The sequence below is a fragment of the Microbacterium proteolyticum genome (assembly GCF_029639405.1).
In the GTDB taxonomy this organism is placed as follows: Bacteria; Actinomycetota; Actinomycetes; order Actinomycetales; family Microbacteriaceae; genus Microbacterium.
The window spans coordinates 2,788,329-2,845,633 of the sequence record NZ_CP121274.1 but is presented as its reverse complement, the minus strand read 5'-3'; the positions used below and the strand labels follow the sequence as shown (position 1 = coordinate 2,845,633).

The window sequence follows — 57,305 nt, the reverse complement described above, 5'->3', positions numbered from 1 at the left end:
ACTCGCATCCCCTCGACCTCGAGAAGCTCTTCGACTTCGGCAAGCCCGACGCGTACTTCACCCAGGTCTCGGGCGCGATCTGGTGGCCCATGGTCTACGACCTGCCCCAGGACGCCAAGCAGAACTTCGCGCAGCTCAAGCGCGACGCGCAGAACAAGCGCGCGATGTACTACATCGAGAAGGTGGATGCCGCCCACGTCTTCCCCATGGCGGGTCCGCCGATGTTCCTGCGCGAGGCGCTGTTCCGCTACAACGGCACTGGCCTCGACAACGACTCGATCTTCACGGACCAGCGCGAGTTCCTCGCGCACATGAAGGAGCAGCGGCCCGAGCAGAACGGGTACCTGTTCCTCCCCGGCACCGAGGTCGAGGTGCGGGGATCCGACGTCACCGTGACCCAGACCCTGTACACGGATGCCGAGATCGACCGGATCTTCGGCGACAAGTGGGACTACCTCGCCGAGCAGCGCGACAGCCGCCAGGCCGAGATCCAGGCGGAAGAGGCATCCCGCGCCGAGATCATCCCGCCGGCCGAGATGCTCGCGGCGCTGAAGGAGTGGTGGGAGCCGCTGCTGCGTCGCGCCCGCACGATCCGCAACGGCGTGGGCGGCGTGGTGCGCTTCCGTATCGGCGAGCTCGACATGGTCGTGGACTTCCCGAAGGCGAAGCTCCGCGAGTACGCCGGCGAGGAGTGCATCTACTGGTACACGATCCCCGCCGACCTCGTGTCGACGAACATCCGTGATCACGAGATCGACTGGTCGAACTCGATCTTCCTGTCGATGCAGTTCGAGGTGGGCCGTTCGGGCAAGTTCAACGAGTTCCTCACGACGTTCCTGAAGTGCCTGTCGCGCGACCGCATCGAGTACGTCGAGAACTGGTACGCCGAGCAGTCCGACCAGACCGAGGATGCCGAGATCGACGGCTGGACCGTCCAGCGCCGGTGCCCGCACCTGCGTGCCGACCTCACCAAGACCGGCAAGATCGAGGACGGCGTCCTCACCTGCTCGCTGCACGACTGGAAGTGGGACCTCGCCTCCGGCCGCTGCCTGACGACGACGGGTCACCCGATCCGTTCGACGCCGAGCGGCGAGCGCGCCGCGGCCGCCGCCGCCGAGGTCGCCGCGGGCTGAGCGCCGCGGCCCGCGGTCAACTCAGACGCGAGCGGAGGAGACTCCGCCGGGGGAGGACCACATCCGCGGCATCCCTCCTCCGCCCGCCGAATCTCCTCCCGTCCCGCCCGGCGCACCACCGCCGAGCCGACTCAACCCCTCCTGCACAGCAGGGGGCGCCCGGCGTCCGTCATCCACACCCGCTACACTCGAGTCAGAACCACGGCAACCTTTAACCCCGTCCCGTGAGGCGGAGAAGGGAGCGGCGGATGAGTACGCGCACCGTCATGCACGATGCCGACATCGCCCGCGCTTTGACGCGAATCTCGCACGAGATCCTGGAGTCCAATAAGGGACCGGAAGGACTCGTCCTCCTCGGGATCCCGACCCGCGGTGTCACCCTCGCCGAGCGCATCGCCCCGCTGATCAGCGAGTTCGGGGGAGCAGCCGTTCCGGTCGGCGCCCTCGACGTCACCATGTACCGCGACGATCTGCACCGCAATCCGACGCGCGCGCCCCAGACGACCCGCATCCCCGCGGGCGGCATCGACGGCAAAGTCGTCGTGCTGATCGACGACGTGCTGTTCTCCGGTCGCAGCATCCGCGCCGCCCTCGACGCCCTGCAGGACATCGGGCGCCCCGCCGCCGTGCGGCTCGCGACACTCATCGATCGCGGCCACCGCGAGCTGCCGATCCGCCCCGACTTCGTGGGCAAGAACCTCCCGTCGGCCCGCGACGAGCGCGTGAACGTGCGCCTCGCCGAGGTCGACGGCATCGAAGAGGTGACGATCGAGTCATGAGGCACCTGCTCGATACGCGCGACCTCACCCGCGCGGAGGCGCTCGAGATCCTCGACGTCGCCGAAGACATGGCCGACACGCAGCGGCGAGAGGTCAAGAAGCTCCCGACGCTCCGCGGCAAGACAGTCGTGAACCTCTTCTTCGAGGACTCCACCCGCACGCGCATCTCGTTCGAGGCGGCAGCGAAGCGCCTCTCCGCCGACGTCATCAACTTCTCGGCGAAGGGCTCGAGCGTCAGCAAGGGCGAGTCGCTGCAGGACACCGCGCAGACTCTGCAGGCGATGGGGGCGGATGCCGTGGTCATCCGCCACGGCGCCTCCGGTGCCCCGCGGACCCTCGCCACGTCCGGGTGGATCACCGCGGGAGTGGTGAACGCCGGGGACGGCACGCACGCCCACCCCACGCAGGCGCTGCTGGACGCGTTCACCATCCGCAAGCGCCTGTTCGGCGCGGACAGCCGCGGGCGCGGGCTCGACGGCATCCGGGTGACGATCGTCGGTGACGTGCTGCACTCGCGCGTCGCACGCTCGAACGTGTGGCTGCTGCACACCCTGGGCGCGCACGTCACCCTTGTCGCGCCGCCGACGCTCGTGCCGCAGGACGTCAGCGGGTGGCCCGTCGAGGTGGATTACGACCTGGACCGCGCGATCGCCGCGGGTCCCGACGCGCTCATGATGCTCCGCATCCAGCTCGAACGCATGAATGCCGCGTATTTCCCGACTGAACGGGAGTATTCCCGCCGCTACGGCCTCGACGCGCGGCGCTTGGACGCGCTGCCGGACGGTAGCATCGTTCTACACCCGGGCCCGATGAATCGCGGCCTGGAGATCTCCGCCGAAGCCGCCGACTCGCCGCGCTCGACGGTTCTCGAGCAAGTGGCGAACGGCGTCTCCGTGCGCATGGCCGTGCTGTACCTGCTGCTGGCGGGCGCGCGGACCGACTCCGAGAAAGAGGACCTTCGATGAGCCACGCCCCCTCCCACACCCTGCTGGTGCGCGGCGCGCGGATCGAGGGTCAGGATGCCACCGACCTGCTCGTCCGCGACGGCGTGATCGCCGAGACGGGCACCGGACTCTCGCACGCCGGTGCCACGGTCGTGGATGCCGACGGCCTCATCGCCTTGCCCGGACTCGTCGACCTGCACGTGCATCTGCGCGAGCCCGGGTACGAAGCCTCCGAGACCGTGGCCACCGGCTCCCGCTCCGCGGCGGCCGGCGGCTTCACGACCGTCTTCGCGATGCCGAACACCTCGCCGGTCGCCGACACCGCCGGCGTCGTCGAGCAGGAGCTCGCGCTCGGCGAGGCCGCGGGCTTCGTGCACGTGCAGCCGATCGGTGCGGTCACGGTGGGGCAGAAGGGCGCGCGACTCGCCGAGCTCGGCGCGATGGCCGACTCGCGCGCCCGCGTCCGTGTCTTCAGCGACGACGGCTTCTGCGTCTTCGACCCGCTCATCATGCGGCGGGCGCTGGAGTACGTGAAGGCCTTCGACGGCGTGATCGCGCAGCACGCGCAGGACCCGCGACTCACCGAGGGCGCGCAGATGAACGAGGGCGCCGTCTCGGCGGAGCTCGGGCTCACCGGCTGGCCGGCCGTCGCCGAGGAGTCGATCATCGCCCGCGACGTGCTGCTCGCGGAGCACGTGGGCTCGCGCCTGCACGTGTGCCACCTGTCGACGGCGGGGTCGGTCGACATCATCCGCTGGGCCAAGAAGCGCGGCGTGAACGTCACCGCCGAGGTCACCCCGCACCACCTGCTGCTGACCGACGAACTCGTACGCGACTACGACGCGCGTTTCAAGGTGAACCCGCCGCTCCGCCGCGAGGAAGACGTGCTCGCGGTGCGCGAGGGTCTCGCGGACGGCACGATCGACATCGTCGCGACCGACCACGCGCCGCACCCCGCCGAGGCGAAGTCGTGCGAGTGGGCGGCCGCCGCGAACGGCATGGTGGGCCTCGAGAGCGCGCTGCGCGTCGTCCACGAGGCCATGGTCTCGACCGGCCTCCTCGAGTGGAGCGACGTCGCCCGCGTGATGTCGCGCACGCCCGCCCGCATCGGCCGCCTCGACGGGCACGGCACTCCGCTCACGGCGGGTCGGCCCGCGAGCTTCACGCTCTACGACCCCCGCCCCGCGCGGACCTTCGGGCTCGGCGACCTCCGCGGACGCAGCAAGAACTCGCCGTACCTCGGCCGCGAGCTGCCCGGCGAGGTCCGCTGGACCGTTCGTTCCGGCATCCCCACCGTCGTCGACGGTGCGGTGCTCGATGCTCCGGGCGTGCTCTCGTGAGCCGCGAAGGTGCACTGCTGATCGTGGCCGCGGTGGCCGTGGTCCTGCTCGCGGTGCTCGCGGTGGCGTGGCTCCGACGAACGCGGCGCGATGCGCGCTACTCCGCCCCGGTGGGAGAGCTTCCCGACGGCGCCGTGGAGACGGGCGTGTTCCCGGGGCTCTACGTCGCGACCACGCGTCACGGCGAGCCCCTCGAACGCCTCGCGATCCGCGGCCTCGGGTTCCGCTCCCGCGTGGACGTCACGGTCACCTCGGCCGGGATCGCCCTCGACCTGCCGGGCCAGCCCCGCATCGCGCTCACCCGTGACCGCCTCGTCGACGCGGCTCAGGCGACGGTCGCCATCGACCGTGTCGTCGAGCGCGACGGCCTGACGCGCGTCAGCTGGCGCATCGACGACGACACCGTCGTCGACACCTACCTCCGACCCCAGGATGCCTCGGCCCGATCCCTCGCCGACGCCATCCGTCCGCTCATCACGACAGGAAGCGACGCATGACCGCCCTGATCTCCCCTCCGCGCCTCTCGCGCGAACCCGCCGTCCTGGTGCTGGAAGACGGCACCCGTTACCCCGGCCGCGCCTACGGCGCCCGCGGCGAGACCTTCGGCGAGGTCGTCTTCGCCACCGGCATGACCGGGTACCAGGAGACGCTCACCGACCCGTCCTACGCCGGCCAGATCGTGCTGCAGACCGCTCCGCACATCGGCAACACCGGTGTGAACGACGAAGACCCCGAGTCCCGCCGCATCTGGGTGGCCGGCTACATCGTGCGCGACCCCTCGCGCGTCGTGTCGAACTGGCGCGCCAACCGCTCCCTCGACGACGCGCTCGAAGACGACGGGATCGTCGGCATCTCCGGCATCGACACCCGCGCGCTGACGCGCCGCATCCGTTCCTCCGGCAGCATGCGCGGCGGCGTCTTCTCCGGCGACGCGGTGAACCTCGACGAGGACGAGCAGCTGCGCCGCGTGCTCGCCGCGCCCGGGATGGCCGGCCGGAACCTCTCGGCCGAAGTGTCGGTCACCGAGGTCGAGATCACCCCGGCGACGGGGGAGCGAATCGGCAACCTCGCCGTGCTCGACCTGGGCGTGAAGCAGTCCACGATCGACAACCTGGCCGCGCGCGGGTTCGACGTGCACGTCTTCCCGCAGTCCGCGTCGATCGACGAGATCCGCGCGATCGAGCCGGTCGCGGCGTTCTACTCCAACGGCCCCGGCGACCCGGCCGCGAGCGACCAGCACGTCGAGCTGCTGCGCGCCGTGCTCGACGACGGTCTGCCCTTCTTCGGCATCTGCTTCGGCAACCAGCTGCTGGGCCGCGCCCTCGGCTTCGGTACCTACAAACTGCCGTTCGGTCACCGCGGCATCAACCAGCCGGTGCTCGACAAGACCACGGGTCGCGTCGAGATCACCTCGCAGAACCACGGCTTCGCCGTCGAGGCGCCGCTGGACGCGGTCGTCGACAGCCCCCACGGCTACGGCCGCGTCGAGGTGAGCCACATCGGCCTCAACGACAACGTGGTCGAGGGTCTGCGCGCCCTCGACATCCCGGCGTTCAGCGTGCAGTACCACCCCGAGGCCGCCGCCGGACCCCACGACGCCAACTACCTGTTCGACCGCTTCCGCGACATGGTGCTCGCAACTCAGGAGACGAAGAAGAATGCCTAAGCGCGACGACATCCGCTCCGTCCTCGTCATCGGCTCCGGCCCGATCGTCATCGGTCAGGCCTGCGAGTTCGACTACTCCGGCACCCAGGCGTGCCGCGTCCTCCGCGAGGAGGGCGTGCGCGTGATCCTCGTCAACTCCAACCCGGCGACGATCATGACCGACCCCGACTTCGCCGACGCGACGTACATCGAGCCGATCACCCCCGAGGTGATCGAGACGATCATCGCGAAGGAGAAGCCGGATGCCATCCTCCCCACGCTCGGCGGCCAGACGGCGCTGAACGCGGCCATGGCCCTCCACGACCGCGGCATCCTGGTCAAGTACGGGGTGGAGCTCATCGGCGCGAAGGTCGACGCCATCCGCAAGGGCGAGGACCGCCAGATCTTCAAGGAGCTCGTCATCGAGTCGGGCGCGGACGTCGCCGACTCCGTGATCTGCCACTCGATGGAGGATCTGCTCGCCGGCGCCGAGAAGCTCGGCTACCCGCTGGTCGTGCGTCCCTCGTTCACCATGGGCGGCCTCGGATCGGGCTTCGCGTACGACGAGAACGACCTCCGCCGCATCGGCGGCGCGGGTCTCCACGACTCGCCGACGCACGAGGTCCTGCTCGAGGAGTCGATCCTCGGGTGGAAGGAGTACGAGCTCGAGCTCATGCGCGACACCCACGACAACACCGTGGTGGTCTGCTCGATCGAGAACGTCGACCCCGTGGGTGTGCACACCGGCGACTCGATCACCGTCGCTCCGGCGCTGACCCTCACCGACCGCGAGTACCAGAAGATGCGCAACATCGGCATCGACATCATCCGCGCCGTGGGCGTCGACACCGGTGGCTGCAACATCCAGTTCGCGGTCGACCCGGCCACGGGGCGCATCATCGTCATCGAGATGAACCCGCGCGTGTCGCGTTCGTCGGCGCTCGCGTCGAAGGCCACGGGCTTCCCGATCGCGAAGATCGCCGCGAAGCTCGCGATCGGCTACCGCCTCGACGAGATCCCCAACGACATCACCAAGGTGACCCCGGCGAGCTTCGAGCCCACGCTCGACTACGTCGTGGTGAAGGTGCCGCGGTTCAACTTCGAGAAGTTCCCCGCCGCTGACACGACCCTCACCACCACCATGAAGTCGGTGGGCGAGGCGATGGCGATCGGCCGCAACTACACCACGGCGCTGCAGAAGGCGCTGCGCTCGCTCGAGAAGCGCGGCTCCAGCTTCCACTGGGGCGAGGAGTCGCGGTCGGTCGAGGAGCTCCTCGAGATCTCGAAGACGCCGACCGACGGGCGCATCGTCGTGCTGCAGCAGGCGCTGCGCCTGGGCGCCACGCCCGAGCAGGCGTTCGACGCGACCGCGATGGACCCCTGGTTCATCGACCAGATCGTGCTGATCAACGAGGTCGCCGAGATCATCCGCGCGGCCGGCGAGCTGGATGCCGACACCCTCCGCCTCGCCAAGGAGCACGGCTTCAGCGACGCCCAGATCGCGCAGATCCGCGGGCTCGACGAGGCCGAGGTGCGCGGCATCCGGTATGCGCTGGACGTGCGCCCGGTGTACAAGACGGTCGACACATGCGCGGGGGAGTTCCCGGCGCTCACGCCGTACCACTACTCCAGCTACGACTGGGAGACCGAGGTCACCCCGTCCGACCGCACCAAGGTCGTCATCATCGGTTCGGGCCCCAACCGCATCGGCCAGGGCGTCGAGTTCGACTACTCGTGCGTGCACGCGTCGTTCGCGCTGTCGGATGCCGGGTACGAGACGATCATGGTCAACTGCAACCCCGAGACCGTGTCGACCGACTACGACACGAGCGACCGCCTGTACTTCGAGCCCCTCACGCTCGAGGACGTGCTCGAGGTGCTCCACGCCGAGAGCCGCTCCGGCGAGATCCTCGGCGTCGTCTGCCAGCTCGGCGGACAGACGCCGCTGGGCCTGGCCAAGGGCATCGAGGCCGCCGGATACACGATCCTCGGCACCAGCCCCGAGGCGATCGATCTCGCCGAGGAGCGCGAGCTGTTCTCGCGCCTGCTCGATGACGCCGGCCTCGTGGCCCCGCGCAACGGCACCGCGATCGACGTCGAGGGCGCGGTCACGGTCGCCGAGGAGATCGGCTACCCGGTGCTGGTGCGCCCGAGCTTCGTGCTCGGCGGCCGCGGCATGGAGATCGTGTACTCGACCGAGGCGCTGCGCGACTACTTCGTCCGCGTCGCCGACCAGGCCATCATCGGCCCCGGGCTCCCGCTCCTGGTCGACCGCTTCCTCGACGACGCGATCGAGCTCGACGTCGACGCGCTGTACGACGGCACCGACCTGTACATCGGCGGGGTCATGGAGCACCTCGAGGAGGCCGGCATCCACTCCGGCGACTCGTCCTGCACCCTCCCGCCGGTGAGCCTCGGACGCACCGAGGTCGACCGCGTCCGCGAGGCCACGCTCGCGATCGCGCAGGGCGTCGGCGTCCGAGGGCTCCTGAACGTGCAGTTCGCGATCTCGGCCGGCGTGCTCTACGTGATCGAGGCGAACCCCCGCGCGAGCCGCACCGTGCCGTTCGTGTCCAAGGCGCTCGGCATCCCGCTGGCCAAGGCAGCCAGCCGCATCATGGCGGGCAGCACCGTCGCCGAGCTGATCGCCGAGGGCCTGCTGCCCGAGAGCGACGGTTCGCGCGTGCCGCTCGATGCGCCCGTGGCCGTCAAGGAGGCCGTGCTGCCGTTCAAGCGGTTCCGCACGGCCGACGGCCGCACCGTGGACTCGGTGCTCGGACCCGAGATGCGCTCGACCGGCGAGGTCATGGGCATCGACCGCGACTTCCCGACGGCGTTCGCGAAGTCGCAGGAGGCCGCGTACGGCGGTATGCCGACCTCGGGCACGGTGTTCATCTCCGTCGCCGATGCCGACAAGCGCGCGGTGATCCTCCCCGCCCACCGCCTGCAGGAGCTCGGCTTCGAGCTCATGGCCACCGAGGGAACGGCCGAGATCCTCGCCCGCAACGGCATCCGCGTCCAGGTCGTCGAGAAGTACTCCGAGACGCAGGGCTCCGGTCAGCAGAACGTGGTCGACCTCATCAACGACGGCAAGATCGACATGATCGTCAACACCCCGAGCGGGGGCACGGCACGCGCCGACGGATACGAGATCCGCGCCGCAGCCGTGGCCGCCGACAAGGCACTGTTCACGACCATGGCCGTGCTCGGCGCCGCCGTGAGCGCCCTCGGCGCGATGAAGGACGGCTTCGAGGTCCGCAGCCTCCAGGAGTACGCCGTCGACCGCGCGGGTCGCCTGTGAGCGAGACGTTCGGGCAGCGGCTGGCGACAGCCCTCGAGACCCACGGCGCCCTCTGCGTCGGCATCGACCCCCACGCCGCGCTGCTGTCGGCGTGGGGGCTGGATGCCACGCCGGACGGCGCGCGCACCTTCGGCCTCCGCGTGGTCGAGGCGGCCGCAGGACGCGTCGGCGTCGTGAAGCCGCAGGTGGCGTTCTACGAGCGCTATGGCTCGAAGGGCTTCGCCGCGCTCGAAGACGTGATGGCCGCGGCGCGTGCCGCGGGACTCATCGTGATCGCCGACGCCAAGCGCGGCGACATCGGCACCACGATGGAGGGCTACGCCCACGCCTGGCTCGAGCCCGGATCGCCCCTGGAAGCGGATGCCGTGACCCTGACGCCCTACCTCGGCGCCGACTCGCTGCGCGAGACGCTGTCGCTGGCGGTGCACCACGGCAAGGGCGCGTTCGTGCTGACCGCGACGAGCAACCCCGAGGCCCGTGCGGTGCAGAGCGCCGTCGTCGACGACGCGCTGGCCGTGGGCGACCACGAGCACGTCGCCGCCCGCGTGGCGCACGACGTGAACCAGGCGAACATCGGCGCACCCGGGGCCCTGGGCCCCGTGGGTGTCGTCGTCGGCGCCACCGTCGATCGCGCGGCCTTCGGCCTGGGCGACATCGCGCTGGCCGGCATGCCGATCCTCGCCCCGGGGTTCGGGGCGCAGGGTGCCGATCCCGCCGACCTCCACCGCCTCTTCGGCTACGTCGCCAAAGCCGTCGTCGCCAACGAGAGCCGCAGCGTGCTCGCCGTCGGTCCGGCCCGGCTCGCGGAGCGCATCGAGACGCGCGCCGACCTGTACCGGGAGGCCCTGCATGGCTGACTCGCGTCGTCCCCCCGAAGTCGACCGGGCCGCGGCCTCCCGCCGCGCCGTCGCCGCACGCCGCGAACGCGCCGCCCTCAAGCGCGACGTCTCCACGCGCGTGATCACCCCGCAGGAGCTCCTGCGTCGCGGACTCGCCGACCCGCTGTCGGCGGCCGGTGCCATGCGGGTGACCGAGTTCCTCACGGCGATCCCCGCGATCGGCGAGAGCAAGCGGGACCGCATCCTGACCTCCCTCGGGATCTCGCCGGTGAAGCGTCTCGGCGGTCTCGGCTCGCGCCAGCGCGATGCGCTCCGCGACTACTTGGACGCCCGCTGGCCCGAGCCGGGTCCGCGCGAGGGTCGCAGCCGTCTCGTGGTGCTCGCCGGTCCGACCGCCGTCGGCAAGGGCACGGTCGCGGCGTACATCAAGGAGCACTTCCCCGAGATCCACCTGTCGGTCTCGGCCACGACCCGTGCGCCGCGCCCCGGCGAGGTCGACGGCGAGCACTACTACTTCGTCGACGACGCCGAGTTCGATCGGCTCATCGCGGCGGGGGAGCTGCTGGAGTGGGCCACGGTGCACAACGCCCACCGCTACGGCACGCCCCGCGAGCCCATCGACCGCGTCCTGGCGGCCGGTGGCACGGCTCTGCTCGAGATCGATCTGCAGGGCGCCCGCCAGGTGCGCGCGGCCGATCCGTCCGCCACGCTCGTGTTCCTGCTCCCGCCGAGCTGGGACGAACTCGTCCAGCGCCTCGTCGGCCGGGGGACCGAGGATGCCGAGGAACGGGCGCGCCGCCTCCGCACCGCACGCACCGAACTCGCCGCGCAGAACGAGTTCGACTACAGGGTCGTCAACGACGAGGTCGCGCGCGCTGCGGCCGAGGTCGTGGCCCTCGCCGCACGTCGCCCCGACGTCGGATAGAATACGAGGATGCTTCGGCGCCGACGGGCGCCGCATCCACCCCATCCCGCCGAACCAGGAGGTTCCCCATGGCCGGACGTGACAAGGGCATCATCGACCCGCCCATCGACGCGCTGCTCGACAAGGTCGACTCCAAGTACCAGCTCGTGATCTACGCGTCCAAGCGCGCGCGCCAGATCAACGACTATTACTCCGACCTTCACGAGGGCAACCTCTTCGACAACGTGGGCCCGCTCGTCGACTCCACCGTCGAGGACAAGCCGCTGACGATCGCGCTGCACGAGATCCACGAGGACAAGCTGCGCCTCAAGGCTGCGGAGTAATCCACAGCCGACGCATCTCGTGATCTGTTCACAGATGTGACGATGCCCCGGGCGGCTGTCCGCCGTCCGGGGCATACTTGTGCCCGTCCCCAGCCCGAAACCGACCGGGAGTCGTCTTGACCGACCTGCGCCTGTTCACGTCCGAGTCCGTCACGGAAGGACACCCCGACAAGATCTGCGATCAGATCTCCGACAGCATCCTGGATGCCATCCTCACCGAGGACCCATCCGGACGCGTCGCCGTCGAGACCCTCGTGACCACCGGCCTGGTGCACGTCGCGGGTGAGGTGTCCACGAGCGCGTACGTCGAGATCCCCGCGATCGTGCGCGACGTCGTCAACCGCATCGGGTACACCTCCAGCGAGACCGGCTTCGACGGCGACTCGTGCGGCGTCAGCGTGTCGATCGGCGCACAGTCGTCCGACATCGCGGCCGGTGTCAACAAGGCGTTCGAGCAGCGCGAGCGCGGCTCGAACGATCCGCGCGACCTGCAGGGCGCGGGCGACCAGGGCATCATGTTCGGTTTCGCCACCAACGAGACGCCGCAGCTCATGCCGATGGCCGCGTGGACGGCTCACCGCATCGCCGAGCGCCTGGCATCCGTCCGGAAAGACGGCACGCTGCCGTTCCTACGACCCGACGGGAAGACCCAGGTCACCCTGGGCTACGACGGCCACACGCCGCGGACGGTCGACTCCGTCGTGCTCTCGACGCAGCACCACCCCGACATCTCGCAGGAGGAGTTGCGCGCGCTCGTGCAGGCCGAGGTCATCGACCCGGTGCTGCGCGACACCGGTCTCGACCTGCCCGACGTGCAGTACTACATCAACCCGGCCGGCCCGTTCGTGATCGGCGGTCCCAAGGGCGACGCCGGCCTCACCGGCCGCAAGATCATCATCGACACCTACGGCGGGGCGTCGCGTCACGGCGGCGGAGCCTTCAGCGGCAAGGATCCGTCCAAGGTCGACCGCTCGGCGGCCTACGCCATGCGCTGGGTCGCGAAGAACGCCGTCGCAGCGGGCCTGGCCGACCGCCTCGAGGTGCAGGTCGCGTACGCGATCGGCAAGGCGAACCCGGTGGGTCTGTACGTCGAGTCGTTCGGCACGGCCCACGTCGCCGACGACACCATCGTCCGCGCGATCCGCGACGTGTTCGACCTTCGCCCCAAGGCGATCATCGACCAGCTCGACCTGCTGCGCCCGATCTACGCGCAGACCGCGGCGTACGGTCACTTCGGCCGCGAACTGCCCGACTTCACGTGGGAGCGCACCGACCGCGTTGACGACCTGCGCACCGCCGCCGGTCTCTGACGTGGGGGCGCCCGCGCCGGGCGTGCACCGCGTCGCCGCAGCCCCGGCATCCGTTCCCCGCGCTTCGCGTCGCCGTGCGCGCCGAAGTGCGGACGGAGCCGCCGCGTGAGCGCGCGCCGCGTCGCGCGGGTGCAGCTGGACTCCCCGGTTCCCCAGCTCGACCGCCTGTTCGACTACGCGATCCCGCATCCGCTGGTCGCGGACGTCGTCCCCGGCGTGCGCGTCAAGGTGCCGCTGCGGTCCGCCGGACGGATGATGGACGCCTTCGTGATCGAGGTCGTGTCCGATGACGGCAGCGAACGTCCGCTGTCGTCGGTCGAGAGCGTCGTCTCGACGATGCCGGTGCTCCCGGAGCGGCTCTTCGCGCTCGCGCGCAAGGTCGCCGACCGTGCCGCCGGGTCGGTGAGCGACGTGCTGCGCCTCGCCGTCCCGAAACGCATGGTGCGGGCCGAGAAGGCCTGGCTGGCGTCGCCCGCGCCCGAGGCTCCGGTGGTGCCCGCGGCATCCCTGGTTCGTGCCGACGCGATGCTGGCGCCGTTCGTCGGCCTGCTGGACGCCCTGGACGGCGGCGAGCGCATCGCGCTCGACGCCCCTCCCCAGACGACGGGCGACCTTCCGCGCGGCGCGTGGGCCGATGTTCTGGCCGCGGCAGCGGTGCACACGCTCGCGCGGGGGAGGAGCGCGGTGCTGGTCGTTCCCGACTACCGCGACCAGGCGCAGCTCATGGCGGCGCTGGCCGACCTCGTGCCGGCCGAGGCCGTCGTGCGCGACGACGCCGACCAATCCGGTCCGGTGCGCTACGGCCAGTACCTGCGCACCCTCGCGCCTGTCCCGGTGATCGTCGTCGGGCGCCGCTCGGCGGTGTACGCCCCCGCCCACGACACGGGCCTCGTCGCGCTCTGGGACGACGGCGACTCGCTGCTCGCCGAGCCCCTCGCCCCGGGCGTGCACGCGCGCGACGCGGCGCTCGTGCGGCAGGAGCTGGAAGGGTCCGCGCTCGTCTTCGCCGGCCACACCCGCTCGACGGACGTGCAGCGCCTGGTCGAGGTGGGCTACGTGCGGGAGGTGGCGCCGAAGCGCCGACAGAGTCCGCGGGTGGTGCTCAGCGCGACGCGGGAGGGGGAGTCGCGCCAGGCACGCGTCCCGTCCTCGGCGTTCGCGGCGGCGCGCGAGGCGCTCGCCCAGGGGCCCGTCCTCGTGCAGGTCGCCCGCCCCGGCTATGCGCCGTCGCTCGTCTGCGCCGACTGCCGTCGCCCCGCGCGCTGCGCCCACTGCGCCGGACCCCTCCGGGCCGCACGTCCGGGCGCGGTTCCGGTGTGCGCGTGGTGCGGTCGCAGTGCCCACGCGTGGACCTGTGGGCATTGCGGCTCCGTGAAGCTGCGGATGGCCTCGTCGGGCAGCGAGCGCACGGCGGATGAACTGGGCCGCGCCTTCCCGAACACGCGCGTGATCATCGCCGACGGCGCCCATCCGGTCGCGGAGGTGGATGCCGCCCCGGCCCTGGTGATCGCCACGCGCGGGGCAGAGCCGATCGCGCGCGGCGGATACCGGGCCGTGATCCTGCTCGACGGCGACCGCATGCTGCAGAACGAGGCGCTGCGGGTCGGCGAGCACTGTCTGCGCTGGTGGTCGAACGCCGCCGCCCTCGCCGCCCCCGGCGCGCCGGTGCATCTGGTGGGCGTCGCTGGTCCCGTGGCCCGCGCGCTCGCGACCTGGACGCAGCCCGCCTACGCCCGTGCCGAGCTGGCCGACCGCGCACCTCTGCGGATGCCGCCCGCCGTGCGCGTCGCGAGCGTGGAAGGACACGCGCGGAGCGTCGACACCCTCCTCGCCGAGGTGCGCGCCGCCGTGCCCGATCTCGATGCCCTCGCCGTCCTCGGTCCGGTCGACACGTCCACGGCGCCCGATGCTCCGACGTCGCGTGCCCTGGTGCGGTTCGACTACGCGCACGGTCGCGCCGTCGCGGACGCGCTCCGCGCCGGCGTGATCGCCGACGCGCTGCGCGCACGCAAGTCGACGAAAGAGAAGGGGCCGAGACCGCGGAATACACTCAGAGTGCGGCTCGACCTCCCCGAGCCCGACCTCTGAGCGCCGCCGCCCGGTCCCACCCACCCGCATCCGAAGCGTGAGGAGAACCATGCGCCTCGTCTTCGCCGGCACCCCCGCCGTCGCCGTCCCCTCCCTCCGCGTCCTGGCGGAGGGTCCGCACGAGATCGCCGCCGTCGTCACCCGTTCCGACGCGCCGCTCGGCCGGAAGCGCGTGCTGACCCCGTCCCCAGTCGCCCAGCAGGCGGAGGAGCTCGGGCTCCCGACGATCAAGACCGACCGTCTGGATGCCGACGCCACCGCCCGCATCACCGCACTGGAGCCCGATCTCGGCGTCATCGTCGCCTACGGCGGTCTCGTACGCGAGCCGCTGCTGTCGGCCCCCGCGCACGGCTGGATCAATCTGCACTTCTCGCTGCTCCCGCGCTGGCGCGGCGCCGCCCCCGTGCAGCGCGCGTTGATCGCCGGCGACCGCGAGACCGGCGCGAGCGTGTTCCAGCTGGTGGCCGAACTGGATGCCGGCGACGTCTTCGCCGAGGAGCGGTACGAGGTGCCGTGGAACGCCACCGCGGGCGAGGTCCTCGACGATCTCGCCGTGGTCGGCGCACCGCTGCTCGCGCGGGTCGTCGACGGCATCGCCGAGGGCACGGCGCTCGCTGTTCGGCAGCAGGGTGAGCCGACGCTCGCGCCGAAGCTGACCCTCGACGACGGCGCCCTCGACTTCTCGCAGGATGCCGAAACCCTCCGCGCGCGGATCGCCGGTGTCACGCCCGAACCCGGCGCGCACACGACGTTCGAGGGGGCACGGTTCAAGGTGCTGCGCGCCGCTGCGAGCACGGCGGATCCGATCCCGCCGGGCCGGGTCGTGGCATCCGGTCGCGAGATCCTCGTCGGAACGGCGAGCGCGCCGTTGCGGCTCGAGACCGTGCAACCCGCCGGCAAGGGCGCGATGCCCGCGGGCGACTGGTTCCGCGGCCTCCGCGTCGAGAACCCGGTGCTCGGCTCATGAGCGTCCAGGGAGCGCGCGCCGTCGCGTACGACGTGCTGCGGGCGGTCTCCGCCGACGAGGCGTATGCGAACCTGTCGCTGCCGCACGCGATCGAGCGGGCGAAGCTGGATGCCAAGGACGCGGGGCTCGCGACCGAGCTGACCTACGGCACGCTGCGGCGACGCGGCACGTACGACGCGATCATCGCCTCCGCGGCCGACCGGACAGTGGACCGCATCGATCCGCCCGTGCTCGACGCGCTGCGGCTCGGGGTCCACCAGCTGCTCTCGACGCGCGTGGCCTCGCACGCCGCGGTGAACGAGTCCGTCGAACTCGCCCGTCGCCACGGCGGCGGGCGCGGAGCCGCGGGATTCGCGAACGCCGTCCTGCGGCGCGTCTCGCGCGAGACGCCCGGGCACTGGATGGACCGCATCACCGCGTCCGCCCGGAGCGACGACGAGCGGCTCGGGCTCCTGACCTCCCACCCGGTGTGGATCGTGCGCGCATTCCGTCGCGCACTGGCGGCGGAGGGCCGCGCCGACGAGCTCGACGCGTTGCTGGCCGCCGACAACGACGCCCCGCGGGTGGCGATGGTCGCCCTGCCGGGGCTGGCCGAGATCCCCGATGACGCCCGTCCCGCCCGGTACGCGCCGACGGCGTTCACGACCCGCGGCGGAGACCCCGAGGCGCTCATCCGGGCGTCCGACGGTCGCCTCCGCGTGCAGGACGAGGGATCGCAGCTCGCGGCCCTCGCCCTCAGCCGCTTCCGGCCGATCGAGCCGGGGGAGCGGTGGCTCGACCTGTGCGCCGGGCCCGGCGGCAAGACGGCGCTGCTCGCGGCGGAGGCGCTCGCGGGCGGCGCCCGACTGGATGCCAATGAGATCTCGCCGCACCGGGCCGGGCTCGTCCGCCGAGCCGTGGCATCCGTCCCGCTCGAGGTCGAGGTGACCGAGGAGGACGGCCGAGACCGCGCGGCTCGCACTCCGGGGGAGTACGACCGCATCCTCGTCGACGCACCGTGCACCGGAATCGGGGCGCTCCGTCGGCGACCCGAGGCCCGGTGGCGGAAGACCCCGGCCGACGTGCCCGATCTCACCGCCCTGCAGCTCGAGCTCGTGCGGGCGGGGCTCGGCGCGGTGAAGCCGGGCGGGGTGCTGGCGTACGTGACGTGCTCGCCGCACCTGGCCGAAACATCCGGGGTGCTCGCCGAGGTGCGCCGCGAGTTCGGCGACAGCGTCGAGGAGCTGGATGCGCGCGCCGTCGTGCGCGACATCGCGGGCCCGGACATCGACCTGCCCGACCAGTCGGACGGCTCCCTCCGCGCCCAGCTCTGGCCGCACCGCCACGGCACCGACGCGATGTCGATCGCCCTCCTGCGACGGGTGTCCTAACGCGTGAGTCGCCAGGATTTGTCGCCTGCGGGCAGCCCCAGGCGACAAATGCTGGCACCTCACGCGAGGGTGTGGGGGACCGGGCGCCGATAATGGAGCTGTGCCCCGCATCAATCCGAGCATCCTCGCCGCCGACTTCGTGAACATGCAGGCGGAGCTCGCCCGCATCTCGGGAGCCGACTTCGTGCACGTCGACGTCATGGACAACCACTTCGTGCCGAACCTCACCTTCGGCCCGCAGATGGTCGGTCGCATCCAGGAGACGAGCCCCGTCCCGCTCGACGTGCACCTGATGATCGACGACCCCGACCGGTGGGCACCGGAATACGCCGAGCTCGGCGCGGCATCCGTCACCTTCCACCTCGAGGCTGCGGCGTCGCCCGTCGCCCTGGCCCGGACGCTCCGTTCGATCGGCGCCCGCGCGGGCGTGGCCGTGAAGCCCGCAACGCCGGTGGAGAACCTGTTCGAAGTGCTGAACGAGTTCGACCAGATCCTCGTGATGACCGTGGAGCCGGGTTTCGGCGGCCAGTCCTTCATGCCCGAGACCATGCCGAAGCTGCGAAGCCTGGCCGACGAGGCCCGCCGCCGCGGGTCGAGCGTGTGGCTGCAGGTCGACGGCGGCATCGGCGAGTCCACGATCGCGCAGGCCGCCGAAGCCGGGGCCGACACGTTCGTCGCCGGTTCCGCGGTGTTCGGTGCCGACGACCCCGACCGCGCGATCCAGTCGCTGCGCTCCGCCGCCGCCCGCCACGCGCACTGAACGCAGCCGTCCCGACCGCGCACGACATCCGGCGCCCCGCCGAGCCGATACCCTAGAAGAGTGAAGACCTTCGACGACCTGTTCGCCGAGCTCAGTGCAAAGGCCGTCGAGCGCCCCACCGGCTCCGGCACCGTTGCCCAGCTCGATGCCGGGGTCCACGCCATCGGCAAGAAGATCGTCGAGGAAGCCGCCGAAGTGTGGATGGCCGCCGAGTACGAGTCCGACGAAGCCGCGGCGGAGGAGATCTCGCAGCTGCTGTACCACCTGCAGACGCTCATGCTCGCGAAGGGCCTGACGCTCGCGGACGTCTACCGACATCTCTGAGCCCGCACCCGCGCTCACCCCCTTCACCTCACACGAAAGCCCCCGTCATGCTGCGAATCGCCGTGCCGAACAAGGGGTCGCTCGCCGAGACCGCCGCCGAGATGCTCTCGGAGGCCGGGTACACCGGACGTCGCGACTCGAAAGACCTGTACACCGTCGACCCCGTCAACGAGGTCGAGTTCTTCTATCTCCGTCCGCGTGACATCGCGACGTACGTCGGATCGGGGGCCCTGGACGTGGGCATCACGGGCCGCGACCTCCTGCTGGACGCGCGGATGCCCGGCGCCCGCGAGGTCGAGTCGCTCGGCTTCGCCGGTTCCACGTTCCGCTTCGCCGGGCGTCCCGGCCGTTTCACCGACGTCGAAGACCTGCAGGGTCTCCGCGTCGCCACCGCGTACCCGGGTCTCGTCGACGCGTTCCTCGACGAGCGCGGCGTCGCGGTCGACATCGTGCCGCTGGACGGCGCGGTCGAATCCGCCGTGCAGTTGGGCGTCGCGGATGCCGTGGCCGACGTCGTCTCGACCGGGACGACGCTGCGCCAGGCGGGGCTGGAGATCTTCGGTCCCGTCCTCCTGGAGTCGGATGCCGTGCTGATCGCCGGACCCGAAGAGGTCGAGGGCACCGAGACGCTGCTCCGGCGCCTGCGCGGCGTCCTCGCCGCGCGCAAGTACGTCCTGATCGACTACGACCTCCCGACCGCGCTCATCGAGCAGGCGATCGCGGTGGCCCCGGGCCTCGAGTCGCCCACGATCTCGCCGCTGCGCGACCCCGAATGGGTGGCCGTGCGCGTGATGAGCCCGCGCCGCGACGTGAACCGCGTCATGGACGAGCTGTACGCGATCGGCGCCCGCGCGATCCTGGTGACCGAGATCCTCGCCGCGAGGCTCTGATGACGCTCGCCCGCCGCATCATCCCCTGCCTCGACGTGGCCGCCGGCCGCGTCGTGAAGGGCGTGAACTTCCTGGACCTCCGCGACATGGGCGACCCCGTCGAGCTCGCGAAGCTCTACTTCGACCAGGGCGCGGACGAGATCACGTTCCTGGATGTCACCGCGACCGTCGACGAGCGCGCCACGACCTACGACGTGGTCCGCCGCACCGCCGAGCAGGTGTTCATCCCGCTCACCGTCGGCGGGGGAGTCCGCTCCGCCGAGGACGTCGCCCGGCTGCTGTCGGTGGGCGCCGACAAGATCGGCGTCAACTCCGCCGCGATCGCCCGGCCCGCGCTCGTCGACGAGATCGCCGACCGTTTCGGCGCGCAGGTCATCGTGCTCTCGCTCGACGTGAAGCGGGCGGCATCCACCCCGTCCGGCTTCGTCGTGACGACGCACGGCGGCCGCACCGAGACCACGCTCGACGCGCTCGAGTGGGCTCGCGAAGCGGTGGAGCGCGGTGCCGGTGAGCTGCTGGTCAATTCGATCGACGCCGACGGCACGAAGCAGGGCTTCGACCTCGAACTCGTGCGCCTCATGCGCGAGGTCGCCGCGGTTCCCGTGATCGCCTCGGGTGGCGCCGGCGCCCTCGAGCACTTCGCCCCGGCCGTCGAGGCCGGAGCCGACGCCGTGCTCGCGGCATCCGTGTTCCACTCCGGCCAGCTCACGGTCGGCCAGGTGAAGGACGCGATGGCGGCCGAAGGGATCGAGGTGCGCCGATGAACGTCGAGGCGTTCGAGCGCGTGAAGTACGACGCCCAGGGCCTCGTGACCGCGGTCGTGCAGCAGTTCGACTCGCGCGAGGTGCTCATGGTCGGGTGGATGGATGCCGAGGCCCTCCGCCGCACCCTCACCACCGGCCGTGTGACGTTCTGGTCGCGCTCGCGCCAGGAGTACTGGCGCAAGGGCGACACGTCCGGCCACATCCAGATCGTCAAGGGCGCGCGCCTGGACTGCGACGGCGACACGCTCCTCATCGAAGCCGACCAGGTGGGCGCTGCGTGCCACACCGGTGACCACACGTGTTTCGACGCCACCGACCTCGACCCCGTCGTGGGGCAGGGCTGATGCGCCGAGCGCGCTCGCTGTCCGTCGTCGGGATGCTCCTCGCCGGCGCGATCGGGGTGATCTCGTCGACGCAGACGTGGATCGACGTGACCCTCGCCGACGGCGCGCAGCAGACCCTCGCCGTGCCGGGATCCGACGCGGTGCCGGTACTGACGCCCCTGAGCCTCGCCGCGCTCGCCCTCGGGGCGTCGCTCTCGATCGTCGGTCCGGTGCTGCGCTACGTGCTCGGCGCCATCGCCCTCGCGATCGCGGCTGCCGTCGGCGTCGCGACCGCCCTCGTGCTGTTGACCCTGCCCGTATCGGCGACCGCGGCGACGGTCACCGAGGCGACCGGGATCTCGGGGGCGGATGCCGTCGCCGACCTCGTGGCATCCATGTCGCTCACCCCGTGGCCCGCGGTGACCCTGCTGGCCGAGCTGATCCTGGCCGCTGCGGCGGTGTTCACGCTCGTCACCGCGCGCAACTGGCCCGGAAGCGCCGGCCGAAAGTACCGCACGGCCGCCGACGCCCCCGCGGACGCCTCGCGCCCCCATGACGCCATCGACTCGTGGGACGACCTGTCGCGGGGCGACGACCCGACCGCCTGACCGCCCCTTGGGTCGACGTCGAGCGAACCGCACCGGCCGCCCCCGCGCGTTTCGATAGACTGGTCCCACGCTGTTCCCCGCGCCCGCGCGCGACTCGAAGGAGATCCATGAGCAACCCCATCGGCGATCCCGGCCACGGACACTCGCCCGCCGCCTGGACGGCCGTGATCATCATGCTCCTCGCGATCACGCTGGGCACGCTGTTCTTCTGGTTCGACATCCCGGTCCTCGTGTGGGCCTCGGTGGGTCTGCTCCTGGTGGGCGCCATCGTCGGCTGGGCGATGACCAAGGCCGGCTACGGCGCCAACGGCGCGAAGTCCAACCCGAAGGCCCACTGACCGTGCTGGCCGATCTGACGGCCGGAGCGGTAGAAGACGCCGAACGGCGCGCCGAGACGCGGCCCGTGGCCGAGGTCGAGCGCGACGCCCTCGCGCAGAACCCCGCGCGCGACGCGCTCGCGATGCTCGCCCCGGCCGACCGGGTGAAGATCATCGCCGAGGTCAAGCGCGCGAGCCCGTCGCGCGGCGACCTCGCGGCGATCCCGGATCCCGCACGCCAGGCGCGCCTCTACGAAGAGGGCGGGGCGTCGGCCATCTCGGTGCTGACCGAGGGCCGGAAGTTCAAGGGCAGCCTCGCCGATCTCGAGTCGGTGCGCGCGGCCGTCTCCGTTCCGGTGCTCCGCAAGGACTTCCTCGCGACGCCGTACCAGGTGCTCGAAGCCCGTGCCTCCGGCGCCGATCTCGTGCTGCTCATCGTTGCCGCCCTCGATCAGAAGACCCTGACCGAGCTCTACGCCCTCACGACCGACCTCGGCATGACGGCCCTCGTCGAGACCCACTCGGCGGACGAACTGGAGCGGGCGGCGGACCTCGGCGCGAAGCTCATCGGCGTCAACGCCCGGAACCTGTCGACCTTCGAGCTCGACCGGGACCTCTTCGGTTCGTTGGCGGACCGCTTCCCCGCGGATGCCGTGAAGATCGCCGAGTCGGCCGTCCTCGCGCCCGCCGACGTGGCCCATTACCGCGCCGCCGGCGCCGACGTCGTGCTCGTCGGCGAAGCGCTCGTGACCGGCGATCCCGTCGCGACCCTGCGCGCGTTCCTCCAGGAGACTGCATGACCACCGTGAGCCTGCGCGACCAGAAGGGGCCGTTCTTCGGCGACTTCGGCGGACGCTACATGCCCGAATCGCTGATCGCCGCGATCGACGAGCTCACCGAGGTGTGGGAGGCGGCGATGGCCGACCCCGCGTTCCTCGCCGAGCTGAAAGCCCTCCTGCACGACTACGCCGGTCGCCCTTCGGTTCTCACCGAGGTGCCGCGGTTCGCGGAGCACGCGGGCGGCGCGCGCGTCTTCCTCAAGCGCGAAGACCTCAATCACACCGGTTCGCACAAGATCAACAACGTCCTCGGTCAGGCGCTGCTCACCCAGCGCCTGGGCAAGACGCGCGTGATCGCCGAGACCGGCGCCGGCCAGCACGGCGTTGCCACCGCGACCGCCGCGGCGCTGTTCGGTCTCGACTGCGTCATCTACATGGGAGAGGTCGACACCGAGCGTCAGGCGCTCAACGTCGCCCGCATGCGCCTCCTCGGCGCCGAGGTCGTGCCGGTCACGACCGGTTCGCGCACCCTGAAGGACGCGATCAACGAGGCCTACCGCGACTGGGTGTCGACCGTCGAGACGACGAACTACATCTTCGGCACCGCCGCAGGTCCGCACCCGTTCCCCGCGATGGTGCGCGACTTCCAGAAGATCATCGGCGAAGAGACGCGCGCCGAGTTCCTCGAGCGCCTCGGTCGCCTGCCGGACGCCGTGTTCGCGTGCGTCGGCGGCGGATCGAACGCGATCGGCATGTTCGACGCGTTCCTCGACGACGAGGGCGTCGCGCTCTACGGCGTCGAGGCGGCCGGAGACGGCGTCGACACTCCGAAGCACGCGGCCTCGATCGAGCGCGGCCGCCCGGGTGTGCTGCACGGCGCCCGCACGTACGTGCTGCAGGACGAGGACGGCCAGACCACCGAGTCCCACTCGATCTCCGCGGGCCTGGACTACCCGGGCGTCGGTCCGGAGCACGCGTGGCTCGCGGACATCGGTCGCGCGCAGTACATCCCGGCGACCGACGACGAGGCGATGCAGGCCCTGCGCCTGCTTTCGCGCACCGAGGGGATCATCCCGGCGATCGAGTCGGCCCATGCCCTGGCCGGTGCCCTCCGCATCGGCAAGGAGCTGGGTCCGGATGCCGTCATCGCGGTGAACCTCTCCGGTCGCGGCGACAAGGACATGGACACCGCCGCCCGCTACTTCGACCTCTACGACGCCGAGCACGCGCCCGCCCCGGAGGGCCGCCCGGCCCAGACCGCGGGCGCCGAGGCTGTGGCATCCGCTCCCGGTTCGCCGGTGGACGTGACGCCCGCTCCGGACGCCGCCAGCGGTGCGGGGGTTGAGCTGTGACCTCGCGCGTCTCGGCCGCGATCGACGCCGCCCACGCGGCCGGACGCGGCGCCTTCGTCGGATACCTTCCGGCGGGCTACCCGGACGTCGCCACGAGCATCGAGGCGATCATCGCCCTCGCCGAATCCGGTGCGGACGTCATCGAGCTCGGACCGCCCTACAGCGACCCCGTCATGGACGGCCTCGTCATCCAGGAAGCCACCCAGACGGCTCTCGCCAACGGCTTCCGCATGCGCGACCTGTTCACGATCATCCGCGAGGTCACGGCGCGCACCGACGTCCCGGTGCTCGTGATGACGTACTGGAACCTCGTCGAGCAGTACGGCGTCGACCGCTATGCCGACGACCTCCTCGCCGCGGGCGGCGCAGGCCTCATCACCCCCGACATCACTCCCGACGCCGCCTCCGCCTGGATCGCCGTGAGCGAGCGCACCGGACTCGACCGCGTGTTCCTCGCCGCCCCGACCTCGACGGACGAGCGCCTCGACATGATCGTCGAGGCCTCCACGGGGTTCGTGTACACCGTGTCCACGATGGGCATCACGGGGGAGCGGGCGCAGCTGGATGCCGCGGCCCGCGGCCTCGTGGAGCGCCTGCGGGCGCACGGCGCCGCCCACGCGTGCGTGGGGATCGGCATCTCCAACGCCGAGCAGGTCGCCGGCGTGATCGAGTACGCGGACGGAGCGATCGTCGGTACGGCGCTCGTGAAGGCCCTGCGCGACGGCGGCGTCGACGCCCTGCGGCGCCTCGCACGGGAGCTGTCGGAGGGTACGGCGCGGCGCGCTTAGACTCGTCTGCATGACGTTCGCCCTCTCGAGCGCCGCCTCCGGCGTGCTCGCCAGCATCCCGAGCCCCTCGATCTCGTACATCGACCTCGGACCCCTGCGCATCCACTTCTATGCCCTGTGCATCGTCGCGGGCATCATCGTGGCGGTGTTCCTCACGAACGCGCGTCTGACGCGTCGCGGGGCCGAGAAGTGGGTCGTCATCGACATCTGCCTGCTGGCGGTCCCGATCGCGATCGTCTTCGCGCGGATCTACCACGTCGTGACCCACTTGGGCTTCTACTTCGGCCCCGGCTCCAACCCCTGGAACCCGTTCCAGCCCGGTTCGGTGTGGGCGATCTGGGAGGGCGGCATCGCCATCTACGGCGCCCTGATCGGCGGCGCCATCGGCGCGTGGCTCGGCTGCAAGTGGACCGGCATCCGGTTCTGGACCTTCGCGGACGCGCTGGCCCCGGGCCTGATCATCGCGCAGGCGATGGGACGCTTCGGCAACTGGTTCAACCAGGAGCTCTTCGGCCAGCCGACCGACCTCCCGTGGGGTCTGGAGATCGCGCCGGGCAACCCCGCAATCCCCGTCGGACTGCCAGAGGGCACGCTTTTCCAGCCGACTTTCCTCTACGAAGTGATCTGGAACCTGCTGGGCGCAGCCGTCATCCTGTGGGTCGGCAAGCGCTTCACGCTCCAGTGGGGCAAGCAGTTCGCGGTGTACCTCATCTGGTACAGCGCGGGCCGCATCGTCTGGGAATCCATCCGCATCGACCCCAGCGACATCATCCTGGGCCTGCGCACCAACGTCTGGGCCGCGATCTTCGGCGTCCTGCTCGGCATCGCGATCTTCATCGTGCAGACGCGCCGACACCACGGTCTCGAGCCCTCGCCGTACCAGCCGGGGCGCGAGAGCAAGGCTCCCGGGGCTGTAGACTCGACCGACCCCACTGACTTCGTCGACGTGAGCGAGCCGCCCGCGACGAACGACACCGTCGGCACCAGCGCCACAAGCAGCCCCGCCACGAAGTAACTCCCTGGGCCGACGTCGTCCCATTCGCAGCATCAACGTGAGGACGGTTGGTATGGCTTCGAGCTCCCGTTCCGGCGCCGTCGGCGGCGCTTTCCCCGCCCGGCAGGGCATGTACGACCCGGCATTCGAGAAGGACGCCTGCGGCCTCGCGATGGTCGCCACCCTTCGCGGCGAGCCCGGGCACGACATCATCGACCTGGCGCTGACGGCGCTGCGCAACCTCGAGCACCGCGGTGCCATCGGATCGGATGCCGGTACCGGCGACGGCGCGGGCATCCTGACGCAGATGCCCGACGCGTTCCTGCGCGCGGTCGTCGACTTCCACCTGCCGCCGGTGGGGGAGTACGCCGCGGGTCTCGTCTTCCTGCCGCTCGGTCACGAGGAGCGGGAGGCGCAGAAGGCCGGCATCGAGAAGCTCGCCGCGGCCGAGAACCTGACGGTGCTCGGCTGGCGCGAAGTTCCCACCGAGCCCGAGAACCTCGGCAAGCTCGCCTTCGAGGCGCGCCCCGCGTTCGAGCAGCTGTTCGTGTCGCACCCGGCGATCGGCGATCAGGCCGCGCTGTCGGGCATCGAGCTCGACCGCCGCGTCTACCGACTGCGCAAGCGCGCGCGTCACGAGCTCGACGCGTACTTCGTGTCGCTGTCCAGCCGCACGCTCGGGTACAAGGGCATGGTCACGACGCTGCAGCTCGAGCCGTTCTACCCCGACCTGCAGGACGAGCGCTTCGCCTCCGAGCTCGCCGTCGTGCACTCCCGCTATTCGACGAACACGTTCCCGTCGTGGCCGCTGGCGCAGCCGCTGCGCATGCTGGCGCACAACGGCGAGATCAACACGGTCAAGGGCAACCGCAACTGGATGCGCGCGCGGCAGTCGCAGCTGGAGTCCGAGCTGATCGGCGACGTGCGCCCGCTGCTCCCCATCTGCACCGACGGCGCGAGCGACTCGGCATCCTTCGACGAGGTTCTCGAGCTCCTGACGCTCACCGGGCGCAGCCTCCCGCACGCGATCATGATGATGGTGCCCGAGGCGTACGAGAAGCAGGCCACGATCGACCCCGATCTGCGCGCCTTCTACGACTACCACTCGATGCAGATGGAGCCGTGGGACGGTCCGGCCGCGCTCATCTTCACCGACGGCACGCTCGTCGGTGCGACGCTCGACCGCAACGGCCTCCGCCCCGGCCGCTGGACCGAGACGACCGACGGCCTCGTGGTCATCGGTTCCGAGACCGGCGTGCTCGACTTCGCGCCCGAGCGGATCAAGCGCCGCGGCCGCTTGCGGCCCGGTCGCATGTTCCTCGTCGACACGGCGGAACGCCGCATCGTCGAGGACGAGGAGATCAAGCAGCAGCTCGCGACGCTCGAGCCGTGGCAGGAGTGGCTGGATGCCGGCCGCGTGCGCCTGTCGGAGCTCCCGGAGCGCGAGCACATCGTGCACCCCATCGCCTCGATCACGCGTCGTCAGCGCACCTTCGGTTACACCGAGGAAGAGGTGCGCCTGCTGCTGACCCCCATGGGTCAGAACGGCACCGAGCCGCTCGGCGCGATGGGTAGCGATGCCCCCGTCGCGGTGCTCAGCGACCGTCCGCGGCTGCTGTTCGACTACTTCACGCAGCAGTTCGCGCAGGTCACGAACCCGCCGCTGGACTCGATCCGCGAAGAAGTGGTCACGTCGCTGTCGCTGGGTCTCGGACCCGAGCGGAACCTCCTCGACTGGGGTCCGGAGCACACCCGGACCGTGACGCTCGACTTCCCCGTGATCGACAACGACGAACTCGCCAAGATCCAGCACATCGACACCGCCCTGCCGGGGCGTTCGTCGGTGACGATCCGCGGCCTGTACCGCGTCGAGGCCGGCCACAAGGGCATGCAGAAGCGCATCGCGCAGATGTGCTCCGAGGTCGACCACGCGATCGAGGACGGCGCCGAGTTCATCGTGCTCAGCGACCGCGACTCGAACAAGGACCTCGCGCCGATCCCGTCGCTGCTCATGCTCGCCGCGGTCCACCACCACCTCATCCGCAAGGAGACCCGCATGAAGGTCGGTCTCGTGGTCGAGGCCGGTGACGTGCGCGAGGTGCACCACATCGCGACCCTGATCGGGTACGGCGCCTCGGCGGTGAACCCGTACCTGGCCATGGAGACCGTCGAGTACCTCGTGCGCGCCGGTTTCATCACGGGCGTCACGCCCGAGAAGGCCGTCAAGAACCTGATCTACGCGCTCGGCAAGGGCGTGCTGAAGATCATGTCCAAGATGGGCATCTCGACCGTGTCGTCGTACGCGGGCGCCCAGGTGTTCGAGGCCGTCGGCCTCTCGCGCGAATTCGTGGATGCCTACTTCACCGGCACCGAGACCAAGCTCGGCGGCGTGGGACTCGACGTCATCGCGGCCGAGAACGCCGCGCGCCACGAGTACGCCTACCCCGAGGATGCCGCAGCCCGCGCCCACGAACGTCTGTGGACCGGCGGTGAGTACCAGTGGCGCCGCGACGGGGCACCCCACCTGTTCAACCCGGACACGGTGTTCCGTCTGCAGCACGCCACGCGCGAGCGCCGGTACGACATCTTCCGCGAGTACACCCAGCTCATCGACGACCAGGCCCACGAGCTCAAGACCCTGCGCGGCCTGTTCTCGCTGCGCACCGGCCAGCGGCCGCCCGTGCCGATCGACGAGGTCGAGTCGGTGTCGTCGATCGTGAAGCGTTTCTCCACGGGAGCGATGAGCTACGGCTCGATCTCCCAGGAGGCGCACGAGACCCTCGCCATCGCGATGAACCGCATCGGCGGCAAGTCGAACACCGGCGAGGGCGGCGAAGACGTCGACCGTCTGCTCGACCCCGAGCGTCGCAGCGCCATCAAGCAGGTGGCATCCGGTCGATTCGGTGTCACGAGCCTGTACCTCACCGAGGCGGACGACATCCAGATCAAGCTCGCCCAGGGCGCCAAGCCCGGCGAGGGCGGTCAGCTGCCGCCGACCAAGGTGTACCCGTGGGTCGCGCGCACCCGGCACGCGACGGCCGGCGTCGGACTCATCTCCCCGCCGCCGCACCACGACATCTACTCGATCGAAGACCTCAAGCAGCTGATCTTCGACCTGAAGCGCGCGAACCCGTCCGCTCGCATCCACGCCAAGCTCGTGAGCCAGTCAGGGATCGGCGCGGTCGCGGCCGGTGTGGCCAAGGCGTTGAGCGACGTCATCCTCGTCTCCGGACAGGACGGCGGCACGGGCGCGAGCCCGATGAACTCGCTCAAGCACGCGGGCACGCCGTGGGAGCTGGGCCTGGCCGAGACGCAGCAGACGCTCATGCTCAACGGCATGCGCGACCGCGTCGTGGTGCAAGTCGACGGTCAGATGAAGACCGGTCGCGACGTGATCATCGGCGCGCTCCTGGGCGCCGAGGAGTTCGGTTTCGCGACCGCGCCGCTCGTCGTCTCCGGCTGCATCATGATGCGCGTGTGCCACCTCGACACCTGCCCCGTGGGCGTGGCGACGCAGAATCCGGTCCTGCGGCAGCGCTTCAACGGCAAGGCCGAGTACGTCGTGAACTTCATGGAGTTCATCGCGCAGGAGGTGCGCGAATACCTCTCCGCCCTCGGCTACCGCTCGATCGACGAGATCGTCGGCCGCACCGAACTCCTCGACGTCAACGGCGCCGTGGAGCACTGGAAGGCGCGGGGTCTCAACCTCGCCCCGATCCTCGAGGGCCCGCACTTCGCCGAGGACGAGCCGCGTCGCCACGGCCGCAACCAGAACCACGAGCTCGAGGAGCACTTCGACGTGCAGCTCATCGAGCGCGCGCAGGACGTCGTCGCGCACGGCGGTCGGATCACGATCGAGCTGCCGGTGCGCAACACCGCGCGCGCGGTCGGGACGATGCTCGGCCACCACGTCACCAAGGCGCACGGCGAGCACGGGCTTCCGGACGGCGCGATCGACGTCCGCCTGACCGGGTCCGCGGGGCAGTCGTTCGGCGCGTTCATGCCCTCCGGCATCACGCTGCGCCTCGAGGGCGACTCGAACGACTACGTCGGCAAGGGTCTCTCCGGGGGCAAGATCGTCGTGCGTCCGCCGCGCGGCTCGACGTTCGACGCGTCCGAGAACGTCATCGCCGGAAACGTCATCGGATACGGCGCCACGCAGGGACAGATGTTCCTCAACGGCGTCGTGGGGGAGCGGTTCCTCGTCCGCAACTCCGGTGCGACCGCGGTCGTCGAGGGCGTGGGCGACCACGCGCTGGAGTACATGACCGGTGGTCTCGCCGTGATCCTCGGTGCGACCGGCCGCAACCTCGGTGCCGGCATGTCCGGCGGGCAGGCGTACGTCTACAAGCTCGACACCGACCTGGTGAACCGTGAGGCCGTGGCATCCGGTGAGCTCGAACTCGGTCCCCTCGGATCGGGGGATGCCGAGATCCTGCGCGACCTGCTCGAGAAGCACGTCGCCGAGACCGACTCCACGCTGGCCCGTCGTCTGCTCGCGGACTTCGACGCCGAGGTGGAGAACTTCGTCCGGGTGCTGCCGCGCGACTACGCCGCTGTTCTGCAGACCCGCCAGGAGGCTGTCGCCGAGGGGCTCGACCCCGACGGCGACGTCGTCTGGACGCGCATTCTGGAGGTGACGGGTGGCTGACCCGAAGGGCTTTCTGAAGACCACGCAGCGGGAGCTTCCGCCGCGTCGTCCCGTCCCCGTGCGGATCATGGACTGGAAAGAGGTGTACGAGCCGGGCGACCCGGCCGTCGTGCGCCGCCAGGCCGGGCGCTGCATGGACTGCGGCATCCCGTTCTGTCACCAGGGCTGCCCGCTCGGGAACCTCATCCCCGAGTGGAACGACCTCACGTGGCGCGGCGAAGGACGCTCGGCCATCGAGCGCCTGCACGCCACGAACAACTTCCCGGAGTTCACGGGGCGCCTGTGCCCCGCGCCGTGCGAGAGCTCGTGCGTGCTCGGGATCAACCAGCCCGCGGTGACGATCAAGCAGGTCGAGGTCTCGATCATCGACGAGGCGTTCGGCAACGGCTGGGTCGAGCCCGAGCCGCCGGAGCGCCTCACCGGGAAGACGGTCGCCGTTGTCGGATCAGGCCCCGCCGGCCTCGCGGCCGCTCAGCAGCTCACCCGGGCTGGCCACACGGTCGCCGTGTACGAGCGCGACGACCGTATCGGCGGACTCCTGCGCTACGGCATCCCGGACTTCAAGATGGAGAAGCGCCACCTCGAGCTGCGCCTGCGCCAGATGCAGGCGGAGGGCACGCGTTTCCGTGCGGGCGTCGAGATCGGCACCGACATCTCGTGGAGCGACCTCCGCGCCCGCTACGACGCCGTCGTGGTGGCCACCGGCTCGACCGTCCCGCGCGACCTGGCGATCCCGGGTCGCGACCTCGACGGCGTGCACTTCGCGATGGAGTACCTCGTCGAGGGCAACAAGGCCGTCGCGGGCGACCAGGTCCCGCAGCAGATCACCGCCCACGGCAAGCACGTCGTCGTGATCGGCGGCGGCGACACCGGCGCCGACTGCATCGGCACGGCGCACCGCCAGGGGGCGCTCAGCGTCACCAACCTCGCGATCGGCAAGCAGCCGCCCACCGAGCGTCCGATGGACCAGCCGTGGCCGATGATGCCGAACCTGTTCGAGATGGCCTCCGCCCACGAAGAGGGCGGGGAGCGCACGTTCCTCGCCTCGACGGTCGAGTTCCTCGGCAACGAGGCGGGCGAGGTGCGCGCTCTCCGCGTCGCCGAGACCGAGTACGTCGACGGACGCCGCGTGCCCAAGAGCGGCACCGAGCGCGAGATCCCCGCCGACCTGGTGCTCATCGCGATGGGCTTCACCGGCCCCGAGCGCGAGTACCTCGAGCAGCAGCTGGGTGCGCAGTTCACCTCGCGCGGCAACGTCGAGCGCGACGCCACCTACGCCACGACCGCCCCCGGCGTGTTCGTGGCCGGTGACGCCGGGCGCGGACAGTCGCTGATCGTGTGGGCGATCGCGGAGGGCCGTGCCGCGGCCGCCGAGGTCGACACGTTCCTCATGGGCGAGACGGTGCTTCCGGCACCCGTCCGACCCACCGATGTCGCCATCGGCCTCTTGCCCGCCTAAGCTGGCAAGGGCCGATCGGCCACTTCCCGAATATCCTCACGGAGCTTGAAAACGGATGAGACGCGCCAAGATCGTCGCAACCCTCGGCCCCGCCACGTCGTCGTATGAGATGGTTCGCGCCATCATCGATGCCGGGGTGGACGTCGCCCGACTGAACCTGAGCCACGGAGACTACTCCGTGCACGACGCCAACTTCGCCAACGTGCGCAAGGCGGCAGAGGACGCGGGCCGCCCGGTCGCGGCCCTCGTCGACCTCCAGGGTCCGAAGATCCGTCTCGGCAAGTTCGAGAACGGCCCGCACGACCTCGCCCCCGGCGACATCTTCAAGATCACGGTCGAGGACATCCTCGGCACGAAGGAGATCGTCGGCACGACGTTCAAGGGCCTGCCCCACGACGTCAAGCCCGGCGACTTCCTCCTCATCGACGACGGCAAGGTCCGCGTCGAGGTCGTCGAGACCGACGGCACCGTGGTGACCACCAAGGTCATCGTCGGCGGCCCGGTGTCGAACAACAAGGGCATCAACCTGCCCGGCGTGGCCGTGAACGTCCCCGCGCTGAGCGAGAAGGACGAGGCCGATCTGCGATGGGGGCTCCGTGCCGGCGCCGACCTCATCGCGCTGTCGTTCGTGCGGGATGCCAAGGACATCGAGCGCGTGCACGAGATCATGGGCGAAGAGGGTCGGTACATCCCGGTCATCGCCAAGATCGAGAAGCCGCAGGCGGTCGACAACCTCGAAGAGATCATCGACGCGTTCGACGGCATCATGGTCGCCCGCGGCGACCTCGGCGTCGAACTGCCGCTCGAGGCCGTGCCGATCGTGCAGAAGCGCGCCGTCGAACTGTCGCGCCGCATGGCGAAGCCCGTCATCGTCGCGACGCAGATGCTCGAATCGATGATCACCAACCCGGTGCCCACCCGCGCCGAGACCAGCGACGTCGCCAACGCGGTGCTCGACGGTGCCGACGCGGTCATGCTCTCGGGCGAGACGAGCGTGGGCGCGTACCCCGTCGTCGTGGTCGAGACGATGGCCCGCATCGTGCAGTCCACCGAAGAGCACGGCCTGGAGCGCATCGCGCCCCTCACCAACAAGCCGCGCACGCAGGGTGGCGCCATCACCCTCGCCGCCGTCGAGGTCGCCGACTTCGTCGACGCCAAGTACCTCTGCGTCTTCACCGAGTCGGGAGACTCGGCGCGCCGCATGTCGCGTCTGCGCTCCACGATCCCGATGATCGCGTTCACGCCCGAGCCCGGCATCCGCCGTCGCCTCGCGCTCACGTGGGGCGTGCGCTCGACCCTGGTCGAGCACGTGTCGCACACCGACAAGATGTACCTGCAGGTGGACGACTACCTGCTGTCCAACGACCTGGCCAAGGTCGGCGACAAGGTCGTGGTCATCTCGGGGTCCCCTCCCGGAATCGTCGGTTCGACCAACGACCTGCGCGTGCACCGCGTGGGTGACGCCGTGCACGGCGCGGCTCCGGTCTACCGCGAGAACTGATCCAGGGCGACGCGCGCCGGTTCCGCCGGCGCGCGTCGTCGTTCCCGCCGGGTAGGTTGGGGACGCAGAACACCTGCCGGTGTGGCGGAATGGCAGACGCGGGGCACTCAAAATGCTCTGTCCGCAAGGGCGTGTGGGTTCGAGTCCCACCACCGGCACGATGGATGAGCCGACTCCCGTCCGGAGTCGACCAGGTATCCTTTTCCCCCGCGGTGCTCGTCGGTGCCGCAGTCCGGGATCACCGTTCGCGTGATCCTCGCAGCCACAGTCTTAGGATGGAACCGTGACAGATCACGAAGCCGCGCCGGTGAGCGCGCCCACCGCCCCCCGCCGTGTCGTCGTGGCGGAAGACGAGTCGCTCATCCGCCTCGACATCGTCGAGATCCTCCGTGACAACGGCTTCGACGTCGTCGGCGAGGCCGGTGACGGCGAGACCGCCGTGCAGCTGGCCACCGAGCTGCGTCCCGACCTCGTCATCATGGACGTCAAGATGCCGCAGCTCGACGGCATCAGCGCCGCCGAGAAGCTGAGCAAGAACCACATCGCCCCGGTCGTGCTGCTGACGGCCTTCAGCCAGAAGGAGCTCGTCGAGCGGGCGAGCGAGGCCGGCGCGCTGGCGTACGTCGTGAAGCCCTTCACTCCGAACGACCTGCTGCCCGCGATCGAGATCGCCCTGGCTCGCTACGAGCAGATCATCACGCTCGAGGCCGAGGTCGCCGACATGGTCGAGCGCTTCGAGACCCGCAAGCTCGTCGATCGCGCGAAGGGCCTCCTCAACGAGAAGATGGGGCTGAGCGAGCCCGAGGCCTTCCGGTGGATCCAGAAGGCATCGATGGACCGTCGCCTGACGATGCAGGACGTGGCGAAGGCCATCATCGAGCAGCTGGCCCCCAAGAAGGCCTGATCGACCGATTCTTCGTGAATGGATGCCACTCCGGTGGCATCCATTCTTCTTTTCAGGCCGGGGCCGGGGCGTCCTTGATCATGTTCGTGATCCGGATGGTCGAGCAGCGGCGGCCCTGTTCGTCCGTGACCGCGATCTCGTGCACGGTGAGCGAGCGACCGAGGTGGATGGGCGTGCACACGCCGGTGACGATGCCGGAGGTGGCCGAGCGCGTGTGCGTGGCGTTGATGTCGATTCCGACCGCGAGCTTGCCGGACCCGGCGTAGAGGTTCGCGGCCATCGAGCCGAGGGATTCGCCGAGGACGACGTACGCACCGCCGTGGAGGAGGCCGACCGGCTGCGTGTTGCCTTCGACGGGCATGGTGGCGACGCTGCGCTCGACCGAGAATTCGACCCACTCGATGCCCATCTTCTCGGCGAGGGCGCCCATTCCGCGCTGTTTCGCCCAGTCGAGGCCGGAGGTGGTGTCGGGTGTCGTGGAGGTCATCGTCGCCTTCGAGGAGCCGGGGCCGGGGGAGTGTCCGTGGTTCTCGTTACGCTGGACGAGTGACGGATGCCGAAAAGCCTACTCTCCTCGTCGTCGACGGCCACTCGCTGGCGTACCGGGCGTTCTACGCCCTTCCGGTCGACAACTTCTCCACGAAGGACGGCCAGCACACCAACGGCATCTACGGCTTCCTGTCGATGTTCGTCAACCTCGTGAAGGCCGAGAAGCCGACCCACCTGGCCGTGGCGTTCGACACGTCGCGGCAGTCCTTCCGCACGAAGGAGTACAGCGAGTACAAGGCCAACCGCAGCGAATCCCCGGCCGAGTTCAAGGGACAGATCCCGCTCCTGCAGGAGTGTCTCCGGGCCCTGAACGTCGCGGTCCTGACCAAGGAAGAGGTCGAGGCCGACGACATCCTCGCGACCCTTGCCACCGAGGCGTCCGAGGCCGGGTTCTCGGTGCTCGTCTGCTCCGGCGACCGCGACACGATCCAGCTCGTGAACGACGACATCACCCTGCTCTACCCGAACGTGCAGGGCGTGTCGCAGCTGAAGCGCTACGACACCGACGCCGTGATCGAGAAGTACGGCTTGCCGCCGGCGCAGTACCCCGAGATCGCGGCCCTCGTGGGGGAGACGAGCGACAACCTCCCGGGCGTCCCCAAGGTGGGCGAGAAGACCGCGGTGAAGTGGCTCACCCAGTGGGGCTCGCTCGAGGCGCTGCTCGAGAACGCCGACAAGATCACCGGCGTCGCGGGGAACAACCTGCGCGAGCACCTCGACGACGTGAAGCGCAACCGCGCGCTCAACCGCCTGCTGCGCGACGTCGAGCTCGAGAAGGCTCCCGCCGATCTCGCGGTGCAGCCGATCGACGCCCAGGGGGTGCGCGACATCTTCGCGCGTCTGGAGTTCCGCACCCTCCTCCCGCGTGTCTTCGACGCGTTCGGGGCCGACCCCGTCGCCGACGAACCGGCGCTGCCCACCGCCCAGGCGCCGACGGCCACCGTCCTCGACGGCGCCGGTCTCGCGGACTGGGCCGCCGCCGCCACCGGCACCGTGGGCGTCACCGTCGATCTGCTCGCGGCCGTCCCCACGCGCATCGGTCTCGCGACCGACACCGCCGCGGCCGAGGCCGAGTGGTCGGATGCCGTGCGCGACGCGCTCGCGGGGTGGCTGGCATCCGATGCCCCGAAGGCCTTCGCGGGGGCGAAGCCCCAACTGAAGGCCCTCGCACGCGCCGGCGTCGAGGTCGGGGGGATCGTGGACGACGTGATCCTCGCGGGCTGGCTCGTGCGGCCCAGCTTCCCGGACAAGACGCTCGCCGACCTCGTCGACCGCTACCTCGGCGAGAAGCTGCCCGAGGCCGATCCCACGCAACTCGTGCCCGAGACCGAAGGCGCCACACCCGGGCAGCTGTCGTGGTACGTGCGCCGGGTCTCCGACGCGCAGCGCGGCGATCTGCCCGACCGTGTCGCGGAGGTCCTCGACGACATCGAGCTGCCGACACTCACCGCGCTGGCCGACATGGAGCTGGCGGGCGTCGCGGTGTCGCACGAGAAGCTGTCGCGTTTCTCCGGCGAACTGGCCGCGCGTGCCGACGAGCTCGCGCAGCAGGCGTACGCCTCGATCGGACACGAGGTCAACCTCGGCTCGCCGAAGCAGCTGCAGGAGGTGCTCTTCGACGAGCTGCAGCTGCCGAAGACCCGCAAGACCAAGAGCGGGTACACCACGGATGCCGCAGCCCTCGCGGATCTGCAGGAGAACGCCCACCACCCGTTCCTCGACCTGCTGCTGCGTCACCGCGAGGCCACGAAGCTCAAGCAGATCATCGACGCCCTCGACGCGGCGGTCGGCGCCGACGGACGCATCCACACCACGTACGTGCAGACCGGCAGCCAGACCGGGCGACTGTCGAGCACCGACCCGAACCTGCAGAACATCCCGATCCGCACCGAGGAGAGCCGCCGCATCCGCGCCGCGTTCGAGGTCGGCGACGGTTACGAGACGCTCCTGACCGCCGACTACTCGCAGATCGAGATGCGCATCATGGCGCACCTGTCCGGCGACCCGGGCCTCATCGAGGCCTTCAACTCCGGCGAAGACCTGCACCGGTTCGTCGGGTCGCGCGTCTTCGGCGTCGAGCCGTCGGAGGTCACTCCGGCCATGCGCACGAAGGTCAAGGCGATGTCGTACGGCCTCGTCTACGGCCTGTCGGCGTTCGGTCTGTCGAAGCAGCTGCGCATCGAGCAGTCCGAGGCGAAGCAGCTCATGCTCGAGTACTTCGCGCGGTTCGGCGCGGTGCGCGACTACCTCCGCGGCTCGGTCGAGCAGGCCCGTCAGGACGGCTACACCGAGACGATCTTCGGGCGCCGTCGTCCGTTCCCCGATCTCACGAGCATGAACCGCGTGCTGCGCGAGAACGCGGAGCGTGCGGCGCTGAACGCCCCGATCCAGGGCAGCGCCGCCGACATCATGAAGATCGCCCTGTTCCGCATCCGCGGTGAGCTGGCCTCCGCGGGGCTGCGTTCGCGGGTGCTGCTGCAGATCCACGACGAACTCGTGGTCGAGGTCGCGGCGGGGGAGTGGGATTCCGTCGAAGGGATCGTGCGCGCCCGGATGGCCGACGCCGCCGACCTGTCGGTCCCGCTCGACGTGCAGATCGGCCGCGGCGGCGATTGGGACGAAGCGGGCCACTGACCCCGCACCCGGGGCGGCGTTCGGCCGTCCCGGGTGGTCAGGCCCCCGGGGCTTCCCTAGGCTCGACTCATGACTGATTCAGAACGCACTCCCACGCCGATCGACACGATCGCCGACGCGTGGGTGGACACCCTGGCCGAGCGTCTGCCGACGCTGGCGACCTACATCGGACGCACCGAGTTCAACGATCGGTTCGGCGACTACAGTCCCGAGGGCGCGAACGAGCTGGCCGATCAGGCGCGCGCGACGAAGGCCGCCCTCGACAACGCCACTCCCGTCGACGCCGTCGACGAGGTCACGAAGATGGACCTCGGCCGCGAGCTCGACCTGCACCTCGAGCTGCACGCGGCGCAGACGCACCTGCGCGACGTGAACGTCATCGCCTCGCCCGCGCAGGACCTGCGCCAGGCGTTCGACCTCATGCCGACCGCCACGGTCGAGGACTGGTCGACGATCTCCACCCGCCTCAAGGCGCTCCCCAGCGCGATCGACGGCTACATCGCGACGCTCCGCGAGGGCATCTCGAAGGGCGTCGTGCCCGCCCGTCGCCAGGTCGTGGAAGTAGCCACGCAGATCGCGCGCTACACCTCGGACACGGGGTTCTTCGCGGAGTTCGTCGGCGACGCCGCTCCCGAGGAGGGGCAGCTTCCCGCGTCGCTGGCACGCGATCTCGATCACAACTCCGGTGCCGCCCGCGTCGCGTACGACGCTCTGGCCTCCTTCCTGACGTCGGAGCTGGCGCCCGCCGCGGGAGACACGGACGGAGTCGGCCGCGAGCTGTACGCGCTGCACTCGCGGCAGTTCCTGGGTGCGACGATCGACCTCGATGAGACGTACGACTGGGGCGTCGAAGAGCTCGCGCGCATGGTCGCGGAGCAGGAGTCCATCGCGAACGAGATCCTCCCCGGCGCCACGGTCGAAGAGGCCGTCGCGTTCCTCGAGCAGGACGACTCGCGCAAGCTCCACGGGACCGCAGCCCTCCAGGAGTGGATGCAGCGGACGAGCGACCGCGCGGTGGAGGAGCTGGGTCGCACCCACTTCGACATCGCCGAACCGATCCGTCGCCTCGAGTGCATGATCGCCCCCACGAAGGAGGGCGGCATCTACTACACCGGTCCGACCGACGACTTCTCGCGTCCGGGACGCATGTGGTGGTCGGTGCCCGAGGGCGTCGACAGCTTCGACACCTGGCGCGAGCTGACCACGGTGTATCACGAGGGCGTCCCGGGTCACCACCTCCAGATCGCGCAGGCCGTGTACAACCGCGGGCAGCTCAACTCGTGGCGCCGCCTCCTCGCCGGCACCAGCGGTCACGCCGAAGGCTGGGCGCTGTACGCGGAGCGCCTCATGGAGCAGCTCGGTTACCTCGACGACCCCGCCGACCGCCTGGGCATGCTCGACGGCCAGCGGATGCGCGCGGCACGCGTGGTGCTCGACATCGGCGTCCACCTCGGCAAGCCGCGTCTGGACGGCGAGGGCGTGTGGGACCACGACTACGCGCTCGCGTTCATGCTGCGCAACGTCAACATGCCCGAGGAGTTCGTAAAGTTCGAGGTCAACCGGTACCTCGGCTGGCCGGGCCAGGCCCCGTCGTACAAGGTGGGGCAGCGCATCTGGGAGCAGGTGCGCGACGAGGCTCGCGAGCGCGAGGGCGCCGATTTCTCGATGAAGGCGTTCCACACGAAGGCGCTGGGCATCGGCGGCGTCGGACTGGACACGTTGCGCGCGGCTCTGGCATCCGCGTGATCGGAATCGGGGCGTCTCTGCGCGGAGGCGCCCCGATTCTCGGGAATACCGCCGGGGGGCATAAAGTTCATTCATCCGAATGCAAGGAGACGCAATGAACGATCGTCCGCTCGAGCTCGGTCTCGACACCTTCGGAGACATTTCCCGCGGCCCCGACGGGAGCCTGCAGACCGACGCCCAGACCATCCGGAACGTCGTGGACCAGGCGGTCCTCGCAGACCAGGTCGGCCTGTCGTTCTTCGGCGTGGGGGAGCACCACCGCAAGGACTTCGCCGTCACGAGCCCCGAGATCGTGCTGGCGGCCGCCGCGGCCCGCACGACGAACATCCACCTCGGCACCGCCGTCACGGTGCTCTCGTCCGACGACCCGGTGCGGGTGTACGAGCGGTTCGCGACCCTGGATGCCGTCTCGAACGGCCGGGCCGAAGTGATCCTCGGGCGCGGGTCGTTCATCGAGTCGTTCCCCCTCTTCGGCTACGACCTCCGCGACTACGAGCAGCTCTTCGAGGAGAAGCTCGAGCTGTTCTCGCTGCTCCTCGACGAGAAGCCGGTGTCGTGGCAGGGCCGGACCCGTGCCGCTCTGCAGGACGCGGACGTGTATCCGAAGACCGAGAAGGGCCTCACGGCCTGGGTCGGGGTCGGTGGTTCTCCCGAGTCCGTCGTGCGCGCCGCGCGGTACGGATACGGCCTGGTGCTGGCGATCATCGGTGGATCCTCCGCCCGCTTCCGCCCCTTCGCCGACCTCTACCGTCGGTCGTTGGAGGAGTTCGGCAAGCCGCAGATGCCGATCTCCGTCCACTCGCCCGGGCACATCGCCGAAACCGACCAGCAGGCCTGGGAAGAGGCGTACGAGGGCGTCGCCGAACTGAACAACACGATCGGCCGTGAGCGCGGCTGGCCGGAGTACAACCGACTGCGCTTCCAGCACGACGTGGGTCCCGAGGGGGCGATGTACATCGGTTCGCCCGAGACGGTCGCCCGCAAGATCGCCGCGACGGTGCGCGCGCTCGGCAACTCCCGCTTCCAGCTGAAGTTCGCCAGCGGCTCGATCTCGCACGACCGGCTCCTGTCGAGCATCGAGCTCTACGGCACGCGGGTCCTCCCGCTCGTGCACGAGATGCTTGCCGAGACCGAGACCGCCGGCATCCGGTGACCACCTCGACCGACGTCGCCCGCATCGCGGAGCGCCTCGACGCCCTCCCGTTCACCCGCCGCCATGCGCGCGTGCTCGGCGGGTCGGGCCTGGGGTGGGCGCTGGATGCCATGGACGTCGGGCTCATCTCGTTCGTCATCGCCGCGTTGTCGGCGCAGTGGCAGCTGGCTCCGACGGAGGCGTCGTGGATCGCCTCGGCCGGCTTCGCGGGCATGGCGATCGGGGCGAGCGTCGGCGGCCTGCTCGCCGACCGGTTCGGACGCCGCCACGTCTTCGCGCTGACCCTGCTGGTCTACGGCGTCGCGACCGGCGCGAGCGCGCTCGTCGGCGGTCTGGCGGCGCTGCTCGCGCTGCGTTTCGTCGTCGGTCTCGGCCTCGGCGCCGAACTGCCCGTCGCCTCCACGTACGTGAGCGAGTTCGCCCCCGCGCGCATGCGCGGGCGGGTGATCGTCTTCCTCGAGGCGTTCTGGGCGATCGGGTGGACGGCGGCCGCCCTCATCGGCTACCTCGTGGTGCCGGCATCCGCCGACGGCTGGCGCTGGGCGTTCGCCCTCGGCGCGATCCCCGCCGCCTACGCGCTCCTCGTGCGGTGGGGGCTGCCCGAATCGCCGCGCTGGCTCGCGAGCCGGGGGAGGGATGCCGAGGCCTCGGCCATCGTCGGCGACTTCGAGGCCGCCGCCGGTCGGGTGTCGTTCACCGCCGCCGCCACGGAGGTCGGCGAGGAGCATCGGGCGCCGCGCGCCCGGGTGCGCGCTCTGTGGGCCGCGCCGCTGCGGCGGCGGACGGCAGCGCTCTGGCTCCTGTGGTTCTGCGTGAACTTCTCGTACTACGGGGCGTTCATCTGGATCCCGACGATCCTCGTGTCGCAGGGATACGACCTGGTCCGCTCGTTCGGTTTCACGCTGATCATCACGCTGGCCCAACTTCCCGGGTACGCCGTCGCGGCCTGGCTCATCGAGGCCTGGGGTCGCCGGGCCACATTGGCGACCTTCCTCGCTGGTTCTGCCGTCTCCGCGGTCTTCTTCGGAACGGCTTCCGGCGAGGTCGCGGTCATCGCCGCCGGGATGGCGCTGTCGTTCTTCAATCTCGGCGCCTGGGGAGCGCTCTACGCGGCGACCCCCGAGACGTATCCCACGACCCTCCGGGCCACGGGCTCAGGGTGGGCTGCGGGAGTCGGCCGCATCGCCTCGATCGTCGCCCCGCTGAGCGTGCCGCCGCTGCTCGGCCTCGGGGGCGCCCCGCTGCTGTTCGTGGTCTTCGCGGCGTTCTTCGCCGTCGCCGTCGTCGCGGCACTGTTCCTCCGCGAGGAGCGCGGGCGGGCGCTGGCCGAAGGCTGACGCCCGAGACCCGGCTCTCGCTCCCGGCCCCGGCCCCGGCTCATCGGGTTTGGGGCGCATTTCGCGCTCTGGGGCGTGAATTCTCCGCCCCACAGCGCGGATCGCGCCCCAAAACCTGGCATCCACGTCCGACGTCCGGCGCGTTCCCGCGCGCGTAGGCTGGCGGGATGGCATCCGTGCGCTACGTCGCGATCGGCGACTCGTTCACCGAAGGCGTCGGCGACGAACTCCCCGACGGAACCGTCCGCGGCTGGGCCGACCTCGCGGCGCAGGGATGGGCGGATGCCACGGGCGAACCGATCCAGTACGCGAACCTCGCGATCCGCGGGAAGCTCGTGCAGCCGATCGTCGACCAGCAGCTCGAACCGGCCCTCGCCCTGAAGCCGACCCACCTGTCGTTCAACGGCGGCGGCAACGACATGCTGCGGCCCCGCACGGGCATCGAGCGGATCGTCGACGTCTTCGATCACGTGCTCCGTCGCTGCGATGACGCGGGCGTGCAGCTCATCGTCCTCTCGGGCGCGAATCCGTCGGCGGGACTCCCGCTCGGGCAGATCGTCCAGGGTCGCGGCGACCGCCTGTCGCACGCGGTCGAGGAGATGATCCGCTCCCGGCCCGACGTCATCACGGCCTACAACTGGTTCGACCGCGAGCTCGCGGGGCCCGAGTTCTGGTCCGTCGACCGGCTCCACATGAACGCCCGCGGGCACCATCGCGTGGCCGCGCGCGTGCTGGAGTCCGTCGGACTCGCGGCGCCGGCGGAGTGGTGGCATCTCCCCGAGATCCCCGACATCCCGCGCCTGAAGGGAACCGCCTACTACCGCGAGCACGTCGCCCCCTGGGTGCGGCGCCGCCTGACCGGGACGTCGTCCGGAGACGGCCGCGCCGCGAAGTTCGGCGGCGGCTGGACCGAGCTGGCCCCGCTCTCGTCCTGATCCTCAGCGCGCGCCACCGCCGACGACGAAATCGCCGAGCACCGTCCGCCCGTCAGAGGCGTAGACCGGGATCGTGATCGACGTCGTGCCCCGCTCCTCCTGCCAGGCGAGCGCGTCGGCGGGGGAGCGGAACGACCGCGCGGCCGTCGTCCCGTCCGCGTCCTCCAGGTCGGTCCGCCGCACGTAGCCCTCGCGCCCGTTCGTCGCGACGACCGCCACGAGATCGGGGGTCTCGCCGCCGACGATCGACCCGAACGTCAGGCCGTCCGGATTGGTCTCGAGCGGAAGCGTCTCGCGCGACACGTACTGCCCGACGAGCGACCAGCGGACCCCGGCGTCGGTGACGACTTGGAGGTTCGCCGGGTCGACGGCATCCAGCGCGACGGTCCACGATGCGGCGCTGTCGCCGGGCTCCGTGCAGACCACCGACCCGGTACCGGGCAGGTCGAACGTGCCCGCGTCCCGGCACCGCAGCGTGAGCGCGACGTCGGTGGCGCCCTCCGGTACCGGACCGAGGTCGAGAGCCCCCGTCCCGGCTCCCTCAACCGACCGCTCCACGCCGAGAGCGGTGTCCTGGGGCGTACCGGGAAGCGAGAGAACCCCGGATGCCACGGCCGCCGACGTCCCGCCGAGGATGACGGCCGCGGTCGCTCCCACCGCCCACATCCCCCGACGCCGGCGCGGACGACGGGGGGAGCGAACCTCGGCGACCAGGTGCGTGCGCAGAGCGGAGGAGAAGGCGGGGGAGAGTGCGGGGGTGTTCATGGTGTCTCCGTGAGATACCCGGTCCGGGTGTCGGCGCCGAGGTCCTGCCGCAGGGCAGCGCGAATGCGGTGGAGACGGACACGCGCCGCCCCCGGAGTGAGGCCGACGAGCGCGGCCGCATCGGCGATCTCGAGGTCGCCGAGGGCCACGAGCGCGAGAAGCCGGGCGTCGCGGGGCCGGAGGCGCGCCACGGCCGCAACCAGCACGGCGTCCAGAGGGTCCGCGGGAGGATCCACGACGACGGCGTCTCGCGGCAGCGCGTCGAGGACCGACTGATAGCGGCGACGCGAGCGCGTCAGGTTCCGCGCACAATTCGTCGCCGTCAGCAGCAGCCAGGGGAGGACGGATCCGTCGACGAGACGGACGGCACCTCGGCGGCGCCAGAGCTCCAGGAATGCCGCCGCCAGGACGTCTTCCGCGTCCGCGATGTGCGGGACCAGCCGGTAGGAGTGTCGGTAGACGCGGTCGCGATGTCGATCGAACACCGCGCCGAACGCGTCGCCGTCTCCCGCGAGCGCGTCGCGCCACAGGTCGGCGTCGCTGTCGAGATTCCCCATGCTCTGTGATGTCCGGTCGAGGTGGGCGCGTTACGCGAGCAGTCCGAAAAGCGGTGCGGCGGGTCCGTCGAGCATGACGGCCACCGCGGTGGCGACGATCGGACGCGACGTCACGGCCCGAACCTATCGGACCGTCCGTCGATGACACCGACCGGCGTTCGGATCAGAACGACTCGGCTCAGCCCCTCGAGTTGACACGCCTGAGTATCTCAACGATCATTGAGTAAATGGAATCTTCGCCGTTCGCTGTCCGCGCCGCGCGCCATGCCGCGCTGGCGGACGTCGCGCGCCTGCGGATCGTCGACGCGCTCGCCGTCGGTGACCTGTCGCCGCACGAGCTGGGGGAGCGGCTCGGGCTGGCATCCAATCTGTTGGCGCACCATCTCAAGGTGCTCGAGAACGCCGGCCTCATCGAGCGTCGCCGATCCGAGGGGGACGGGCGTCGCAGCTACGTGCGTCTCGTCCCGGACGCGATGCGCACCGAGACGGGCGACGTCGAACTTCTCGTCCCGCGCGTCGTGTTCGTCTGCACCGCGAACTCCGCCCGGTCGCAGCTCGCCGAGCACCTGTGGCGCGCGCACACGTCGATCGACGTCGCGTCCGCGGGAACCCTGCCCGCCGAGGGCGTCGCCCCGGGGGCCGTGGCCGTCGCCGCCGCGCACGGACTCGACCTGGCGGACGCCCGCCCCCGAACGCTCGACGACATCACGCGCCCCGCCGACCTGCGGATCACCGTGTGCGATCGCGCCCGCGAGTCGCTGGCATCCACCGATCTGCACTGGTCGATCCCCGACCCCGTCCGGATCGGCACCCGCGACGCCTTCGAGTCGGCCTTCGACGAAATCTCCCACCGCATCGACGCCCTGCTGCCGCACGTGCGCGCCGCCTGACCCCCGAGGAAAACCCATGTCGCGTCCCACCGTCCTGTTCGTGTGCGTCCACAACGCCGGCCGTTCCCAGATGGCCGCGGGCTATCTGCAGCACCTCGCGGGCGACCGCATCGAGGTGCTGTCCGCCGGATCCGAGCCCAAGGACCGGATAAATCCCGTCGCGATCGAGGTCATGGCGGAGGAGGGGGTCGACATCGCGGGGAACACCCCGAAGATCCTCACGGTGGATGCCGTCCGCGAGTCCGACGTGGTCATCACGATGGGCTGCGGCGACGCGTGCCCCATCTTCCCGGGCAAGCGCTACGAGGACTGGCAGCTGGACGATCCGGCCGGACAGGATGCCACGGCCGTCCGGCAGATCCGCGACGACATCCGCGGCCGCGTCGAGGCGCTGATCGGCGACCTCACGGGGGAGTGACATCGCGACGCCGCGGGACCGCTACGCTCAGCCCATGACCGCGCCCGCCGCACCCCCGCGCACCAACACGCTCGCCCTCGTCGGCTTCATCGCGGCCTTCGTCGTCCCGATCGCCGGGCTCGTCCTCGGCATCCTGGCCAGGAACCAACTCGCTCGCCCCGGCAACGTCGAAACCGGCACCGGATTGGCGCGCTGGGCGATGATCCTCGGCGCGCTCGGCTCAGCCGCCACGCTGCTCCTGATGATCCTGTGGTTCAGCGTCTTCTTCACTGTGATCGGCGGCCACACAGCCTGACGCCACGTCGGTGGTCGGGTCTAGGGTCGTGCCATGACCCGCATCGCTCTCGTCACCGGTACCTCCAGCGGCATCGGTCTGCACACCGCCGTCGGCCTCGCGCAGGCCGGCCTCTCCGTCGTCGCGACCGTCCGCGACACCTCCCGCGCCGACGCCCTGCGCGACGCCGCCGACGCGGCCGGGGTGACGCTCGACGTCCGCGCGCTCGAGGTCACCGACGCCGACGCCGCGGCGGCCCTCATCGCCGACCTGGGCGTCGTCGACGTCCTCGTCAACAACGCCGGGCGCGGCGCCGTCGGCACCCTGGAACAGCTCTCGGATGCCGACCTCCAGGCGCAGCTCGACACCAACTACCTGTCCGTCGCGCGGCTCACGCGCCTCGTCCTGCCCGGCATGCGCGAGCGCGGCTACGGCCGCATCGTGACGGTCACCAGCGTCGGGGGAGCGGTGGGGCAGCCGTTCGCCGACGCCTACTGCGGTGCGAAGTTCGCCGTCGAGGGACTCATGCAGTCGCTCGCCCCGGTGGTCGCCCCCTTCGGCATCGACGTCGCGATCGTCGAGCCCGCGGCCGTGGCGTCGTCGTTCACCGCGTCGGTGGATCGCTACGACGGCGGTCCGTACCAGGCGCAGCTCGACGCGTACATCGAGCGCACGACCGCGTCGTTCGCGCAGGCGCAGGCGGCGGAGGACGCGGCGGAGACCGTGATCGAAGCCGCCGTCACCGACACCCCGAAGTTCCGGTGGCAGACCTCCGAGGCCGCGGTCCGGTTCGCGGGGCTCTCGCTCGGCGACCTCGACGGCTCGCGCGTCATCGGCGTGACCTCCGAGTGGATCCGCTGACGCCCGGCGAGCGCGACGTCACCCGCGTCTGGCTCGAGACCTGGGAGTGGGCCTGCTGCGGCGACCCGTTCGGCATCGGAGAAGACCCCACGGCGAGGAGGCAGGGGAGTGTCGGGCGTGACGTGCTGGCGCCCGGCCCCAGCGCGATGAAACCGAATCGGTTCCTCGGAAGCAAGGCCTATGCCGACGCCCAGGAGAATGACGCGGTCTTCGGGTCATACGCCACCACGACGTCGTCCCACGTTCCTTCTTGGGACACCGTGATGTGCTTACCAGTCGCTAGCCCCACTCGCGCGATGACGTCGTAGACCGCCTGCAATGCTCCTTCGCTCGTGAGCTCGCGCAGATCCAGGTCGAACAAAACCTCCGGCCCAGAGAAGAAGTTGATTCGGAGGCCCGGGATGGGCTGGACGCTGAAGGCATTGCCGTCCCAGCTCGGATCCTGCAACCAGCTCGCCTCGACCGCATCAGCGCTGTTGCCGGACCATGTGGGAATCCAGCCCGCACGGGAGAAGGCACGGAGAATCCGCCCCCGGTCCGCCCTGTCGGAGTCGACGACCTGACAGTCAGGGAGAATCATCGGTTTGTCCCCGAACGCGGCGAGGAAGTCCTTCAACGGGCGCTTACCGGTCACAGCTGTAGTCTTTCGCACCGCACGCCGTGACCCCTCTCTCCTTCGAGACCACCGACCACCGAAACGGGGAGCGTGCGCCGGCGCGGCGAGGGGCAGGGAACAATCGACGACTTCGCTCCGTCGATGGGCCGCGGTCGGCGCAGGATCGGTCTGCCTGTCACAAGGTGGGGAGGAGGAAAAACCCGAAGAGGATCTCGACGAGCACGGCCGCCGCAAGAACACAGGGGAGCAACGGTCTGAGAGAAGTCGCCCCGAGCACCAGCGCGACCAGGGCGAGTGCGGCCCAGATCCACGACGTGAGATAGAACAACGTCCACGGGAGGATCGCGATCATCGTCGATGAGCCCGAAACCGTCAGCATGATGCTGGAGACCCATACCAACAGGATCGTCATGATCGCGAGCGAGATCGCCGACAGGACGATCGACGCGGTGCGTCGACGGTCGCGGGGGAGTCGGGGGGAGCTCATCCGGTCAGCGTAGCCGCGAGGAGTCTCTGCCCTCAGATGCCCAGGAGGACGATGAGGAAGACCGCGCACGACATGAGGATCCCCACACACCCCCACGCGATGACCATCCACCGCCGGAGGCCGGCGCCGTCTTCCGCGAATCTCCGACGAAGCATGTCGAGAATTCGGCGCGAGCGAACCACGAGCACGACGCCGAAGATCGCCTGAGCGGTACCGATGACGATGAACCCTCCGGTCAGGAGGGGGGAGAGGTTCGCGGGCGCCGGGTCGATCCCGTTGAGGAGGAGGCTCCGGGTGATACTGATGACGATCAGAGTCCCCATCGTGAGACCCCCGATGCCCCAGGCGCGCATCAAGCGCGGCGAAGACGCCAGGGCGGCTCGTTCTCGCACGCGACGCGGCGCGGCGATCGGAAGAGTCCGCTGTGCGGCGCCGTTCCAGCGCGCCAGCGGCGCCGGCCACACGACCGCGATCACCATCAACGGGATCATGATCGACAGCACGACGACGGCGAAGATGAGCCCGGTGAACGACACGAGGCGCAGTCTACGGCCGGGGAGCGCGACGCCCGGCGTCCGGCGCCCTCCCGATTAAACCTGACATAATGTGCATTATCGGCTATCACCCGTGTTGCCGCTCCGGGACCCGCCCTCCGCTACGCGCCCGTGCAACGATTCGGTCGCGAACTGCGTGACGAACACGCGTCGCTGAAAGGATGCGAGCATGCGCCGTCTGAGCATCGCGTCACTCGCCCTGCTGCTGGTCGCGGGATTGGCCGGGTGCGCGAACAGCCTGGGCGCCGTGAGGCTGGACACCATCCCGGACGAGTTGACGTCCTCCGGCCACCTCCTCGACCCTCCGCCGACGGTCGCCTGGGACCAGGATGAGGACGCCTGGCTGATCCTCACGTACGGCAGTTCCTCCTGCCCGAACGAGCCTCGGGAGATCTCCGAAACCGCCGACGGCTCTTTCGAGATCAGACTGGAGACGAGTGGTGGGCCGGTGTGCACGGCCGACCTCGGTCCCACCGCCTATCGCGTGCCGGCTCCTGTTCCCCGCGGCACGTCCGTCACGATCGACCTGGGCCCGGGCACACGCATCGCGCTCTGACCCGCCACGCCGTCCGCCGACGTCGCGCGACCGGGCTAGGCTCGCCTCGATGGAATCGCGACGTCGCCCCCGCGGCGCGCGGGCATGCCCGGGAGCCGCCGAGTGAGCGGCATCCTCACCGGCTTCGCCGTCATCGCCCTCGCCGTCGTCGTCGGCTACGTCATCGCGCGGATCGACCTGCTCGGACCGCACGCCCGCCCGGTGCTCAGCCGTCTGACGTTCTTCGTCCTGTCACCGTTCCTGCTGTTCGTCGTGCTGGCCCGCGCCGACGTGAAGACGCTGTTCTCCGCGCTGCTCCCCGTGTCGATGATCACCGCGGCGATCATCATCCTCGGGTACGCGCTGGTGTCGAGATTCGTACTGCGCCGCCGTACCGCCGAAACGGTCATCGGCTCGCTGTCGGCGGGCCAGGTGAACAGCAACAACATCGGCATCCCGATCTCGCTCTACATGCTCGGCGACGCCGCGTACTCGGCGCCCGTGATCCTGTTCCAGCTGCTCGTCCTCATGCCCATCGCTCTGGGGATCCTGGATGCCGCGACCTCCGGCTCGCGCTCCCCGCGGCGGATCCTCGCGCAGACGGCGAAGAACCCGATGCTCATCGGCTCGGCGCTCGGTGTGCTCGTCGCGGTGCTCGGCATCCACCTGCCGCCCATCGTCATGGACCCGCTGGCGTTCTTCGCCGCGGCGTGCGTGCCCATCCTGTTGATGTCGTACGGGATGTCACTGTACGGACAGCGCGTGCTGACCGAGCCCGGGCGACGCGTCGACGTCATCATCGCGTCGGTGCTCAAGCTCGTGGCGATGCCGGCGATCGCGTGGGGCGTCGCGCTCGCGTTCGCTTTGCCGGCCGATCAGATCTTGATCGTCGTGACGCTCGCGGCGCTCCCGACGGCGCAGAACGTCTTCAACTTCGCACAGCGATACGGGGTCGGCGAGATCCTCTCCCGCGACGTCGTGTTCATCTCCACCCTCGGGTGTCTCCCGGTGCTGTTCGGAGTCGCCCTGTTACTGGGCTGAGACCGCTCCCCCACGACATTCACCCCAGGGTCTAGGGTGGGGCTCGAAGCTTTCAGCGTTCACCCAGGAAAGGCTCGCCATGACCACCTCCACCTCGTCCGGTACTCCCGCCCTGCGGGCTGTGCGCACGGCTCTGGCCGTCAGCGGTGCGATCTCACTGATCGTGGGTCTGCTGATCCTCCTCTGGCCCGGGCGCAGCGCCCAGGTCGCCGTCGCCATCATCGCGGTCTACGTCATCATCGCCGGCCTGGTCAACATCGGGATCGGCATCTTCTTCCGCGCCGGCTGGGCCCGGATCGGTTACATCGTGCTCGGCCTGCTGTTCATCGCCGCGGGCATCTTCTCGTTCGCGAACCTCGCTGCCACGACCGTGTGGTTCGGCGTCTTCATCGGGACGCTCGTCGGCATCCTGTGGATCATCGAGGGCGTCGTCTCGCTCACGACGCTCGGCCACGGCTCGGGACGCGGCTGGACGATCTTCTTCGCGATCATCAGCATCGTCGCCGGAATCGTCCTGCTGTTCTCGCCGCTGCTCGGTGCGGTGACGCTCTTCATCCTGATCGGCGCCTCGCTGATCGTCCTGGGTGTGTTCCAGATCGTCCGGGCGATCCAGTTCGGCAAGGTCGCCTGAGACATCGAACGACGAGGGGCCTGGATGCCGCGGCATCCAGGCCCCTCGTTCTCGTTCAGGCGACGGGGAGGTGCCGCGCCCACCACTCCAGGACCGCGTCGAACCGCTGCACGCGATGACGCGGACGACCGGCGCGGGTGAGCTCGTGATCCTCGCCGGGGAAGACGAGCATCTCGGCCTCGACGCCGTTGTGCTTCAACGCCGAGTAATAACGCGTCGCCTGTTCGAGCGGGCAGCGGTAGTCGAGCTCCGAGTGCAGCACGAGCGTGGGCGTGCGCACCTCGTCGACGACCGCCATCGGGCTCTGCGCGGCGATCCGCGCCGGGTCGGTGCCGACGTACTCCTGACCGAAGAACGAGCCGATGTCGCTCGAGCCGGGGAACGCCGTCGGGTCGAGGAATCCGCGCTCCACGATCGCCCCGGCGAACCGGTGGTCGTGCGCGATGATCCACGCCGTCATGTACCCGCCGTAGGACCCGCCCTGGATGCCGACGCGCCCACCGTCCAGCCGCGGGTCGGAGCCGACCACGCCATCGAAGAAGTCGATGACGTCGAAGTAGTCGAGGGTGCCCATCGCCTGACGGATCGAGCGGCCGTGGGCGCGGCCGTATCCGGCACTCCCCCGCGGATTGCTGTACACCACCGCGTAGCCGGCATCCACCAGCACCTGCGTCTCGTCGAAGAGATGGATGCCGTAGGACGCGTACGGACCACCGTGGATCTGCAGGATCACGGGGAACGGCCCCTCGCCCTCGGGGACGGCGACCCAGCCGTGGACGGGGTACCCGTCGCGTCCGGCGATCTCGCGCTCCTCGGGAACGACGATGTTCTTCTCGCGGGCCGGCCCGCCGTGGTCGGTGAGGCTGCGCCAGGTGTCGTTCTCGACGAGGACGAGCTCCCCGAACGACGTCGGCGCGGCGACCGCGGCGACGATTCGCCCGCCGCCGGACGCGTGCCCCGTCACCTCGATATCGCCGCCGACGACCTCAGCAGCGTCCCCCTGACGCGTGACGCGCAGCAGGCGCACGCGGCCGCGGGTGCGGTCCTGCACGAGCACGTCGTCGCCCGCGAACGACAGGTGCGAGCCGACCTCGCCGAGGTCGATGGTCTCGGGGTCGGTCAGCGCACGCGGACCATCGTCCTCCAGCAGCCACACGGCGGTGCCCGGGGCGACGAAGTCCACGCCCGAGGGCCCGACGTCGTTGCCGCGCAGGAACACCACGCCGTCCGGGGCGATCGCGACCTCATCCACGGACAGGTTCGCCGCGGTGCCGACGACCTCGCGCTCCCCCGCGCCGTCGACCGAGACGGCGACGACGCGCGACCGCAGGTCCGGGACGCGATCCTCGATCACATCGGGGATGCTCAGCAGTTCACGTCCGTCCGCGGTCCACGCGAGACCCGACCAGCTCGTCGCACCATCCGTGAGTCGGCGCGGGGTGGCGGCGACGATCCGCTTCTCGGGGGTGACGACGTCGGGCGCCGGCTCGTAGAACGGCTCGGCGTCGGTCGCGGGCACGTCCACGACGAACAGGTGCGCGGGACGATCCAGGTAGCCGTGCCCGTTCGCGTGCCAGCGGATGCCGGTGATCCGCCGCGGCGGTTCGGCTGCGGCATCCCGGCCCTCCACCGTTCCGTAGCGGCCGGGCTCGACGATCCGGGCCGTGAACGCCACCCGCGTGCCGTCGGGCGACCAGGACAGGTCGGTCACTCCCCCGGCCTGGTCGGTGACCTGCACGGGCTCGCCGCCCGCGGCCGCGACGACGAAGACCTGCGCGCGCCCGCGTGCGTCGGCGCGCAGGAACGCGATCGCGGAGTCGTCGGGCGACAGCCGCGGCGCGCCGTCCGCGACGCCGCGAGTGAGGCGGCTCGGCGCGCCGTCGGGCAGGTCGACGCGCCACAGCTGCCCCACGGCGCGGTCGGCCGCGATGTCGGGGCGGGATGTGGCGTAGACGGCGAAGGCGCCGTCGGACGCGAGCGCGGGGCGCCCGACCGACACAAGGGTCTCGATGTCGTGGGCGCGCATGCTCACTCCCCTCCGAACGAGTCCGTGTCTCCGACGAGGCGGGTGTTGTCCGCGGGGACCGGGTCGAGCGCGGCACGCGCCACCTCGGCGGCGAACTCGGCGACGTTGTAGAGCTTGCCCGCGTCTTCGCGGCGCGCGGCGATCGCACCCGGGTTCGCGCGCTCGAGCAGCGTCGCGGTGATGGTGCCCTCGATCATGTCGCCCGAGACGACCGTGAAGCCGACCCCACGCTCCTCGAGGGCGGGGATGCGCTCGCGCAGGGCGTCTTCGCCGGCACGCTTGGACAGCGCCACGGGCTCGTACTCCGGCATCGTCGGCGTCGTCCGGATGAAGTGCGCCTGGTGGCTCGTGACGAACACGACGCGCGATCCCTCGCGCAGGATCGGCAGCGCGGACTCGAGGACGTTGACCTGCGCGTCGCGGTTGAGCTTCAACGCGTAGTCCTCGGCCATGCCCGACTCCATGCCGCCGGAGGCGTTGAGGACGAGCACGTCGAGGCCGCCGAACGTCCGCTCGACCTCGTCGAACATCGCCTGCACCGACGCCGGGTCGGTGAGGTCGGCACCGACCACGAGCGCCTCGACGCCCAGCTCGCGCAGCTGCGCGGCGAGCTTCTCGGCGCGGGGGGCCTTGTTGCGGAAGTTGATGACGACGTTCGCGCCGGCCTCGGCGAAGTAGCGCACCGTGTCGGCGCCGATGCCGCGCGACGAGCCGGTGACGAGGGCGGTCTTGCCGCTCAGGGAGCCGGACGGGAGGGTCTGGGACACGGGAACTCCTGATGGTTCGAGATCGGATGCCGACCGCCGACGCCGGCGGACACGACAAGACCCCAGCCTACCGACCGGGATGCCGCGAGCCCGAGGAGGGGGTCCCGGGGATGGTCCGCGGCATCCGGCCTCGGCCCCGTGGGCGCGTGCTACGTTCGGGCACAGGAGGTGCGAAATGGACGTTCTCTCCACCATCGACACGTTCGCCTGGATCTTCTGGCTGCTGTTGATCCTGGTCTTCCTCGTCATCGAGATGCTCACCGTCGAGCTGACGTTCCTCATGCTGGCGCTGGGCGGCATCGTCGGGCTCGTCGCCGACCTCGGGGGCGCGCCGCTGTGGCTGCAGGTGATCATCGCCGCGACGGCCGCGATCGCTCTGGTGGTGTTCCTCCGCCCGCGCATGCTCCAGCGCCTGCAGCGCTCCGCGGACACGCGCCCCTCGAACGTCGAAGCGCTCCTCGGCCTCGAGGGAGAGGTGCTGATGACCGTCTCGCGGGTCGCGGGGCAGGTCAAGCTCGCGAACGGCGACGTCTGGACGGCCCGCTGCGACGGTGACACGCGCCTGCACCCGGGGGCGCACATCGAGGTCGCGCGTATCGACGGTGCCACCGCCGTCGTCCGTGCGCGAGGGCAGGAGACCACATCGTGAACGCCGACAATCTGCTTCCCACCGCGATCGGCTGGGCGCTCGCGATCGCCGTCGCGATCCTGGCGATCGTCACCATCTTCCGGGCGATCCGCATCATCCCGCAGGCCCGCGCCGGGGTCGTCGAGCGGCTGGGTCGCTACCACAAGACCCTCTTGCCGGGCTTGAACATCGTGGTGCCCTTCGTGGACCGCGTGCGACCGCTCATCGACATGCGCGAGCAGGTGGTGTCGTTCCCGCCCCAGCCGGTGATCACCGAGGACAACCTCGTCGTCTCGATCGACACCGTCGTGTACTTCCAGGTCACCGACGCCCGCGCGGCGACGTACGAGATCGCCAATTACCTCGGCGCCGTCGAGCAGCTGACGACCACCACCCTGCGCAACGTCGTGGGCGGCCTGAACCTGGAGGAGGCCCTCACCAGTCGCGACAACATCAACGGACAGCTCCGGGTGGTGCTCGACGAAGCGACGGGCAAGTGGGGCATCCGGGTCGGCCGCGTCGAGCTGAAGGCCATCGATCCGCCCGTCTCCATCCAGGACTCCATGGAGAAGCAGATGCGTGCGGAGCGGGATCGTCGCGCCGCGATCCTCACCGCCGAGGGCTCGAAGCAGTCGCAGATCCTCGAGGCGGAGGGGCGCCGGCAGGCGGCCATCCTCCAGGCCGAGGGCGACAAGCAGGCCGCGGTGCTGCGCGCGGAGGGCGAGGCGCGAGCCATCGAGGCGGTGTTCACGGCGATCCACGAAGGGCGCCCCGACGACAAGCTCCTGGCGTACCAGTACCTGCAGACGCTGCCGAAGATCAGCGACAGCGCGTCAAGCAAGCTGTGGATCATCCCGAGCGAGTTCACCGAGGCGCTCAAGGGCATCTCGGGCGCGTTCGGAACCCGTACCACCGGGCAGCCGGATGCGGCGACGACCGCGGACTCCCCGACCGTCGAGTCCGCAGTGAGCCCCGCCGTGGGCGTCGCCGACGAGCGTGGCAGCGCCACCCCCGCCGGCTCATGACTCGCCATCCCTACCTCTCCCCCGCGCCGCCGCGCGTCCTCGCGCACCGGGGGCTCGTGACCGCGCACGACGCCACCCTCGGGGTCGTCGAGAACTCCTTCGCCGCCGTGGCCGGGGCGCACGCGGCCGGCGTCGAGTACGTCGAGTCCGACTGTCACCTCACCGCCGACGGCGTGGTGGTCCTGTTCCACGACGACGATCTGGACCGCGTCGCCGGCGACCCGCGGAAGATCTCCGATGTCCGCCTGCCCGAGCTCGAAGAGCTCATGGCCGACCGCGGCGGACTGGTGACCCTGCCGCAGGCCCTCGAGGCGTTCCCCGATGTCCGGTTCAACCTCGACGTCAAGGCGGAGGCCGCCGCCGAGCCCGTCGGCCGGCTGATCGCCCCGCACGCCGCGCGCGTCCTCGTGACGAGCTTCTCCGACGATCGGCGCCGCGTCGCGCTGGCGGCGGCCGTGACGGCCGGCGCGTCTCTTCCCCCCGCAACCTCCCCCGGCTCGGCCACCGTCGGGCGGCTCGTCGCGGCACAGGCTCTCGGCCTGCGACGCCGGGTCGAGCGGCTGCTCGGCGGCCTTGACGCGCTCCAGATCCCCGAGCGGCAGGGCCCGATCCGCGTCGTCACCCGCGGGCTCGTGCGTGCCGCGCACGCCGCCGGCGTCGAGGTCCACGTCTGGACCGTGAACGACCCCGCCGACATGGAGCGGCTGCTGGACCTGGGCGTCGACGGGCTCGTCACCGACCACGCGGACCTCGCGCTCGCCGTGGTGAACGGACGCTGAACCCCCGGTGGCCTGAGCATCCTCTGTGAATCCTGTCAGGGAGCCCCTTGTTCGAATAAAGCGCACAGGTGCGGCCGTTATACATGGGGACCGACGAGAGGACCACACAATGGCAGATCGCAGTCTTCGAGGCATCCGACTCGGCGCACAGAGCCTTCAGAGCGAAGACGGGGTCGTGTTCCACGACCGGGCCCAGCACACCTACGCCTGCAGCACCTGCGGGCGCGAGACGGTGCTCACCTTCGCCGCCGACGCCGAGGTGCCCCCGGCATGGGAGTGCCGCACCTGCGGCGCTGAGGCTCTGCTTCGCATCGGCGAAGGCACCGCCACCGTCGACCACAGCGACGACAAGGCACCCCGCACGCACTGGGACATGCTCCTGGAGCGTCGCACGATCCCCGAGCTCGAGGAGCTCCTGGAGGAGCGCCTCGCGTTCCTGCGCTCCCGCCGCGGCGGAGATCAGAAGATCAGCGCGTAACGCGGATCACGGATTCAGGCGCCGGTTCCCTCGGGAGCCGGCGTCTTGTTCGTGCGCCCGCGGACCAGAACCCCCACGCCCAGCGCCATAAGGGCGAGGAGACTCCCCCACCCCAGGACGATCTTCACCGCCGGGCCGATCACGACGGCGGGGGTGAGCCCCGTCCGCAGCGGCACATCGGTGATCATGTGTCCGGCCACGTCCACGGGGAGCTGGTCGAGCGTCGCCCCGTCGGGGGCGATCACCTGGCTGGTGCCGACCGTCGAGAGGTTGACGACCGAGCGCCCCGTCTCGATCGCCCTCATGCGGGCGAACGCGAGCTGCTGCAGGTTCTCGTCGGTCCCGCGGAAGTCGGCGTTGTTCGTCTGGAACATGAACACCTGGGCGCCCTGATCCGCACCGTCCCAGACGACGTCGTCGTAGATCACGTCGAAGCAGATCGCGAGTCCGACACCGACCCCGTTCACGTCGAACACGGGACTCGCCGTACCCGGCGTGTACTCGCGGCCGATGAGTCCGATGAGGTCCGGAGCAAACGGCTCCCAGAACGCCCGGTCGGGCACGTACTCGCCGAACGGGACGGGGTTGCGCTTGTCGTAGGTCTGCTGCGGCCCGCCGTCCGCGGTCCACAGCAGCGCCGAATTGTACAGGTCCGGCCCGCGCTCGGTCACCGCCGAGACCAGAAGCGGCGCGTCGACGCGCCGCGACAACTCCTCGAGCACGGCCGCGGTCGCCGCACTGCGGGTCGGGTCCGAATCGACGCCGCCCTCCGGCCACAGCAGCACGTCCATGTCCTGACCGAAGAGCGGGGCGGATGCCGACAACTGCGCGTTCAGCACCGCGTTGCGCTCGCGCTGGTCGAAGTAACCCGCCGGGCCGTTGCCCTGCACCGCGCCGACGCGCATCGAACCCGCCTCGGCGGTCGGGAACTGCGGCAGCGCCACCAGGACCACGAGCACCAGGGCCGCGGGGAGAGCAGCGAGCGGGCGACGGAAACGCGCGCGTCGGACGTATTCGATCACCATCGCGCAGAAGAGGACCACGAGGAAGCTGAGCCCCGACATCCCCACCCAGGACGCGACCTCCGCGAACGGGCCGTTCACCTGCGACACTCCGATGCGCCCCCACGGGAAGCCGCCGTACGGCCACGAGCCGACGATCTGCTCCCTGAGGGTCCACAGCGCCGCGACCAGGGTCGGCAGCAGCACCAGGCGCCCCCAGGACCCGGGCGCGATCCGCGGCATCCATCGATACGCCAGCGCGATCGGAACGGCGAACGCGGCGGTCAGCAGCGACTCGAGCACCGAGAGGGCGATCCACGGGATCGGGCCGAGGTACCGCGCAGTGAAGAGGAGGTTCACCGAGAAGAACGCCGCGCCGAACAGGAACCCGACGAGCACGGCCGACCACACGCGCCTCCCGGCGAGGGCCACCAGGGCCATCGCCACCGCGGGGAACGCCACCGGCCAGAGCGCGGGCGCGGGGAATGCGGCGACCAGCAGCAGACCCGCGGCCGTCGACAGCGGTGCGGCGAACGCCAGACGGACGATCGGTCGCGGCGGATCGGCGAGGGGCACCCGTCCAGCCTAAGCGGCGCAGCCCCTGCGGATCCTGATCACGCCGAGGTGTAGGCGACGATGCCCCGGCGCACCGAGTCCAGCGCGGTCCGCGCCGACTTCGCGAGCTTCGGCTCGGCCACGAGAGAGATCTGGTCGAGGAGATCGATCGTCTGCTTCGCCCACCGCACGAAGTCACCGGCGGCCATGTCGGCGAGCGTGAGCACGCTGTCCAGCGGCAGTCCGCGAGCCCAGCCGTGCATCGCGGGGGCGAGCCCCGACGCGGGCGTCTCCGACCCGGGCAGACGGTGGTCTCGTTCGAGGTCGTCGAGCTCCTGCCACAGCGTCTGCGTGGCATCCAGGGCCGCACGGAAGGGTCCTCGCGGGAGACCCCGCTCCCCCGGTCCCGCCTCGTCGCGACGCGGCTCGTACACGAGACAGCAGGCGAGGGCGGCGAGCGAGGGAGCGTCGAGCGCGTTCCAGAGCCCCTGCCGGAGCGACTCCGCCACGAGCAGATCGCGCTCGCCGTAGATGCGGCGCATGGTGCGGCCGGCCGGGGTGAGCATGGTGACCCCGTCGTCATCGATCTCGACGTACTCCAGCGCCGTGAGGACGTCGACGACACGGTCGAACACGCGCGCCACGGTTCCCGTGCGCTGGTCGATCTGCTGGCGCGTCTTGTCGG

At 70.5% G+C, this 57,305-nt stretch carries 55 protein-coding genes and 1 tRNA gene (2 of these 56 cut by a window edge); 46 read left to right on the top strand and 10 right to left on the bottom strand.

Translation table 11 applies throughout. The features are described from left to right. From P8R59_RS14260 to P8R59_RS14115, 30 genes are all read left to right on the top strand, one after another. Positions 1-1,133, top strand: the 3' portion of a protein-coding gene (locus P8R59_RS14260) for an MBL fold metallo-hydrolase (protein WP_278101599.1). It extends 445 nt beyond the left edge of the window; only the last 1,133 of its 1,578 coding nucleotides appear in the window; the start codon falls outside the window, past its left edge; the stop codon is at positions 1,131-1,133. Positions 1,134-1,381: 248 nt separating this feature from the next. After that, positions 1,382-1,912, top strand: a complete 531-nt coding sequence (gene pyrR / locus P8R59_RS14255; RefSeq protein WP_278101598.1) for a bifunctional pyr operon transcriptional regulator/uracil phosphoribosyltransferase PyrR — start codon at positions 1,382-1,384, stop codon at positions 1,910-1,912. After that, positions 1,909-2,877: an aspartate carbamoyltransferase catalytic subunit gene (locus tag P8R59_RS14250; protein ID WP_077050098.1), complete on the top strand. Its 969-nt coding sequence runs from the start codon at positions 1,909-1,911 to the stop codon at positions 2,875-2,877. Before pyrR ends, P8R59_RS14250 begins: the two co-directional genes overlap by 4 nt. Beyond that, positions 2,874-4,196: a dihydroorotase gene (locus tag P8R59_RS14245; protein WP_278101597.1), complete on the top strand. Its 1,323-nt coding sequence runs from the start codon at positions 2,874-2,876 to the stop codon at positions 4,194-4,196. The genes P8R59_RS14250 and P8R59_RS14245 overlap by 4 nt, the downstream gene beginning before the upstream one ends. Then, a complete protein-coding gene (locus P8R59_RS14240) occupies positions 4,193-4,693 on the top strand; it encodes a hypothetical protein (RefSeq protein ID WP_278101596.1) in 501 nt (166 codons plus the stop codon). Before P8R59_RS14245 ends, P8R59_RS14240 begins: the two co-directional genes overlap by 4 nt. After that, positions 4,690-5,862 carry a glutamine-hydrolyzing carbamoyl-phosphate synthase small subunit gene (carA, locus tag P8R59_RS14235; RefSeq protein WP_278101595.1) on the top strand — a complete coding sequence of 391 codons (1,173 nt, stop codon included), beginning with the start codon at positions 4,690-4,692 and terminating at the stop codon, positions 5,860-5,862. The genes P8R59_RS14240 and carA overlap by 4 nt, the downstream gene beginning before the upstream one ends. Beyond that, positions 5,855-9,142, top strand: a complete 3,288-nt coding sequence (gene carB / locus P8R59_RS14230; RefSeq protein ID WP_278101594.1) for a carbamoyl-phosphate synthase large subunit — start codon at positions 5,855-5,857, stop codon at positions 9,140-9,142. The genes carA and carB overlap by 8 nt, the downstream gene beginning before the upstream one ends. Next, the gene (gene pyrF, locus P8R59_RS14225; RefSeq protein ID WP_278101593.1) at positions 9,139-9,999 is read left to right on the top strand and encodes an orotidine-5'-phosphate decarboxylase; all 861 of its coding nucleotides are present in this window, start codon (positions 9,139-9,141) and stop codon (positions 9,997-9,999) included. Before carB ends, pyrF begins: the two co-directional genes overlap by 4 nt. Then, positions 9,992-10,906 carry a guanylate kinase gene (gene gmk / locus P8R59_RS14220; protein ID WP_278101592.1) on the top strand — a complete coding sequence of 305 codons (915 nt, stop codon included), beginning with the start codon at positions 9,992-9,994 and terminating at the stop codon, positions 10,904-10,906. The genes pyrF and gmk overlap by 8 nt, the downstream gene beginning before the upstream one ends. Before the next feature lie 68 nt (positions 10,907-10,974). Beyond that, positions 10,975-11,229 (top strand): DNA-directed RNA polymerase subunit omega, encoded by a 255-nt coding sequence (gene rpoZ / locus P8R59_RS14215; RefSeq protein ID WP_076490512.1) that lies wholly within the window; start codon positions 10,975-10,977, stop codon positions 11,227-11,229. 116 nt (positions 11,230-11,345) lie between these two features. After that, positions 11,346-12,539, top strand: a complete 1,194-nt coding sequence (metK, locus tag P8R59_RS14210; protein ID WP_278101591.1) for a methionine adenosyltransferase — start codon at positions 11,346-11,348, stop codon at positions 12,537-12,539. 105 nt (positions 12,540-12,644) lie between these two features. After that, a complete protein-coding gene (locus tag P8R59_RS14205; RefSeq protein ID WP_278101590.1) occupies positions 12,645-14,627 on the top strand; it encodes a primosomal protein N' in 1,983 nt (660 codons plus the stop codon). Positions 14,628-14,676: 49 nt separating this feature from the next. Next, positions 14,677-15,594 carry a methionyl-tRNA formyltransferase gene (gene fmt, locus P8R59_RS14200; RefSeq protein WP_278101589.1) on the top strand — a complete coding sequence of 306 codons (918 nt, stop codon included), beginning with the start codon at positions 14,677-14,679 and terminating at the stop codon, positions 15,592-15,594. Next, the gene (locus P8R59_RS14195; protein WP_278101588.1) at positions 15,591-16,964 is read left to right on the top strand and encodes an RsmB/NOP family class I SAM-dependent RNA methyltransferase; all 1,374 of its coding nucleotides are present in this window, start codon (positions 15,591-15,593) and stop codon (positions 16,962-16,964) included. Before fmt ends, P8R59_RS14195 begins: the two co-directional genes overlap by 4 nt. 100 nt (positions 16,965-17,064) lie before the next feature. Beyond that, positions 17,065-17,724 (top strand): ribulose-phosphate 3-epimerase, encoded by a 660-nt coding sequence (gene rpe / locus P8R59_RS14190; RefSeq protein ID WP_077050087.1) that lies wholly within the window; start codon positions 17,065-17,067, stop codon positions 17,722-17,724. A 60-nt stretch (positions 17,725-17,784) separates the two neighbouring features. Beyond that, positions 17,785-18,048: a phosphoribosyl-ATP diphosphatase gene (locus tag P8R59_RS14185; protein ID WP_077050086.1), complete on the top strand. Its 264-nt coding sequence runs from the start codon at positions 17,785-17,787 to the stop codon at positions 18,046-18,048. 47 nt (positions 18,049-18,095) lie between these two features. Next, complete coding sequence (hisG, locus tag P8R59_RS14180; RefSeq protein WP_278101587.1) at positions 18,096-18,938, top strand: ATP phosphoribosyltransferase; 843 nt, start codon at positions 18,096-18,098, stop codon at positions 18,936-18,938. Then, positions 18,938-19,702 carry an imidazole glycerol phosphate synthase subunit HisF gene (gene hisF, locus P8R59_RS14175; protein ID WP_077050084.1) on the top strand — a complete coding sequence of 255 codons (765 nt, stop codon included), beginning with the start codon at positions 18,938-18,940 and terminating at the stop codon, positions 19,700-19,702. Before hisG ends, hisF begins: the two co-directional genes overlap by 1 nt. Then, positions 19,699-20,046: a phosphoribosyl-AMP cyclohydrolase gene (hisI, locus tag P8R59_RS14170; protein WP_077050083.1), complete on the top strand. Its 348-nt coding sequence runs from the start codon at positions 19,699-19,701 to the stop codon at positions 20,044-20,046. Before hisF ends, hisI begins: the two co-directional genes overlap by 4 nt. After that, on the top strand, positions 20,046-20,633 hold the full coding sequence (locus tag P8R59_RS14165; protein WP_278101586.1) for a Trp biosynthesis-associated membrane protein: 588 nt from the start codon (positions 20,046-20,048) through the stop codon (positions 20,631-20,633). The genes hisI and P8R59_RS14165 overlap by 1 nt, the downstream gene beginning before the upstream one ends. Before the next feature lie 107 nt (positions 20,634-20,740). Beyond that, the gene (locus tag P8R59_RS14160) at positions 20,741-20,971 is read left to right on the top strand and encodes a DUF6704 family protein (protein WP_076490522.1); all 231 of its coding nucleotides are present in this window, start codon (positions 20,741-20,743) and stop codon (positions 20,969-20,971) included. A gap of 2 nt (positions 20,972-20,973) precedes the next feature. After that, on the top strand, positions 20,974-21,750 hold the full coding sequence (gene trpC, locus P8R59_RS14155; protein ID WP_278101585.1) for an indole-3-glycerol phosphate synthase TrpC: 777 nt from the start codon (positions 20,974-20,976) through the stop codon (positions 21,748-21,750). A 5-nt stretch (positions 21,751-21,755) separates the two neighbouring features. Further along, positions 21,756-23,081: a tryptophan synthase subunit beta gene (gene trpB, locus P8R59_RS14150; RefSeq protein ID WP_278103834.1), complete on the top strand. Its 1,326-nt coding sequence runs from the start codon at positions 21,756-21,758 to the stop codon at positions 23,079-23,081. Then, a complete protein-coding gene (gene trpA, locus P8R59_RS14145; protein ID WP_278101584.1) occupies positions 23,078-23,869 on the top strand; it encodes a tryptophan synthase subunit alpha in 792 nt (263 codons plus the stop codon). Before trpB ends, trpA begins: the two co-directional genes overlap by 4 nt. Before the next feature lie 10 nt (positions 23,870-23,879). After that, a complete protein-coding gene (gene lgt, locus P8R59_RS14140; RefSeq protein ID WP_278101583.1) occupies positions 23,880-24,884 on the top strand; it encodes a prolipoprotein diacylglyceryl transferase in 1,005 nt (334 codons plus the stop codon). A 52-nt stretch (positions 24,885-24,936) separates the two neighbouring features. After that, on the top strand, positions 24,937-29,514 hold the full coding sequence (gene gltB / locus P8R59_RS14135) for a glutamate synthase large subunit (RefSeq protein WP_278101582.1): 4,578 nt from the start codon (positions 24,937-24,939) through the stop codon (positions 29,512-29,514). Continuing rightward, entirely contained in the window at positions 29,507-30,973 is a 1,467-nt protein-coding gene (locus P8R59_RS14130; RefSeq protein ID WP_278101581.1) for a glutamate synthase subunit beta, read from the top strand. The genes gltB and P8R59_RS14130 overlap by 8 nt, the downstream gene beginning before the upstream one ends. Positions 30,974-31,028: 55 nt before the next feature. Beyond that, positions 31,029-32,474: a pyruvate kinase gene (pyk, locus tag P8R59_RS14125; RefSeq protein ID WP_278101580.1), complete on the top strand. Its 1,446-nt coding sequence runs from the start codon at positions 31,029-31,031 to the stop codon at positions 32,472-32,474. Positions 32,475-32,549: 75 nt separating this feature from the next. Beyond that, positions 32,550-32,632 (top strand) — tRNA-Leu (locus P8R59_RS14120). A gap of 125 nt (positions 32,633-32,757) precedes the next feature. Then, complete coding sequence (locus P8R59_RS14115) at positions 32,758-33,378, top strand: ANTAR domain-containing response regulator (protein WP_076490530.1); 621 nt, start codon at positions 32,758-32,760, stop codon at positions 33,376-33,378. Between the two features lie 52 nt (positions 33,379-33,430). On the opposite strand, the gene P8R59_RS14110 is transcribed toward P8R59_RS14115, so the two are convergent. Then, positions 33,431-33,865 carry a hotdog fold thioesterase gene (locus tag P8R59_RS14110; RefSeq protein ID WP_278101579.1) on the bottom strand — a complete coding sequence of 145 codons (435 nt, stop codon included), beginning with the start codon at positions 33,863-33,865 and terminating at the stop codon, positions 33,431-33,433. Positions 33,866-33,924: 59 nt separating this feature from the next. Between P8R59_RS14110 and polA the strand changes: the two genes are divergently transcribed. The 5 genes from polA (at position 33,925) to P8R59_RS14085 (ending at position 41,732) form a co-directional block, all read left to right on the top strand. After that, a complete protein-coding gene (polA, locus tag P8R59_RS14105; RefSeq protein ID WP_278101578.1) occupies positions 33,925-36,561 on the top strand; it encodes a DNA polymerase I in 2,637 nt (878 codons plus the stop codon). A gap of 69 nt (positions 36,562-36,630) precedes the next feature. Next, complete coding sequence (locus P8R59_RS14100) at positions 36,631-38,307, top strand: DUF885 domain-containing protein (protein ID WP_278101577.1); 1,677 nt, start codon at positions 36,631-36,633, stop codon at positions 38,305-38,307. Between the two features lie 94 nt (positions 38,308-38,401). After that, on the top strand, positions 38,402-39,460 hold the full coding sequence (locus P8R59_RS14095) for an LLM class flavin-dependent oxidoreductase (RefSeq protein ID WP_278101576.1): 1,059 nt from the start codon (positions 38,402-38,404) through the stop codon (positions 39,458-39,460). Then, positions 39,457-40,797, top strand: coding sequence for an MFS transporter (locus P8R59_RS14090; protein ID WP_278101575.1), 1,341 nt, complete (start codon positions 39,457-39,459; stop codon positions 40,795-40,797). Before P8R59_RS14095 ends, P8R59_RS14090 begins: the two co-directional genes overlap by 4 nt. A 167-nt stretch (positions 40,798-40,964) precedes the next feature. Then, the gene (locus P8R59_RS14085) at positions 40,965-41,732 is read left to right on the top strand and encodes an SGNH/GDSL hydrolase family protein (RefSeq protein WP_278101574.1); all 768 of its coding nucleotides are present in this window, start codon (positions 40,965-40,967) and stop codon (positions 41,730-41,732) included. Positions 41,733-41,735: 3 nt separating this feature from the next. Here P8R59_RS14085 and P8R59_RS14080 read toward each other — a convergent pair whose 3' ends face one another. Beyond that, a complete protein-coding gene (locus tag P8R59_RS14080; RefSeq protein WP_278101573.1) occupies positions 41,736-42,497 on the bottom strand; it encodes a hypothetical protein in 762 nt (253 codons plus the stop codon). Beyond that, entirely contained in the window at positions 42,494-43,054 is a 561-nt protein-coding gene (locus tag P8R59_RS14075) for an RNA polymerase sigma factor (protein ID WP_278101572.1), read from the bottom strand. The genes P8R59_RS14080 and P8R59_RS14075 overlap by 4 nt, the downstream gene beginning before the upstream one ends. Positions 43,055-43,281: 227 nt before the next feature. On the opposite strand from P8R59_RS14075, the gene P8R59_RS14070 reads away from it, so the two are divergent. The 4 genes from P8R59_RS14070 to P8R59_RS14055 are packed head-to-tail and all read left to right on the top strand — an operon-like array spanning position 43,282 to position 45,497. Continuing rightward, the gene (locus P8R59_RS14070; RefSeq protein ID WP_278101571.1) at positions 43,282-43,944 is read left to right on the top strand and encodes a metalloregulator ArsR/SmtB family transcription factor; all 663 of its coding nucleotides are present in this window, start codon (positions 43,282-43,284) and stop codon (positions 43,942-43,944) included. A gap of 16 nt (positions 43,945-43,960) precedes the next feature. Next, positions 43,961-44,362, top strand: coding sequence for an arsenate reductase ArsC (locus tag P8R59_RS14065; protein ID WP_278101570.1), 402 nt, complete (start codon positions 43,961-43,963; stop codon positions 44,360-44,362). 34 nt (positions 44,363-44,396) lie between these two features. Then, on the top strand, positions 44,397-44,657 hold the full coding sequence (locus P8R59_RS14060; RefSeq protein WP_278101569.1) for a DUF4190 domain-containing protein: 261 nt from the start codon (positions 44,397-44,399) through the stop codon (positions 44,655-44,657). Positions 44,658-44,690: 33 nt separating this feature from the next. Then, positions 44,691-45,497 (top strand): SDR family NAD(P)-dependent oxidoreductase, encoded by an 807-nt coding sequence (locus tag P8R59_RS14055; protein ID WP_278101568.1) that lies wholly within the window; start codon positions 44,691-44,693, stop codon positions 45,495-45,497. A gap of 178 nt (positions 45,498-45,675) precedes the next feature. On the opposite strand, the gene P8R59_RS14050 is transcribed toward P8R59_RS14055, so the two are convergent. The 3 genes from P8R59_RS14050 to P8R59_RS14040 form a co-directional block, all read right to left on the bottom strand. Continuing rightward, complete coding sequence (locus tag P8R59_RS14050; protein WP_278101567.1) at positions 45,676-46,131, bottom strand: hypothetical protein; 456 nt, start codon at positions 46,129-46,131, stop codon at positions 45,676-45,678. Between the two features lie 157 nt (positions 46,132-46,288). Beyond that, positions 46,289-46,600, bottom strand: a complete 312-nt coding sequence (locus tag P8R59_RS14045) for a hypothetical protein (protein ID WP_278101566.1) — start codon at positions 46,598-46,600, stop codon at positions 46,289-46,291. A gap of 32 nt (positions 46,601-46,632) precedes the next feature. Further along, entirely contained in the window at positions 46,633-47,136 is a 504-nt protein-coding gene (locus tag P8R59_RS14040) for a hypothetical protein (protein ID WP_278101565.1), read from the bottom strand. 187 nt (positions 47,137-47,323) lie between these two features. Here P8R59_RS14040 and P8R59_RS14035 point away from each other — a divergent pair, with 187 nt between their 5' ends. The 3 genes from P8R59_RS14035 to P8R59_RS14025 all read left to right on the top strand — a co-directional run bounded on the left by P8R59_RS14035 (position 47,324) and on the right by P8R59_RS14025 (position 49,361). Next, positions 47,324-47,710, top strand: a complete 387-nt coding sequence (locus tag P8R59_RS14035) for a hypothetical protein (protein ID WP_278101564.1) — start codon at positions 47,324-47,326, stop codon at positions 47,708-47,710. Between the two features lie 102 nt (positions 47,711-47,812). Then, complete coding sequence (locus P8R59_RS14030) at positions 47,813-48,730, top strand: AEC family transporter (RefSeq protein ID WP_278101563.1); 918 nt, start codon at positions 47,813-47,815, stop codon at positions 48,728-48,730. Positions 48,731-48,809: 79 nt separating this feature from the next. Continuing rightward, positions 48,810-49,361 carry an HdeD family acid-resistance protein gene (locus P8R59_RS14025; RefSeq protein WP_278101562.1) on the top strand — a complete coding sequence of 184 codons (552 nt, stop codon included), beginning with the start codon at positions 48,810-48,812 and terminating at the stop codon, positions 49,359-49,361. A gap of 55 nt (positions 49,362-49,416) precedes the next feature. Here the strand turns inward: P8R59_RS14025 and P8R59_RS14020 are convergent, their stop codons facing one another. Both P8R59_RS14020 and P8R59_RS14015 read right to left on the bottom strand, forming a co-directional pair. Further along, entirely contained in the window at positions 49,417-51,387 is a 1,971-nt protein-coding gene (locus P8R59_RS14020; protein ID WP_278101561.1) for a S9 family peptidase, read from the bottom strand. Positions 51,388-51,389: 2 nt separating this feature from the next. Further along, entirely contained in the window at positions 51,390-52,154 is a 765-nt protein-coding gene (locus P8R59_RS14015) for an SDR family oxidoreductase (protein WP_077050056.1), read from the bottom strand. A 175-nt stretch (positions 52,155-52,329) separates the two neighbouring features. Between P8R59_RS14015 and P8R59_RS14010 the strand changes: the two genes are divergently transcribed. The 4 genes from P8R59_RS14010 (at position 52,330) to P8R59_RS13995 (ending at position 55,064) form a co-directional block, all read left to right on the top strand. Beyond that, the gene (locus P8R59_RS14010) at positions 52,330-52,803 is read left to right on the top strand and encodes an NfeD family protein (RefSeq protein ID WP_278101560.1); all 474 of its coding nucleotides are present in this window, start codon (positions 52,330-52,332) and stop codon (positions 52,801-52,803) included. Then, positions 52,797-53,807: an SPFH domain-containing protein gene (locus P8R59_RS14005; RefSeq protein ID WP_431606897.1), complete on the top strand. Its 1,011-nt coding sequence runs from the start codon at positions 52,797-52,799 to the stop codon at positions 53,805-53,807. The genes P8R59_RS14010 and P8R59_RS14005 overlap by 7 nt, the downstream gene beginning before the upstream one ends. Continuing rightward, positions 53,804-54,586: a glycerophosphodiester phosphodiesterase family protein gene (locus P8R59_RS14000; protein WP_278101559.1), complete on the top strand. Its 783-nt coding sequence runs from the start codon at positions 53,804-53,806 to the stop codon at positions 54,584-54,586. The genes P8R59_RS14005 and P8R59_RS14000 overlap by 4 nt, the downstream gene beginning before the upstream one ends. Before the next feature lie 109 nt (positions 54,587-54,695). After that, on the top strand, positions 54,696-55,064 hold the full coding sequence (locus P8R59_RS13995) for an RNA polymerase-binding protein RbpA (RefSeq protein WP_077050052.1): 369 nt from the start codon (positions 54,696-54,698) through the stop codon (positions 55,062-55,064). A gap of 14 nt (positions 55,065-55,078) precedes the next feature. Here the strand turns inward: P8R59_RS13995 and lnt are convergent, their stop codons facing one another. Both lnt and P8R59_RS13985 read right to left on the bottom strand, forming a co-directional pair. Further along, positions 55,079-56,641 (bottom strand): apolipoprotein N-acyltransferase, encoded by a 1,563-nt coding sequence (gene lnt / locus P8R59_RS13990; RefSeq protein ID WP_278101558.1) that lies wholly within the window; start codon positions 56,639-56,641, stop codon positions 55,079-55,081. Between the two features lie 38 nt (positions 56,642-56,679). Further along, positions 56,680-57,305, bottom strand: the 3' end of a protein-coding gene (locus tag P8R59_RS13985; RefSeq protein ID WP_278101557.1) for a DEAD/DEAH box helicase. It continues 1,849 nt past the right edge of the window; the window shows 626 of its 2,475 coding nt (coding positions 1,850-2,475); the start codon falls outside the window, past its right edge; its stop codon occupies positions 56,680-56,682.

What these genes read in the sequence shown, in the direction of transcription:
- pyrR (WP_278101598.1), top strand. Translation starts at nt 1,382, where the DNA reads ATGAGTACGCGCACCGTCATGCACGATGCCGACATCGCCCGCGCTTTG.
- P8R59_RS14250 (WP_077050098.1), top strand. Translation starts at nt 1,909, where the DNA reads ATGAGGCACCTGCTCGATACGCGCGACCTCACCCGCGCGGAGGCGCTC.
- P8R59_RS14245 (WP_278101597.1), top strand. Translation starts at nt 2,874, where the DNA reads ATGAGCCACGCCCCCTCCCACACCCTGCTGGTGCGCGGCGCGCGGATC.
- carA (WP_278101595.1), top strand. Translation starts at nt 4,690, where the DNA reads ATGACCGCCCTGATCTCCCCTCCGCGCCTCTCGCGCGAACCCGCCGTC.
- carB (WP_278101594.1), top strand. Translation starts at nt 5,855, where the DNA reads ATGCCTAAGCGCGACGACATCCGCTCCGTCCTCGTCATCGGCTCCGGC.
- gmk (WP_278101592.1), top strand. Translation starts at nt 9,992, where the DNA reads ATGGCTGACTCGCGTCGTCCCCCCGAAGTCGACCGGGCCGCGGCCTCC.
- rpoZ (WP_076490512.1), top strand. Translation starts at nt 10,975, where the DNA reads ATGGCCGGACGTGACAAGGGCATCATCGACCCGCCCATCGACGCGCTG.
- fmt (WP_278101589.1), top strand. Translation starts at nt 14,677, where the DNA reads ATGCGCCTCGTCTTCGCCGGCACCCCCGCCGTCGCCGTCCCCTCCCTC.
- P8R59_RS14195 (WP_278101588.1), top strand. Translation starts at nt 15,591, where the DNA reads ATGAGCGTCCAGGGAGCGCGCGCCGTCGCGTACGACGTGCTGCGGGCG.
- hisG (WP_278101587.1), top strand. Translation starts at nt 18,096, where the DNA reads ATGCTGCGAATCGCCGTGCCGAACAAGGGGTCGCTCGCCGAGACCGCC.
- hisF (WP_077050084.1), top strand. Translation starts at nt 18,938, where the DNA reads ATGACGCTCGCCCGCCGCATCATCCCCTGCCTCGACGTGGCCGCCGGC.
- hisI (WP_077050083.1), top strand. Translation starts at nt 19,699, where the DNA reads ATGAACGTCGAGGCGTTCGAGCGCGTGAAGTACGACGCCCAGGGCCTC.
- P8R59_RS14165 (WP_278101586.1), top strand. Translation starts at nt 20,046, where the DNA reads ATGCGCCGAGCGCGCTCGCTGTCCGTCGTCGGGATGCTCCTCGCCGGC.
- P8R59_RS14160 (WP_076490522.1), top strand. Translation starts at nt 20,741, where the DNA reads ATGAGCAACCCCATCGGCGATCCCGGCCACGGACACTCGCCCGCCGCC.
- lgt (WP_278101583.1), top strand. Translation starts at nt 23,880, where the DNA reads ATGACGTTCGCCCTCTCGAGCGCCGCCTCCGGCGTGCTCGCCAGCATC.
- gltB (WP_278101582.1), top strand. Translation starts at nt 24,937, where the DNA reads ATGGCTTCGAGCTCCCGTTCCGGCGCCGTCGGCGGCGCTTTCCCCGCC.
- pyk (WP_278101580.1), top strand. Translation starts at nt 31,029, where the DNA reads ATGAGACGCGCCAAGATCGTCGCAACCCTCGGCCCCGCCACGTCGTCG.
- P8R59_RS14110 (WP_278101579.1), bottom strand. Translation starts at nt 33,865, where the DNA reads ATGACCTCCACGACACCCGACACCACCTCCGGCCTCGACTGGGCGAAA.
- P8R59_RS14100 (WP_278101577.1), top strand. Translation starts at nt 36,631, where the DNA reads ATGACTGATTCAGAACGCACTCCCACGCCGATCGACACGATCGCCGAC.
- P8R59_RS14095 (WP_278101576.1), top strand. Translation starts at nt 38,402, where the DNA reads ATGAACGATCGTCCGCTCGAGCTCGGTCTCGACACCTTCGGAGACATT.
- P8R59_RS14085 (WP_278101574.1), top strand. Translation starts at nt 40,965, where the DNA reads ATGGCATCCGTGCGCTACGTCGCGATCGGCGACTCGTTCACCGAAGGC.
- P8R59_RS14080 (WP_278101573.1), bottom strand. Translation starts at nt 42,497, where the DNA reads ATGAACACCCCCGCACTCTCCCCCGCCTTCTCCTCCGCTCTGCGCACG.
- P8R59_RS14075 (WP_278101572.1), bottom strand. Translation starts at nt 43,054, where the DNA reads ATGGGGAATCTCGACAGCGACGCCGACCTGTGGCGCGACGCGCTCGCG.
- P8R59_RS14070 (WP_278101571.1), top strand. Translation starts at nt 43,282, where the DNA reads ATGGAATCTTCGCCGTTCGCTGTCCGCGCCGCGCGCCATGCCGCGCTG.
- P8R59_RS14065 (WP_278101570.1), top strand. Translation starts at nt 43,961, where the DNA reads ATGTCGCGTCCCACCGTCCTGTTCGTGTGCGTCCACAACGCCGGCCGT.
- P8R59_RS14060 (WP_278101569.1), top strand. Translation starts at nt 44,397, where the DNA reads ATGACCGCGCCCGCCGCACCCCCGCGCACCAACACGCTCGCCCTCGTC.
- P8R59_RS14055 (WP_278101568.1), top strand. Translation starts at nt 44,691, where the DNA reads ATGACCCGCATCGCTCTCGTCACCGGTACCTCCAGCGGCATCGGTCTG.
- P8R59_RS14045 (WP_278101566.1), bottom strand. Translation starts at nt 46,600, where the DNA reads ATGAGCTCCCCCCGACTCCCCCGCGACCGTCGACGCACCGCGTCGATC.
- P8R59_RS14035 (WP_278101564.1), top strand. Translation starts at nt 47,324, where the DNA reads ATGCGCCGTCTGAGCATCGCGTCACTCGCCCTGCTGCTGGTCGCGGGA.
- P8R59_RS14025 (WP_278101562.1), top strand. Translation starts at nt 48,810, where the DNA reads ATGACCACCTCCACCTCGTCCGGTACTCCCGCCCTGCGGGCTGTGCGC.
- P8R59_RS14020 (WP_278101561.1), bottom strand. Translation starts at nt 51,387, where the DNA reads ATGCGCGCCCACGACATCGAGACCCTTGTGTCGGTCGGGCGCCCCGCG.
- P8R59_RS14010 (WP_278101560.1), top strand. Translation starts at nt 52,330, where the DNA reads ATGGACGTTCTCTCCACCATCGACACGTTCGCCTGGATCTTCTGGCTG.
- P8R59_RS14000 (WP_278101559.1), top strand. Translation starts at nt 53,804, where the DNA reads ATGACTCGCCATCCCTACCTCTCCCCCGCGCCGCCGCGCGTCCTCGCG.
- P8R59_RS13995 (WP_077050052.1), top strand. Translation starts at nt 54,696, where the DNA reads ATGGCAGATCGCAGTCTTCGAGGCATCCGACTCGGCGCACAGAGCCTT.